We start from the raw sequence: 57,091 nt of genomic DNA on the forward strand, positions 1-57,091 counted from the left end.
TGCTGTTTGCGCTGGCGCGCGAAAAAAATCTGGCGGCGCGACGCGACGCCATGTTTGCCGGCGCCCCCATCAACAATACCGAAGGACGCGCCGTACTGCACACCGCCTTGCGCGCGCCGCGCGAACTGGCGCCGCAACTTGCGCAGCAGGATGTGGGCGCGGATGTGCACAGCGTCTTGACGCGCATGCGGCGTTTCAGCGATCAGGTGCGCAGCGGTCAATGGCGCGGCTATGACGGGCGGATCATCACCGATGTGGTGAATATCGGCATCGGCGGCTCCGACCTGGGGCCGAAAATGGCCGCACATGCCCTGCGCAGCTACAGCCACCCGCGCCTGAAAATGCATTTCGTCTCAAATGTGGACGGCCACGATCTGGACGCCGTATTACAACAAATCGAGCCGGCCACCAGCTTATTCATTGTCGCGTCAAAAACCTTTACCACAATCGAAACCATGATGAACGCGCGTTCTGCGCGCGCCTGGTTGCTGGCGCACGGCGGCGCTGACGCCGAAGCCGGCCTGGCCAAGCACTTTGTGGCGGTGTCCACCAATCTGGCGGCGGTGACGGAATTCGGCATTGCGCCGGAAAACATGTTTCCCTTTTGGGATTGGGTGGGTGGCCGCTATTCGCTCTGGTCCGCCATCGGCCTGCCGCTGATGCTGGCGCTGGGACACGGCTATTTTGGCGATTTGCTGGCCGGCGCGCACGCCATGGACAGACATTTTTGCGAAGCCGAATTGGAGCAAAATCTGCCGGTGATTCTGGCCATGTGCGGCGTGTGGAATCGCAATTATCTGGGCTTTGGCGCGCACTCCATCGCTTGCTACCACCAGGATCTGGCGCATTTCCCGGCCTATTTGCAACAGTTGGAAATGGAAAGCAATGGCAAGAGCGTGCGCAGCAATGGCCAGCCGGTGCAACAAGCGACCTGCCCGCTGATCTGGGGCGAGCGCGGCACCAATGGCCAGCATGCGTATTTCCAGCTTCTGCACCAGGGGACGGACATCATCCCGCTCGACTTCATCGCCGCGCTCAACGCCAGCCATGATTTGCCGGGTCATCAGGATGCGCTGCTGGCGAATTGTTTCGCCCAGGCCGAAGCGCTGATGCGCGGCAAACAGGAAGATGAAGTGCGCGCCGAATTGCGCCAGGCCGGCATGAATGAGACGCAGCAAGCGCAGCTGTTGCCGCACAAGCTGTTTGCCGGCAACCGTCCCAGCAATATGATTTTGCTGGAAATGCTGACTCCGCATGCGCTGGGCGCGCTGATAGCGTTGTATGAACACAAAACTTTCGTGCAAGGCGTGATCTGGGATCTCAACAGCTTTGATCAATGGGGGGTAGAATTGGGCAAGGCGCTGGCGGCAACCATTCAGCGCGAACTGGCGGGCGGCGCGGCTGCCGCACATGACAGTTCGACAGCCGGCTTGATTGCGCGCGCACGGCAAGCGCGTTTTTAAAAGCGCGCACACCGGCAAGGGTGAAAGTGTTGCCACTGGTAAAGCCAGAGTTGGATATAATCGAAGCATGCAAGCGTTGTTCCGGCAGCGCTGGCCCCGCCCATAGCACAGGGTGTGCGCGGGGCTGACGCGATACCGTCAACTCAACCAGCGAAGCATATGGAGGTTCCGGACACTGGCTCACAGGCATTCAGACAAGCGACCAGCGCCCGGGTTTCCACTTTGTGAAGGAAAACCCATGCTCTACCAATTACATGAAATGCAGCGCTCATTCCTGACACCTCTGGTGCACTGGGCCGAAGCATCCGCGAATCTGTTCTCCAATCCCATCTCTCCGTTTGCGCATGCGCCATTTGCGCAACGTATCGCCGCCGGCTATGAATTGATGTACCGGCTCGGCAAAGATTATGAAAAGCCGGAATTCGGCATCCGTGAAACTGAGGTGAATGGCAAGACGGTGCGGATTGAAGAATACGCCGCTGTCGAAAAGCCGTTTTGCAAGCTGCTGCACTTTAAAAAGAAGCTGCCGCAAAAAGAATTGGAGGCGCTCCAGCAGCCCACGATTTTGCTGGTGGCGCCGCTCTCCGGCCACCATTCCACGCTGCTGCGCGACACCGTGCGCGCGCTGTTGTGCGAGCACGATGTGTACATCACCGATTGGGTGGATGCGCGCATGGTGTCGATTGAAGAAGGCCCCTTCCATTTGCATGACTATATTTATTATGTGCAGGATTTCATCCGCCATCTGGGGCCGGATCTGCATGTGATTTCTGTGTGTCAGCCGACCGTGCCGGTGTTGGCCGCGATTTCCCTGATGGCCAGCGCGCGCGACAAAAAACTGCCGAAAACCATGACCATGATGGGCGGCCCGATTGACCCGCGTCAATCGCCGACCAAGGTGAATGATCTGGCGGTGGAAAAGAAATTTTCCTGGTTTGAAAACACCGTGATTTACAGCGTGCCGGCCGGCTACCCCGGTTTCGGGCGCAAGGTCTACCCCGGCTTTTTACAGCACGCCGGCTTCATCGCCATGAACCCGGGACGGCATGCGCAAAGCCATCGCGAGTTTTACCAGCATCTGGTGGCGGGCGACGGCGAATCAGCGGAAGCGCACCGCACTTTCTATGATGAATACAATGCGGTGCTGGACATGCCTGCCGAGTACTATCTGGAAACCATCAAAATCGTATTCCAGGAATTCCGCCTGCCGAATGGCACATGGGAAGTGGAAGGAAAATTGGTGCGTCCCCAGGACATCAAGACGGTGGCGCTGTTGACGGTGGAAGGCGAGCTGGACGACATTTCCGGCCCCGGCCAAACCCAGGCTGCGCACAAGCTGTGCAGCAATATCCCGGCTTCGCGCAAAGAAGATTTTGTCGCGCCGCAATGCGGCCATTACGGCATTTTCTCAGGCCGGCGCTGGCGTGAAATTGTTTGTCCGCGCATTTCGGCGTTTATCAAAAAGCATAGCTGAGGATGCCTGCTGCGCGGACTGGGAGGCAGGTCGTGCAGCAGATCAGACAGCTTCACACTGCGCAAAGCAGCGCTGGCAGGAACTCCCCTTTTTTGATCTGCTCTGAATATTCGGGCAGCATTGTGCATTGCTGCCAACAGTTTAAACATCAATCATACAACACACTGTTACAATACAAGCCTTAATCGACTCTGGCTACATATTCCCAACCTGCTCACCACGTTTGACAAGCCATGGATTACGCCACATTGAGCGCCTTGCGCGCACAGCATCCTGCCTGGCGTTTGCTCTGCTCACCGCATGCGCCCCTGATCGCCAGTTTTTTGCAAAGCATTTTTGTCGTCCCGAATGTGCGCGGCATGGCTGCAGCGGATGTGGCGGAAGCGCTCGAAGATGTACTATTCGCATTGCGTGAACAAGGCCATGATTTTCCCAAAGACGCATTGGAATATTTGAACGAGTGGGCAGCAGCGGACAAAGCCTGGTTGCGCAAATATTACAAAAGCGGTGTGGATGAAGCACAATTCGACCTTACCCCCGCCACTGAAAAAGCCTTGAGCTGGTTAGTGCAACTCAGCGAACGTCAATTCGTCGGGGCAGAGTCACGCTTACTGACGCTGTTTGATTTGCTCAAGCAAATGAGTGAAGGCAGTGAAACCGATCCGCAAATAAGGCTGCAAGAACTGGAAAAAAAGCGCGCCGCGCTGGATCTTGAAATAGCCCGCGTGCAATCTGGCGCACTCGATGTTTTGGATGATACGTCCTTGCGTGATCGCTTCCAGCAATTTCAGCAAGGCGCGCGCGAACTCTTGAGTGATTTTCGTGAAGTTGAACACAATTTTCGCCAGCTGGACCGGCGTGTGCGTGAAAAAATCGCCCTTTGGGAAGGCAGTAAAGGAGCACTGCTGGAACAAATCATGGGCGAACGCGACGCCATCAGCGATTCAGATCAAGGCAAAAACTTCCGCGCTTTCTGGGATTTTCTATTGTCCAGCAAACGCCAGGAAGAAATGGGGGAAATGCTGGAGAAAGTCTTGCACTTACCGGCTGTGCAAGCCTTGACACCAGATGAGCGCATGCAGCGCGTCCATTACGATTGGTTGGAAGCAGGCGAACATACGCAACGCACTGTCGCCACCTTATCGCAACAATTGCGGCGCTTCCTGGATGACAGAGTATGGCTGGAAAACCGCCGCATTATGGATCTTTTACACAATATCGAAAGTAAAGCACTCGCCTTGCGCAGCATCACCCCAAGCGGAGAGATCATGGCAATCAACTGCCCAGGCGCTGAAATCGAATTACCTCTGGAGCGGCCACTGTTTCAAGTGACGCCCAAGATTGTGCTGGCGGCCTTGGAAATGCGCGCAGGGGAAGAGGATCTCGATCCCAGCCTGTTGTATCAACAAAACATGATAGACAAAGGATATCTGCTGCAACACATTCAACGCGCCTTGCAAGCGCAACGGCAAATCAGCTTACAAGAACTGATTCTCAGCCAGCCTTTGCGCCACGGCCTGGCCGAATTGATTTGTTATCTGCAACTGGGTGAAGAACTGTTTCATTGCAGTACAGATGAAAGCGTCACAGAAACCATCAGTTGGCAAGGCAAGCATGCCGATGGGACAAGCATGATGCGTCAGGCGCGTCTGCCCAGACTGATCTTTCACGCATAAGGAAACCCGGATGGATTACCTTGATGAAGAATACCTGCCGCCTGCGCCGCCTGCGCAAGCTGACCTGTCGATGTTGATGATTGCCTTGCTAAAAGGGGTTCTGTATCGCGAAAGTGAAGAAACGCAATGGAACAGCTTATTGCAGTTACAAGCCCAGGTGAGGGAGTACAGCGCTATATTGAACCTGGATTTGATTTTGGATGAAGCGGAAGGCTATGCTTTTTTGAAGAGCCGCCCGGAACCCGGTCCGGATGATCCAGCGCCCCGCTTGCCACGCCTGATGACGCGTCGCAGCCTGACTTATGCCGTGAGCCTGACCTTAGCCATCTTGCGCAAAAAAATGGCGGAAGCAGACGCCAGCGGCGGCGACACCAGGCTGGTGCTGAGTTTGACTGAAATTGCGGATTTGTTGCGGGTGTTTTTGCCAGATGGCCCGAATGAAACAAAAATGCTGGGCCAAATTGAAGCCACCATGAATAAAGTGGTGGAACTGGGCTTTGCGCGCAAACTCAAGAACGCCTCAGGCAACCAGGATCATTTTGAAGTGCGACGCATCCTTAAAGCCTTTGTCGATGCGCAATGGCTGTCTGAATTTGACGCCAAATTGGAACAGTACCGTACAGCTTTGAGCAGTGAAAAGGAGTCCGGCAATGGATGAAGCAACTGCGCAGCAAGCGGATTTACTGAGCCAGATTAAGCCAACGGCGGAGTGGCAAGCGGCTGGTTTTCGCTTAATGCGGCTGGAAGTATTCAACTGGGGCACTTTTGATGGCCGCATCTGGCGTTTACAACTTGATGGGGCCAACGGCTTATTGACTGGCGATATTGGTTCCGGCAAATCCACCCTGGTGGACGCGATTACCACGCTCTTGGTGCCTGCGCACAGGATTGCCTACAACAAAGCTGCCGGCGCCGACAGCCGTGAGCGCAATTTGCGCTCTTATGTGCTGGGACACTATAAATCTGAACGCAATGAAATCAGTGGCGCCGCCAAGCCAGTCGCCTTGCGCAAGCTGGATTCTTACTCTGTGATTTTAGGCGTGTTTGAAAACGCAGCCTTTAATCAAAGCGTCAGTCTGGCGCAAGTCTTTTGGTTCAAGGATGCGCACGGACAACCCGAGCGCTTCTTTGTGGGGGCCGAACGTGCATTGTCGATTGAGCAGGATTTCTCCGTCAAAGGCGGCGATATGAATCGCCTGCGGCGCGATTTGCGCAAGTCAGATGCGGAAATTCAAGACAGCTTCACGCAATACAGCGCTTGGCTGCGTCGCCGCTTAGGCATCAATCATGAACAGGCGCTGGAATTATTTCATCAAACGGTGTCCATGAAATCGGTTGGCAATCTGACTGATTTTGTACGTCAGCACATGCTGGAAGCAAGCGATGTCGGGCCGCGCATTCATGATTTGATCAGCCATTTCAATGATCTCAATCGCGCCCATGAATCGGTGTTGAAAGCCAAGCGGCAGATGGATTTGCTCACACCTCTGGTAGCCGATTGCCGCCAACACACCCTGTATCTGCAACACGCGGCGCAACTGCAGGAGTGTCGCAATTTGCTGCGCCCCTGGTTTGCCAGCTTGAAGCTGGAATTACTCGGTAAGCGCCTGCTGATCCTGCAAGACGAATGGGATAAAGCCGACGCGCAATGCCGCCGGCTGGAACAGGAAAGGGATGTGCGCAGTTTGCAAATGGACGAAGTAAAACAGGCCATCAACCAAAACGGCGGGGGCCGCCTGGAGCGCTTGCAAGCAGAAATCCGCAGCATCAGCCACGTAAAAGAGCAACGCCAGCAAAAAGCGCAACGCTATCAGGCCTTATGTGCGCAATTGGGGCAAGCCATGCCGCCAGACGAGGCCGAATTTATCAGTCAACGCCGCCAGTTTGATGAATGGCGCGAAACACTGCGCAACCAAGATGCTGAGTTACAAAATGCGCTCAACGAAGATGGTTTCTCCCTGCGCAAAATCAGCGAAGAAGACAAACTGCTGAGCACCGAGATTGACAGCCTGACGCAGCGCCGCAGCAATATTGATGCGCAACAAGTCTTGATCCGCCGCCAACTCTGCGCTGCTTTGCAACTGGATGAAGACGAGATGCCGTTTGCCGGTGAATTAATCCAGGTCCGCGAAGATGCAAGCGCATGGGAAGGTGCGGCAGAACGTTTATTACGCAGTTTTGCACTTTCATTACTCACTCCGGATGCGCATTACAAGGCGGTGCAAGAATGGGTGGATCAACAGCATTTGCGCGCACGTTTTGTGTATTTTCATGTGCGGCCGCATAAACCCCAAGCGCCTGCCCAACTTGAGCCTGACTCATTGATCCACAAGCTGGACTTGAAAGCAGCCTCGCCGCACTACCGCTGGCTGCAACAGGAAATCGAGCGGCGCTTTAATATTGCCTGTTGCGACACCGCTCAAGATTTCCGCCGCGCCCAGCGCGCCATCACGCGCGCCGGACAAATCAAAGATCCTTTTGGACGGCATGAAAAAGACGATCGTTTCAGCATCGATGATCGCAGCCGTTATGTACTGGGCTGGAGCAATCTGGCCAAAATCGAGGCTTTACAAACCAAGCGCCACAGCCTGCAAGCGCAGGCGCATGTGCTGCAAGCCGCGATCTCGCACAATCTAAGTTTGCGGGATGGCTTGCGGCAACGTTTAGACGCATTGAGCCGGATGGAAGAATTCAGCCGCTACGAGGAATTGAATTGGTCGCAATGCGTGCAAGATATCAGTGCGCTGCAAGCCGAATTGCAAGCCCTGCAAGCGGCTTCGGATTTACTCAAACAACTGCAACAACGCTTACAATCCCTGCAAACAGCCGCACAGGAAAATGAAGACGTGCTGCGCAAAGCCTATGGCGAGCGCGCCAGGACAGAGCAAAAGCAAAGCGACGCCAGTCTTTTGCAAAGCCAATGTCAGGCGCAACTGCCGCCCGCCGGATTTGACCCGCCGATGCTCGCCTTATTGCAAGAAATGCGGCCACAGGCCTTGGGCGAGCATCACTTGACTGTGGAATCATGCGATAACCGCGAATCGGATATGCGCCAGTGGCTGCAGGCCAAAATGGATGCGGTGCAAAAACAAATCAACCGCTCTAATGACAAAATCATCAAGGCCATGTTGAGTTTCCGCGAAGAATTCAAACTCGAAACCTCAGAAATTGACGCCAGCCTGGAAGCGGCGTTTGAATATGAAAAATTGCTGCAGCAATTACAGCATGACGATTTGCCCCGTTTTGAAGCCCGCTTTAAAGAGTTGTTGAATGTCAACACAATCACAGAAATCGCCAACTTCAATGCCCAACTGTCGCGCGAACGGGATGACATCAAACACCGCATCGCGCATATCAATGCATCGTTGCATGGAATAGATTACAACCCTGGGCGCTTTATCGTACTCGAATCGCAACTCAGTTCAGATGCGGAAATCCGCGACTTTCAGCAGTCTTTGCGCGCCTGCACAGAAGGCGCATTAAGCGGCGAGCAGGATAATCAATATTCTGAAAGCAAGTTTCTGCAAGTTAAGGCCATCGTCGATCGTTTGCGTGGGCGCGATGGCTTGAGCGAAGTTGACAAGCGCTGGAGCACCAAAGTATGCGACGTGCGCAACTGGTTTTTATTCGGCGCCAGTGAGCGCTGGCGCGAAGATGGAGTTGAACACGAACATTACTCTGATTCCGGAGGCAAATCCGGCGGTCAAAAAGAAAAGCTTGCCTACACCATTTTAGCCGCCAGTCTTGCCTATCAATTCGGGCTGGACAGTAGCGAACAGCGTTCGCGCACCTTCCGCTTTGTGGTGATTGATGAAGCATTTGGACGCGGTTCAGACGAATCGGCGCAATACGGCTTACAACTCTTCAAACAATTGCAGCTGCAATTATTGATTGTCACGCCTTTGCAAAAAATCCACATCATTGAACCCTATGTGGCGCATGTCGGCTTTGTTCACAATGAAGGTGGGCGCGCTTCGCGTTTGCGCAATTTGAGCATCGCCGAATACCGCGCGCAAAAAGCGATACTGACCGGCATACCGGCGGAGGCGGTATGAGATGGCGCAGTCAGGCGGATTTCAAACAGGAGTTGGCGCAGCTATGGCAACGCGGTGAGATATTGCGCGCCGCCCATCCCGGGCAGAACTTATTTCCTTTGCGCCTGAAATTGTCGCGTCCGAGCGCCGGAGAAATCAGCGCCGATTTTGCCGCCGTGCGCGCCTGGGTTGAGGAATTCAAGCAGGCTGCGCCTTTCCGTGTGGTGTGGGGACAAACCACACATCGCTTGTATGGAGCACAACAATTGCCGCAGGAAGTGTGGATGGATGAGGCGCAAGCTGCGGCGCAGTGCTTAGGCAAGATGCGTGAATGGAAACTGTATGCGGAGCTGCTCAAGCATACTGCAGCAAGTTGCCCTGCCCTGCTGAGCTGGTTGGCAAAGCGCCCCATGCAAGCGCTGGAGCTGGCGCCTGAGTGGCCGCAGTTATTGGCGGTGGTGCAATGGCGTCTGGCCCACCCGGGACGTAAGATTTTATTGCGCCAGATTGATGCGCCAGGGGTGCATAGCAAATTGATTGAAGCGCAACGTGCTGTGCTGGCGGAATTATTTGATTTGGCTTTGCCGCAAGAGCAGATTGACACACGCTATAGCGGCGTGGCCGGTTTTTGCGCGCGCTATGGCTTTGCTGACAAACCCTTACGCATCCGCTTGCGCAGCCTTGATTCGGACTGGGCCATCTGGCCCGGCGCGAATTGTCCCGATCTGACAATCGATGTCGCCCATTTCAGCCGCCTGGCGCCGCCTTTGGATAAGGTGTTGATTACAGAAAATGAAAGCAATTTTTTAGCACTCCCGCACATGCCGGGATGCCTGGCGATTTTTGGCGCGGGTTATGGTTGGGAAGCGTTGGCGCAAGCTGACTGGCTGCAACAACGTCAGTTGTATTACTGGGGGGATATTGATACACATGGATTTGCCATTCTGGATCAATTGCGCGCCCATTTTCCACATGCGGTGTCGATCATGATGGATGAAGCGACCTTGCTGGCGCATCGTCAGCATTGGGGACGGGAAGACAAGCCCCGGCAGGCGCAATTAATGAGGCTGAGAAATGCTGAGCAGTTGTTGTATCAGGATTTATGCAGCAACCGTTTCGCGCCACAATTACGTCTGGAGCAGGAAAGGTTGGAATATGGCTTGGTGTGCGCACGATTGGCGGAAGTGCTTGCATCATGGCCAAGCACGCCAAGGCATACGTTTCCTGGCAGTGGTAACCGGCAAGGCTAGTGCGACCGGCCGTGCTGGCGCGCAAGCCGGTCAAATGGCTTCGTCAACAATGAAGGGCGCTTCCACCGTTTTTTGCACCGCCACCTCAGGCAAAGATGATTTTGACTACTTTAGAACAGCATTTACATGTTTGGCGGATTATGCAGTGCGGTATTTGTGGCTGGCGCGGGTGGTTTTGTATATCTGCAGGTGTCGGACGCCGGGTTATGCTGCGCTCAACCCAGCCTGCATCCGTGACCGGGTCCACCGGTTTTCTTTGGGGGCCCGCGCTATTTCCTTTGGATAGCCGCCGGCGTCGGATACATCCGGGGCCGGTTCCGCCGTTTTTTTGGCAGGGTGGCTTAATCCAATTCGGCCAGCGCTTTGATGTGGGCGGTCACGCTGCGGCCCAGGGCTGACAGGTTGTAGCCGCCTTCCAAACAGGAAACAATGCGGCCTTGCGCATATTGCCGGGCGATTGCCATGACCTGATGGGTCAGCCAGACATAATCCGCTTCCACCAAACGCATGCCGCCCAAATCATCTTCGCGATGGGCGTCAAATCCGGCGGAAATAAAAATCATCTGCGGTTGATGCGCATGCAGGGCCGGCAACCATTTTTCCAACACCGCCTGACGCACCTGCTCGCCATTGGCCAAGGCCGGCAGCGGCACATTGATGCAATTCGATGCGCTCGGGCCGTTGCCCGAATATGGGTAAAAAGGGTGCTGAAAAAAACTCACCATCAACATGCGCGGATCCTGCGCCACCACCTCTTCGGTGCCATTGCCATGGTGCACGTCAAAATCCACCACCGCCACCCGCTGCAAGCCGCGCACATCGAGCGCATGACGCATCGCCACCGCCACATTATTGAACAGGCAAAATCCCATCGATTCCGAAGGCCGCGCATGGTGTCCGGGCGGGCGGATGGCGCAAAAGGCATTGCTCAATTCGCCATTCAACACCGCATCCGTGGCCGCCAGCGCGGCCCCGGCAGCGCGCAAGGCCGCCTGCCAGCTGTGCCGGTTGATGCTGGTGTCGCCATCCAGCGGATAATGCTCCTCACCGTTTTGCTCCAAGCGGCGCGCTTCGCGCTGCACCAGCGCAATGCAATCCTCGCTGTGCACGCGCGCCAGCGCTGCGATATCGGCGCACGGCGCTTCGCGATGCTGTAAAAATGGATCGAGCTGCGCGCGCACCAATTGCGCGTTGATAGCGTCGAGACGCTGTGGCGATTCCGGGTGCCAGTCGCCCATTTCGTGGCGGGCGCAATCCGGATGTGTATAAATGGCGGTTGACATATTTGTTTGGTTTTTTGGATTTTCTTGCGGTCTTACCGCATTAAATGGAATTTTATGTTAAAAAAGGGCTGCTGCCCATTTTCCAGCGAGGAAACCAATCCATGAGCTACAGCCAAATCCTGAATGTCGCCAGGCAAGTCGAACAAGTTGTGGTGGGCAAGACCTTGCAAATCCGCTTAAGCCTGGCCTGTTTATTGGCCGGCGGCCATTTGCTGATCGAAGATTTGCCGGGCGTGGGCAAGACCACGCTGGCGCACGCCCTGGCCAAATCGCTCGGCCTGCAATTCAACCGGGTGCAGTTCACCAGCGATTTGCTGCCGGCGGACTTGATCGGCGTTTCGATTTACCAGCGCGACAGCGCCAGTTTCGTGTTCCACCCCGGCCCGCTGTTTACCCAGGTTTTGCTGGCGGATGAAATCAACCGCGCCACGCCGAAAACCCAATCCGGCCTGCTGGAGGCAATGGAAGAACGGCAAGCCAGCGTGGATGGGCGCGCACATCCGCTGCCGCATCCTTTCTTTGTCATCGCCACCCAGAACCCTTCGCATCATGTGGGCGCATTCCCGCTGCCGGAATCCCAGCTTGACCGCTTTTTGATGTGCATTTCCTTGGGCTATCCCGATCCGGCGGCAGAGCGCGCCTTGTTGCTGGGCGAAGACCGCCGCCGCATGCTGCAACAATTGCCGACCGTGATGACGCCGCAGGAATTGTTGGCGGCGCAGGAAGAATTGCGCAAAATCCATGTCGCACCGTCCCTGGCCGAATATGTGATGGCGCTCTGTCATTGGTCTCGCCAGGAAGGCCATTTCGCGGAAGGCTTAAGTCCGCGCGCCGGGCTGGCGCTGCTGCAGGCGGCGCGCGCCTGGGCCGCACTGGAAGCGCGCGACCATGTGCTGCCGGAAGATGTGCAGGCCGTGCTGACGCCGGTGGCGGCGCACCGCCTGCGCCCGCTGAAAGCCGGCGCCGGCGCTGCGCTTTCTTCGCGCGATCTGGTGCAATTGATGTTGAAATCGGTTGCGCCGTGAGCAAGGCAGGCCTGTCCTTCTGGCGCCGGATGCGCCAGCGCAGCTGGCGCCCGGGGCCGGTGGAGCCGGGCGTGACCACACTCGGCCTGCGCCGCATCTACATCGTGCCCAGCCGTCCCGGCCTGGTGTATGCGCTGACCATGCTGCTCTTGTTTCTGGGGGCCACGAATTACAATCTTGGCCTGGGTTTTGCGCTGACCTTTTTTCTGGTCTCGGTCGGCTTGATTGATATTCATCTGACTTGGCGCAATCTGGCCGGCGTCGAATTGCAAGCCGGGCGCGCGCTGCCAGTGTTTGCCGGCGAGGAAGCGCATTTTGAACTGTCCCTGCACAACCCCTCGAAACAGGCGCGGCATGCTCTGTTGCTCGGTTTCATCGCCCCCGGCGAGCGCTTCGCCGAACAAAGTATTGATCTGGCGCCGCACAGCAAACACAGCGTCAGTCTGAGTGTGAGCAGCAGCCGGCGCGGTTGGCTGGCCGCGCCCAAAGTGCAGATTTACACCCGCTTTCCGCTCGGCCTGCTGCATGCCTGGAGTTATTGGCAGCCGGATGCGCGGGTATTGGTGTATCCGCAGGCGGAAGAGGAGGCGCCGCCGCTGCCTTTTTCCGGGGACGGCGCCGGCCAGGGCACGGGGCGCAATGGCAATGAAGAATTTGCCGGCGTGCGCAGCTATCAAAGCGGCGACGCTATGCGCAATATCGCCTGGCGCCAGGTGGCGCGCTTAGATCCTGAACTGGGCGGCAATCTGGTCAGCAAAATCTTTGAAGGCGGCCAACATGCGCGCTTGCATCTGGATCTGGCCGCGCTGCCGCCGGAACTTGATGTGGAAGCGCGTCTGTCCCGTCTGACGCGCTGGGTGTTGCAGGCGGAACAGCTCGGCCATCCCTGGTCTTTGCGTCTGGGCGCGCTGGAACTGCCGCTGGCGGAGGGCGCCGATCACTGCCATGCCTGCCTGCAAGCGCTGGCTTTATACGATGAGGGGGGCAAGCCATGATGCCGCTCTGGCTGCAACTGGCGACCTGGCGCAATCTGTCGCGCGATAAATCCGACACCCTGCTGCTGCTGTGCGCCTGCCTGCTGGTTATTCTGCCGCACACCAGCCACTTGCCGCTGTGGGTGAGCGCGATCTCGCTGTTATTTTTAGGCTGGCGCGCTTTGATTTCCTTCAGCGGACAACGGCTGCCGGATAAAAAGCTGCTGTTGGCGCTGGCGATTTGCTGCATGCTCGGGGTGTTTGCAAATCTGCGCACAATCTTTGGACGCGAAGCCGGGGTCGCCCTGCTGACCATGTTGCTGGCCTTGAAATTGCTGGAAATGCATGCGCGGCGTGATTTGTTTGCAGTCTGCTTTTTATGCCTGTTTCTGATTCTGACCAATTTCCTGTATTCGCAATCCATTCTGACTGCGCTTTTGATGCTGGCTGCGCTGCTCTTGATTTTATGCGCTCAGCTGTCTTTCCAATACATCAACCAGTCGCCCCCGCTTAAGCAGCGTTTGGGACACAGCCTGGGCATAATGTTGATGGCGCTGCCGCTGACGATCGTGATGTTTTTCCTGTTCCCGCGCATTCAGGGGCCATTGTGGGGCATGCCACAGGACAATACCGCCAAAAGCGGCTTGTCAGACAATATGTCGCCGGGCAAGATTTCCAATCTGGTGATGTCGGAAGAAGTGGTGTTGCGGGCGCGTTTTTATGATCCGCCGCCAGCGCAACGCGAGCTGTATTGGCGTGGCCCGGTGTTTGGCGAATTTGATGGTTACACCTGGCGTGAATTACCCTGGCGCGACCTGCCGTTTCAACGCCGTCCGCTGACGGTCGAACCGATGGGGCCTTTGATCAAATATCAAGTGACGCAGGAAAATCTGCTCAACCGGCAATTATTGACGCTGGATTTGCCGCGTCTGATGCCCACCGTGCAGGATCGGGCCAGCTATATTACGCGTGATTTTCAACTCTTCACCCGCAGCCGGGTCCAGGGCCGGGTGCGCTATGAAGCCGCCTCAGTGACGCAGTACCGGGCGCAAGCGGATGCCTTACCGGATGAAACGCGCAATTGGCTGGTCTTGCCGCCCAACTTCAACCCCCGCACAATCGCCCACGCGCAGGAAATCAAACGCAAATACAGCGACCCGGAACAGCAGTTGCGCAGTATTTTGCGCTGGTTCAAAGAAGAAAATTTCCGCTACACCCTGCAACCGCCGCTGCTCGGGCGCGATTCGGTGGATGAGTTTTTATTCAATACGCGGGCCGGCTTTTGCGAGCACTATTCGAGCAGCTTTGTGGTGCTGGCGCGCGCACTCGGGATTCCGGCGCGCGTCGTAACCGGCTATCAGGGGGGTGAAATCAATCCTGTCGATGGGGTTATGACGGTGCGCCAATCCGACGCCCACGCCTGGACTGAGGTTTGGCTGCACGGGCGCGGCTGGGTGCGGGTTGACCCCACCGCCGCCGTGGCGCCGGAGCGGATTGAACAAAATCTGGCGCGCGCGCTGCCGCAAAGCGCCAATCTGCTGGGCAATGTCGGCGCAGGATTGCTTGCAAATGATGGCATTTTAGGTCTGATCAGAAATAATTTCCGCGCCATGAATAATGCCTGGAATCAGTGGGTGCTGGATTTCAACCCCGACAAACAACGCCGCTTTTTGCAGGATTTAGGGCTGGAAGACACCAGTTGGCGCATGTTGCTCAAGCTTTGCTTTGGCATCGGCAGCCTGGTGATGCTCATATTGCTGTGGCCCATGCTGCGCATGCAAAAGCGGATCGACCCCTTGCATGCCCTATACTTGCAGCTGCAAAAGAAAATGGCGGCGCGCGGTCTGGCGCGCGCCACGCACGAAGGCATGCACAGCTGGCGTTTGCGCCTGCAACAGGCGCAGCTGGGCGCGGCGGCGGCGGCAGTGGATGAATTTCTGCAATTGCTGACCCGTCAAACCTATATGCGCCCTGAAGCAGGCATCTCGGCTGCTGAATTGCAAGCCAGACTCAAAGCCTTGCTGAAACAGATTTCATGAAACTGATCCGTTTAACACCTATTGCCATTTTGTGCGCCGTAATGTCCTGCGCCCAGGTCGAAGCGCGCAAAGCCGCGCCGGCAGCCGCCGCCAAAACCCAAGCGCCGGCAGCCGGCTATATGCAACGCCCCGAAATGCAGGAATTCATCGCCGCCATGGTGCAAAAACATGGCTTTGATGAAGCGCAATTGCGCCACACCATGGGGCAAATCCGTCACAGCGCGCAAAGCGTGCAATTGATGAAGCCTGGCAGCGGCGGCGCGCGCGTGAAAAACTGGGAAGCTTACCGCCGCCAATTTGTCGAGCCGGTGCGGATTCAATCCGGGGTGCGCTTCTGGCGTCAATATCAGGCCGATCTGGCGCGCGCGGAGCGTGAATATGGCGTGCCGGCGGAAGCGCTGCTTGGCATTTTGGGAGTGGAAACGGTGTTCGGGCGCCAAACCGGCAACTTCCGCGTGCTCGATGTCACCGCCACCCTGGCGTTTGACTATCCGGATTCGCCGAAGAAAGCGGAACGCAGCGCCTATTTTCTGGGCGAACTCGAAGCCGCCCTGCTGCTGGCGCGCGAAGGTGGAATTGATCCCTTTTCATTGCGCGGCTCGTATGCCGGCGCAATCGGCTGGCCGCAGTTCATGCCGTCTTCGATCCGCCGCTATGCGGTCGATTTTGATGGCGATGGCGTGATCGACCTGCGAAATTCACCAGTTGATGCAATCGGCAGTATCGCGCATTATTTGCATGCGCACGGTTGGCAACGGCAATTGCCCGCAGTGTATGCCGCCAGCCTGGATCCCGGCGGCGATCCGGCGCATTTGCTGGATCGCGGCTTGCAGGCTGATCAGGAATTGAGCACGCTGCAAAAGGCGGGAATTATTCCGCTTGAAATTGTGCCCGAAAAACAACGCTACGGCTTGGTTGATTTACCAAATGGAAACAATCCAACAACCTACTATATAGGCACGAGCAATTTTTTCGCAATTACCCACTATAACCGGAGCTACTTCTACGCCATGTCCGTTTGGGAACTTGGGCAAAATATTAAAAATGCCCTGGAGAAATAAATTTTCTACGGTTTTACCAAATTGGTCTTAAATTGGACTGCGGAACTTGGCAAATTAATATAAAATTTTTCCACAGGGAAAATTTTTAGGCTAAAATGGTGTTCACAGGCATCATGAGTCGCTGGGAACTGATAAAGTTGACAGTTGATTTGTTGCTCAGCAACATTAGTCTAGTATTTTCAACGTTGCTCTTGAGCATTAGAACTGCATTTATTGTATGATTGTCCCGCGTCACTGGCAGCTTTCCAGTATAAAAAACGGATAATGTACAAATCTTCAACATGGTTCAAATGACAAGAACTTCTTGAGCCTGTATCTCCACCGTGCTTATGCACTTTCTTTCTCACCACATTGACTGAACAAGACCATGACTACCCAAGACAATGACCACGCAAACGATCTGGATTCAGACGAACTGCTGAACTACAACCCGAACCGTTTGCTAGACACGCTGATCGAAAACCTGCGCTTGAAGAATGACGCCGCACTCTCGCGCGCACTCGAAGTGGCGCCGCCGGTAATCAGCAAAATCCGCCACCACCGTCTGCCGGTCGGCGCTTCGCTGCTGATCCGCATGCATGAAGTGAGCGATCTGAGCATTCGCGATCTGCGTTACCTGATGGGCGACCGCCGCTCCAAGTTCCGCATCAGCGACAAGCAATTCAAGCCGAAGGATGGCAACGGTCTGGACTGAGCAGATCGACAAGTGACAGCGCGCGGTTGACGGATCTGCCGGCAGAATTGGTGCAAGGCCAAACTCTTTGCCGGGCGTGATTGGTGAGCAGCGCAGGCGTAATGCCTGTGCTGGAGCACGTTGTGGCCTCAGGCAGGGGACCTGCCAGCCAGACAGAAACATAAAACCGCCTTATGCCGGCATTGCTATGCCTGCCCTGCTGCATTGATTCAGCTTGTCTTGTCGCTTGCCCTGTTATTTGCTTCGACCTGTCCCATACCGGCGTCAAATGGCGCACCGCCCGCAGCAATGTGTTCTCTCCGCTTGCGATAAAAACACTTGCCAAGGCTTCTGATGTTTTCCGGGATGCTTGCATCCGCCATGATCAATGTGGGATGCGTGTTCTGTCGCCCGCCGTCATGCAGCAAAGCGCTGTATGGATGCGCCCACCAGCCACGCGCCCCCGCTGAAGATCCGCTCTGCTGCATCATGCCGATGCCGCAAGCCGGTTTGTTGCAAGACTGCGCCGCATCAGATCATGCCGCAAGGCAGCGCCATGCACTACATATGTCCCTGTCAGCCAACGCCTCTCTGCGCCAGCCAGACAGGACACAACTTTCAACTCATGCCGGAAACACGCCGGTGGACAGATAACGGTCGCCGCGATCACACACCACAAACACAATGGTGGCGTTTTCCACTGTATTTGAGATGCGCAGCGCGACTTCGAGCGCGCCAGCGGCGGAAATGCCGCAGAAAATGCCTTCCTGCGCCGCCATTCTGCGCGCCATATTTTCGGCAGCGCCCTGGCTGACCAGTTCGATCCGGTCAACCCGGCTTTTTTCATAGATTTTTGGCAGATAGGCTTCCGGCCAGCGCCGGATGCCGGGAATTTGTGCGCCTTCTTCCGGTTGCGCGCCGACGATTTGAATCTGCGGATTGCGCTCTTTCAGATAGCGTGACACACCCATGATGGTGCCGGTAGTGCCCATCGCACTCACGAAGTGCGTCACCTGTCCCTGGGTATCGCGCCAGATTTCCGGCCCGGTGCCTTCATAGTGCGCTTGCCAGTTATCCGGATTGGCGAATTGATCGAGGATGATGCCGCGCCCTTCTTTTTGCATTTGCTCAGCCAGATCGCGCGCATATTCCATGCCGCCGCTCTTCGGGGTCAGGATGATTTGCGCGCCATATGCGCTCATGCTCTGCCGTCGCTCCATGGATTGGTTTTCCGGCATGATCAAAATCATCTTATAGCCGCGCACCGCCGCCGCCATCGCCAGCGCAATGCCGGTATTGCCGCTGGTGGCTTCGATCAAGGTGTCGCCCGGATGAATCAGGCCGCGCAATTCCGCGCGCGTGATCATCGAGATAGCGGGCCGGTCTTTGACCGAGCCGGCGGGATTGTTGCCTTCGAGCTTGCCGAGAATGACATTATTGCGTTTCTGCGCTTCCTCTCCCGGAATGCGTTGCAATTGAATCAGTGGCGTATTGCCTATCGTGTCTTGAATCGTCGGATAGCGCATGGTGGCGTGTCTGTGATAGATGGGAAATGATTGATTCTAAACGCACTCGGCAATTTTTGCTGCGCACAAAAAAGCCCTGCGCGAGGCAGGGCTGGCAGCGTGATGCGACAACTTATTTCTTGCTGGCGGCTGCCGATGCAGCGGAGGCGGAGGCTGCTTTAGTGGCCGAAGCCGGGGCCGACGCTTTGGCCGGGGCCGACGCCGCTGCACTGGCGCCTGCTTTGGCAGAGGCGGAGGCTGGTGCGGAAGCGGCTGATGCAGCGGAGGCGGTGGAAGCGGCTGAAGCAGCAGAGGCGGAAGCCGAGGCTTTCTTCTCGCCCGCACCTTGTTTGCTTTGGCCATTGATGGTGGCCCCGCCTTCAGACAGCGCACTGGTGCTCTTGTCAGCAAACCCTTTTACCCGCTTCTGGAAATCAGCCCAGTCTTTGAAAGGGCCGTTTTTGCTGCGCTCGTCCAAAATCGCCTTGGCCTTGGCCGGGCCTACGCCCTTCAAGCTGTTCAAAGCAGCTTGATCTGCTGTGTTCAAATCCACAGCGGCAAACGCGCTGCCCATCATGGCGCACAACAAGGCAAAGCACAGCAATAATTTTTTCAACATGACATTCTCCCGGGCAATGGTGGTCAAAAGTGAGGTCAGCGCAGCCAGCCGGCTGCGCTTGCGCCGATAACGGCGCGCCGGGGATTACGGTTGACCGCCGCCGCTTGCAAATAATTCCTGATAGCTGACCGTGGCGGTGCCCAATTTGCCCACCACAATCCCGCCGGCGCGATTCGCATGCAGCATGGCTTGCTGCAAATTCTGGCCACACGCCAGCATCACCGCCAAGGTCGCGATCACGCTGTCGCCGGCGCCGGAAACGTCATACACTTCGCGCGCCTGGGTTGGCACATGGGTGCAGCCATTGGCGTCAAATAAACTCATCCCCTCTTCCGAGCGGGTCAGCAAAAGCGCGTCCAGATCCAGCCGGGAGCGCAGGTTTTGCGCTTTCTCGGTTAATTCCTGCTCATCGCGCCAACTGCCGACGATTTGCCGCAGCTCGCTCTTGTTCGGCGTCAATAAATTCGCGCCGCGATAGCGCACAAAATCATCGCCCTTGGGATCGACCAGCACAAAGCAGCCGGCCTGACGCGCGGCTGTGATCATCGCGCTGACTTTGCTCAAACTGCCCTTGGCGTAATCTGACAGCACCAGCACCGGATAATCCGCCAGCAGGCTGTGAAATTGATTGAGTTTGCTGCGCAACACTGCCGCACTGGGCGGCTCTTCAAAATCGACGCGCAATAATTGCTGCTGGCGGCCGATCACGCGCAATTTGATGATGGTGGAAATCGCCGGATCGCGTTGCAGGAAACTGGCCACGCCGGCTTGCGTCAATAGTTGCGCCACTTCATCGCCGGCTTCATCCTCCCCGACCACGCCAAGCAAACCGGCGTGTGCGCCGAGAGAGGCAACATTGCGGGCCACATTAGCGGCCCCGCCCAGACGCGCTTCGCGCCGTTCAACCCGGCACACCGGCACCGGCGCTTCCGGTGAAATACGGCTGACATCGCCAAACCAATAACGGTCCAGCATCACGTCGCCAGCCACCAAAATCCGCGCCCGGCCAGTCTCGGGCAGTTCTTGTGCAAATTGATTGATGCCACTCATGCTGCTTTGCGCCTGCTGCGCCCTATCCCATAATAAGTAAATCCTGCCGCGCTGACTTCTTCCGGGTCAAACAGATTGCGCCCGTCAAAAATCACGCGCTGCGCCATACGCCGCGCCATGTCTTCAAAATCCGGGCTGCGGAACACATTCCACTCGGTGACGATCAGCAAAGCTTGCGCGTCATCCAGCGCCGCCATCGGATCGGCGGCGAATTCGATCTGCTGCAAACCGCCCCATTGCGCCAGATCCTGCGCCAGCACGGTGCGCGCCAAGTCCATCGCCACCGGGTCATACACCCGCACCCGCGCGCCGCGCTGCACCAGCTCGCGCAACAAGACGCGCGCACTGGCTTCGCGCATGTCATCAGTATCCGGTTTGAAAGCCAGTCCCCACAGGGCAAACTGATGGCCGCGCAAATCGTCGCCGAAATGCTGTGTCACCTTGGCCGGCAAAATATATTTTTGCTGATGGTTGACCTCTTCCACCGCCTGCAGAATCTGCAATTTACTGCCGAAGTCCTGTGCCGTGCGCGCCAGGGCTTGCACATCTTTGGGGAAGCAGGAGCCGCCATAACCGCAGCCGGCATGCAAAAAGCTCTCGCCGATGCGGCGATCTTTGCCAATGCCGTGACGCACCGCTTCAATATCGGCATCCACCAATTCAGCCAAGCGCGCCAATTCGTTCATGAAAGAAATGCGGGTGGCCAGCATGGCGTTGGCGGCATATTTGGTCAACTCGGCAGAACGGCGATCCATCCAGCACACCAGATCATGCTCACGGTTAAACGGCGCATACAGGTTTTTCATCCACTGGCGCGCCTTGTCTGCGTGCGCGCCGGCGTCGATCCCGATCACGACCCGATCGGGTTCAGAAAAGTCTTTGATTGCCGCGCCTTCTTTCAAAAATTCCGGGTTCGACACCACGGTGAAGGGGATCTCCACGCCGCGCCCGGCCAACTCTGCGGCAATCGCCTCGTGCACCCGGTCGCCCGAGCCGACCGGCACGGTGGATTTATTCACGATCACCTTGTATTCCTGCATGTGGCGGGCGATATTGCGCGCCGCCGCCAGCACGTATTTCAAATCTGCCGAACCGTCTTCATCCGGCGGGGTGCCCACGGCAATGAATTGCAATTGCCCATGCGCCACCGCTGCTTCGATATCGGTGGTGAATTGCAGCCGGCCAGCGGCGCGATTGCGCTTGACCAGCTCATCCAAACCCGGTTCATGAATCGGAATCCCGCCCTGGTTCAACATGTCGATCTTGGCTTGATCCAAATCCAGACACAAGACATGATTGCCGACCTCAGCCAGACAGGCGCCGCTGACCAGGCCGACATATCCGCTTCCTATCATCGTTATCTTCATCATTTCGGGGGCGTCGCTTTCAATTCATGACATTCAATTCTTCTGTGCGGCGTGGCGGGTAACTGTCCCATTCGCTGCATCCCGGACACTGCCAGTAAAATTGGCGCGCCTTGAATCCGCAGTGCGCGCATTGATAGCGCGCCAGCTTTTGCGTATAGCCGTGCAGCAAACCCTTGACCATCGCCAATTCCTGCACATGTTCGGGGTTGGCGTCGATCAGACGCGCTTCCAGCAATTTATCCAGCCCTAACAGGGTCGGCGTGCGGCGCAATTCCTCCAATAACAATTGGCGCGCCGCTTCCACCCCGTCCAACTCCAGCACCGCTTTGAACACTTCTTCCAGCAAATCAATTGAGGAGGCTTCGGCCAGACAGGCTTTGAGCAGATTGACGCCTTCTTGCGGACGCCCCACCTGCCGGTAGCCATCCATCAAACGCTGCGCCACCAGGGCCACATGCGGCACGCTTTGCTGCTCCACCCGGCGCCAGGTCAGCAAAGCGGCTTCCACATCGCCCTTGGCCAACAGTGCGTCGCCGCTCAAAATCGTGGCGCGCACATTATTCCGATCCACTGCCAATGCCTGCTCCAGCAGCGGCAGCGCGGCGTCCGGATGGGTGTGCACCAGCGCATCCTGCGCCAGCTCACAATAAAATTGCGCAATCTCGCGCTGCCGCCCGCCGGCCCCGGATTCCTGCAGCGCGCGCGCCGCCTCAATCGCGCGCGGCCATTCTTTTTCGCGCTGAAAAATTTCCAGCAAGGCGCGCCGCGCCTGCACTTCGTACTGGCTGTCGAGCAGGCTCTTATAGGTTTCTTCGGCCCGGTCTAATAAGCCGGCCTTGAGATAATCCTGTCCCAACTCATAACGCGCTTGCAGATTTTGCTCAATCGGCAAATCGGCGCGGGACAATAAATTCTGGTGCACCCGGATCGCGCGCTCTGTCTCGCCGCGCCGGCGGAACAGATTGCCGAGGGCGAAATACATTTCCGTGGTTTCAGGATCAAGTTTGACGATTTCGATAAAAGCGTCCACCGCCTTATCCGGCTCGTCATTGAGCAGAAAATTCAAGCCCTTGAAATAGCCGCGCGGCAAGCTGCGCGATTCGGACAGCAGCTCGCGAATATCCACCCGCGCAGCAATCCAGCCCAGGCTGAAAAACAGCGGGATGCCCAGCAACCACCACAGTTCAAATTCCATCTGGCGTTCCGGACAGGTTGACACGGCTGACCGCATCCGGCTGCGGCGGCTGATGACGCGACTGCGTTTCGATGCGGTGTTCGTGTTGTAAATGTTGCAGATTCTTTTTGTGACGCGCCATTTCGCGACGATGACGGAAGACTGTCGGCGTCATCGCCAATACCCCCAGCACCGCGCCGCACAGGAAGGCGGTCAGCAGCATCAGCACCAGCGGGCTGCGGATCTCATAGCCTAAAAACAGCACCAGCGTGGTTTCATGCGTATTGCGCAAAGCGAACAGGAAAAACACAGCGAACAACAGCGCGGCCAGCAGCCTCGATATGATTTTCATGATGTCCTCCTGTCAAAAAAAACGGCATCCGCAGATGCCGTTGGCGCGCATGGATAGACCATGCGCACATCATTGTATGCCCTCAGGCTGCGCTGTGTTGCTGGTGTTGCGGCATCGCATCGACGCGCTCGCGCAATTCCTTGCCCGGTTTGAAGTGTGGCACACGCTTTTCCGGCACCATCACCTTATCCCCCGATTTCGGATTACGCCCGATGCGCGGCGGACGGCTGCTCAATGCAAAACTGCCAAAACCACGGATCTCAATGCGCTGACCGTCGGCCAGGGCCTGGGTCATCGCATCGAGAATGGTCTTGACGGCATAGTCTGCATCTTTCGCCACCAGTTGCGGATAGCGTTCCGCCAACCGCTGGATCAGCTCAGACTTGGTCATCGCAGATCAATCAGTTCTTGTTATCGAACTTTGCCTTCAGCAAGGCGCCCAGGCTGGTGGTGCCGGAGGCGGCGCTGCTGTCAGCGTTCAGCTTCTGCATTGCTTCCTGGGTGTCAGCATTGTCTTTTGCCTTGATCGACAATTGGATGCTGCGGCCCTTGCGGTCGATGTTGATGATCATCGCTTCGACCTTGTCGCCAGCCTTCAGGTGGCTGCCGGCGTCTTCCACGCGGTCACGCGAGATTTCAGAAGCGCGCAGATAGCCTTCCACGTCGTCGTTCAACTGGATCACAGCGCCCTTGGCTTCCACCGATTTCACCGTGCCGGTCACCAGCGAGCCCTTGTCGTTCATCGCGGTGTAGTTGTTGAACGGGTCGCCTTCCAGCTGCTTCACGCCGAGGGACACGCGCTCACGCTCAACGTCGATCGCCAGCACCACGGCTTCCAGCTCATCGCCCTTCTTGTAACGGCGCACAGCTTCTTCGCCGCTTTCAGTCCAGGACAGGTCGGACAGATGCACCAGACCGTCGATATTGCCTTCCAGGCCGATGAACACGCCAAAGTCGGTGATCGACTTGATCGCGCCCTTGACACGGTCGCCCTTCTTGTGGGTCATGCCGAAGTCATCCCACGGATTGGCCTTGCACTGTTTCATGCCCAGGCTGATACGGCGGCGTTCTTCGTCGATTTCCAGAACCATGACTTCCACTTCGTCGCCCAGCTGGACAACTTTGTTCGGGGCCACGTTCTTGTTGGTCCAATCCATTTCGGAAACGTGCACCAGACCTTCGATGCCCTGTTCCACTTCCACGAATGCGCCGTAGTCGGTCAGGTTGGTCACCTTGCCGAACAGACGGGTGCCTTGCGGGTAGCGGCGGGACAAACCGGTCCACGGATCGTCGCCCAATTGCTTCACGCCCAGGGACACGCGGTTCTTCTCTTGATCGTACTTCAGAACCTTGGCGGTGATTTCCTGGCCAACCGTCAGCACTTCGGACGGATGACGCACGCGACGCCATGCCAGGTCGGTGATGTGCAGCAGGCCGTCGATGCCGCCCAGATCCACGAATGCGCCGTAGTCGGTGATGTTCTTCACAACGCCGGTCACCACAGTGCCTTCTTTCAGGGTTTCCATCAGCTTCTGGCGCTCTTCGCCCATCGAAGCTTCGATCACAGCGCGGCGCGACAGCACCACGTTGTTGCGCTTGCGATCGAGCTTGATGACCTTGAATTCCATGGTCTTGCCTTCATACGGCGTGGTGTCCTTGACCGGGCGGGTATCGACCAGCGAACCCGGCAGGAAGGCGCGGATGCCGTTGGTGAGCACGGTCAGACCGCCCTTCACCTTGCCATTCACGGTGCCGACCACGATCTCGCCGGAATCCATGGCTTTTTCCAACGCCAGCCAGGAAGCCAGACGCTTGGCCTTGTCGCGCGACAGGATGGTGTCGCCGAAGCCGTTTTCCAGCGATTCAATCGCTACGGATACAAAGTCGCCTACTTTGACTTCGAGTTCGCCCTGGTCGTTTTTGAATTCTTCCACCGGGATAAAGGCTTCAGATTTCAGACCGGCGTTGACGATCACAAAATTATGATCCAGACGCACCACTTCAGCGGAGATCACTTCACCCGAACGCATGTCTTGACGCGACAGCGATTCTTCAAACAGAGCGGCAAAGCTTTCCATGCCAAAGGATTCAGAGGAGGTAGTAGTCATGCAAATTTTTCAGGTTAACCGGCAGACAGTCCACACGCCATCTGAACCGGGTTAAGTTGACAACATGCCGGCGCACACATTGCGTGTGAGGCCGGCGCCAAAACGGGGAAGCTCAGCGGCAGGCGGCCCACCAGCGCATCACCTGTTGCACGGCATCCTCGACACTCATGTCGGAAGTGTCGAGAAGATGGGCGTCGGCGGCGGGCTTTAACGGCGCAATGCTGCGCTGGGTGTCGCGTTCGTCGCGGGCGGCCAAATCTTTCCGAAGATCGTCGATATTAGCAGGAATTCCCTTTTCTATCAATTGCTTGTAACGACGCTGCGAACGCGCCTCAACACTGGCGGTAAGAAACACTTTGAGATTGGCGTGCGGAAAAATCACCGTGCCCATATCGCGCCCGTCGGCCACCAGGCCGGGCGTGCGGCGGAATGACAGTTGCAGCGCAAACAGGGCTTGGCGCACGGTCGGCAGCGCGGCGATTTTGGAAGCCATTACCCCGACTTCCTCGGCGCGGATGGCCAGGCTCACATTTTCATGCGCTAAAAACACCTCGCTGCCTTTGAAGCTGCACACCAGGTGTTCCGCCTGTTTGGCGATAGCGTGCTCATCCGAGAGCGCAATCTCGCGCCGCAACACCGCCAGCGCGGTGAGGCGGTACAGCGCGCCGGAATCGAGATAATGAAAACCGAGCAAATCGGCCACTTTGTGCGCCACCGTGCCCTTGCCGGACGCGGTCGGGCCGTCGATCGTGATTACGGGAAAGCTCATGAAAATCCGCCTGTGGGTGCTTGCAAACCTGGAATGTTATCACGGCGCGGCTGGGCGCCGATTTTGATACACCCATTCGCAAGCGGGATGGCGGCGCCGGGCTGTGCGCCGCCGCCCGCTGCAAACCGCCTCAGGGCAAGCTGCGCAAGATATCCAGATGCGCTTTGTAATACGCCAGCGCATCAAAGGCCGGGTTGGGAATCCAGCCAACGATGTCCAGATGATCCACCCCGCTCTTGACGCCGCGCCAATTCCACTGCCCGGCTTTGGGCGCGCCGCCGGCGCTGATGTCATTCACCAGCGCGCCGGTGGCGACAAAGCTTGTGCCGGAGAGTTTGATGGTGGGCGCTTTCTGGCTGCGCAAGGGGACTAAGCAGTCTGATTCCCACCAGCTGCTGTCAATCACCGGAAAACCGGATTGGTTGCGCGTGCTGTTGCCCATATAGCCGGGGCCGCAAAACTGCGACAGCATATGATTGTTATCGCCGCGCGGATAATGAAAACCGCTGCCGGCGTTGCGCAAGGTGGCGCTGGCGCCGAGCGAGAAATAATATACCGAGGGCAGCGTGCTGACCCAGGCGTTCATATCCGCCGCTCCCTTGGGGGACAAGTCATATTGAGCGCGATCAAAGCCGCTGTGATACCACCAGGATGCGCGCAACACGCGGTCAAAATAGGCGCCGAAGCTCTCGCCTGTGGCGCGCGGCGTGATGCCCCATTGATCCAGACGGAAGTCATACACCATATCGCCCAGATCATTGCGTCCCCCTGCTTCGCGCGCCAGGCGCGAGACGAACGCTTGCACATACGGCACATTGTCTTTGATCACGTCCGGCAAGGTCGTGCCGTCATGCGGGGCGGCGACGCTGCTGACGCTTTTCACCCAGGCCGCGCTGACGGCGGTGCTGCCAAACAGGCCGCTGTTTTTCGGCGCGCCATTTGTCGCCAGCAATTGCGCCAGCATGCGCGCGCTTTGTCCGCCCATGCCATGGCCGACCAGGTGCACCGGATTGCTTGCGCTCCAGGCCGGATACACGCCGGCATAGCAACGCCCGTTGCGCGCATGGCCGGCGGCGCTGCTGTGGCTGGCGCCATAATCGACGCAGCCGCCCTTGATTTGATAGTACAACTCCACTGCTCTGTCCCAGTTTGAGGTGAAACCGCCCACCGTCAACATATACACCGGCTGCGCGCCGCTGTAGGCATTGCGCAATTGCGCCTGCAAATCATTTTTGCCGCCCCAATATTTAAAGCCCAATGCTTCGCTGCGGTCGAAGCCGGCCAGGCCATTGACAAAAATCACCGGATTATTGTTGGCCGCCTGGGCGGACTGGATGGCGCCGGCCAAGGCCAGCATGGCAATCAGTTTTTTCATGATGCATCCTTTATGCCGCGCTCAAGGCAGGCTGCGTAATTGATTGATGTGGGATTTATACCAGTTGATCTTGTCGGTTTTAGACCAACCCAGGGTCCAGCCGGTAATGTCCAGATGGTCAAAACCATCCTGCAGACCTTTCCAGTTCCACGCGCCTTTTTGCGGTGCGCCGCCCGCGCTGATGTCGATCACCCTTGGCGCGCGCGCCGCCGGCGCTGTGCCCAGCGGGGCGCTGCGGGCGATTTTCAGGGTCGGCGCTTTTTGTGCGCGGGTCGGCACCACGCAATCGGTGTCACGCCAGGAGGCGTCAATCACCGGCGCCGTGCTTTGGCTGTAATTGCCCATGAAGCCGGGGCCGCAGAACAGGCCGATCAAGGGATTTGCATCCCAGCGCGGATAGGCCCAGCCGGAAATCCAGCCATTCGTGTTGGAGCGGGTGCTGTAGGAAAAATAGTAAATATCCGGCTGATCCTGCACCCAGTCATTCATGCGCATCGCCCCATCCGGCGAGAGATCAAAGGTGCTGATGTCGCGCACATTGCGGTCGGTGAAGATTTTTTTCGGATTATTGTTCAAGACGCGATACATATAATCAGAAAATTTTTCGCCGCTGCCGCGTGTCGGCACATCCCATTGATCGAGTTTGAAGTCATACACAAAATCGGTCAGCAGCGGATTGGCCCCGACAAAGGTGGCGATGCCAGCCGCCAGGGTCTGGATCATGGGCACATAATCGGTGATGCTGTACACCAGAGTGGTGCCGTCATTCGGGGTGGCGATGGTGGTGATGCTTTTGATCCAGCGCGCATTCACGGCGTGTCCGGCAAACAGATTCACATCGCCTTCCGGATTGGCGCCGCCATTGGCCAGCAATTGCGCTAACAAGCGTGCCGTCTGTCCGCCCTGGCTGTGGGCCACGATGTGCACCGGGTGCGCTTCGTCCCAGGCCGGATAGACTGCGCGGTTTTTGCTGTCTGCGGCGCTGGCCGAGGGACACTGGCGCGCATCGGCGGTATTGCGGGCCACAGATGAGTTTTTGAAATAGCGCTCATGGCCATGGCTGGCGGCGTGATTCGGGCCATAGTCGATGCAACCGCCTTTGATTTTCCAGAACAACTCAATCGCCCGATCATAGTTGGAGCTGAGCGGCCCGACGCATACCGAATAACTCGCCATATCGGGATAAGCCGCGCGCAATTGCGCCGGAATATCGTCCAGGCCGCCCCAATAGCGGTAGCCGAGCGCTTCATCTTCGCAAAAGCCCATGAAGCCATGGACAAAAATCACCGTCGCCGGAGCCGCCGCCGCCTGCCCCGGCGCGGCGCACAAGGCGAGGCAGGCGAGCAGCATGTACAGATATTTCTTGAGTGTCTCCAAAAGCATTGCACGTCCCTCCGAATAGTTTGCTGTTGTTGTGTGGGCATTGCTGATTCATCAAACAAATAAAGCGAGCGCTCGATTTGAATGGTGCAGCTTATAGCAGGGAGGCGGGAGCGGCAAATGAAAGTGATTCAAAAAACAACGTTTTTAATATGATTAATATTGAAAATTGAATTGCAAATTTTGCAAAGGTGATTGGTGAGCGATTCAAACGCCAGTGCTTGCCGTTCAGCCTGGCTGCGGCGCAGCGGCCAGCGCAGATGCAAAATCGCCGCCGTCAGGCCGGCAAAAAAAGCGCAGGCCAAAGCAGCAAGGCGGGCCAGTGCGCCGCGCTGCTTGGCAAAAGCGCGCGGCAAGCGCCTAGCCGGCAGCCTGCCGGCTTAAGTCTTGCAGCGGCAGACACAGCGTAAAACAGCTGCCGCCGCCAGGGCTGCTGTCACAGGCGATGCTGGCGCCATGCCGCTGCATAATGCGCTGCGCCAGATACAGGCCCAGGCCGCTGCCCTCGCCATTGCTGCGGGTGGTGAAAAACGGCTCGAAAATATGCGCTTGCACCTCGGCGCTCATGCCGCAACCGTTATCTTGCAGGCTGATCAGGCAATCGCCATCTTGCTGGCGCACGCGCAAATGCAGCAGGCCATGTCCGTTCATAGCCTGCGCCGCATTCAGCAGCAAATGCGCCCAAACCTGTTGCAAAGCCTGTTTTTGCGCGCGGATCTTGGGGCGCAAGCTGTATTCGCGCCGCACCTCGATGTCCGCGCCCCAGCGTTTGCCGAATTGCCAGACGGCCTCTTCCAGGCTGGCGCACAAATCAACTTCGACAAACGCTTCGCGCTCGCCCTCGCCGGCATAGCTGCGCAGGGATGACACCATCTTGCTCATATGCTGCACCGCATGGCCAATGTTTTGCGCATTGCTCAGCAGGGTGTGCATATTGCTGGCCAATTGCAGCAGGAAATGCGCGCGCGGATGTTGCAGCAGGGACAGATGTTCGCCCCAATGCTGCTCCACCTGCAAGCGCACCAATTGATCCGCCATATAGTGGCAATCGGCATAGCCGGCCTGCTGCAACTCATGTTGCAACTTGCGGCGCAAGGCGCGCTCAATGCGCGCGCTGCGCGGCGCGCCGGCTTGCAACGCTTGCCGCACTAAACGCCAGAACGCTTCATTATGGGCGGCATCGAGCGCAGCGAAGAGTTGCGGCGCATCCGCCAGCACGCTCATCATGCCGCTTTCGATATTCCCGCAACTGGCTTGAATCGCGCCCAGCGGCGTATTGATTTCATGCGCCACATTCGCCACCAGCTGCCCCAGCGCAGCCATTTTCTGCTGCTGCGCCAATTGCTGTTCGGCGTTTTGACGCGCTTCCAGCGCATGCGCGTTTTCCAGCGCAATCGCGCCATACGCGCACAGGGTGCGGAAAATCAGGCGTTCACGTTCGCCAAACGCCTGCGCATCGGTGGATTGCACCGACATCACCCCCAGCACCCTTTGCTCCACCAGCAAGGGCACAAACAGGGCGCTGCGGATAGGCTGGCTGCCGGGCAGCAAATCGGGCAGCACTGCGCCGCTATCTTCAATCACCAGCAATTCCTGCTGCTCGCGTGCGACCCGCGCTACGCGTGAATTCGCATCATTCAGGGGCAGGCTTTGCATTTCAAATGGCTGATCATTTTCCAGCGTCAACACCGGCTGCAAGATGGCCCGTTCAGGCTCATAGCGGTAGAGTAAAAACGTGCAGATATTGAACATGCTGCGCACATGTTGATACAGCGCGGCAAATACGCTGCGATCTTCCAGGCGGGCGGTGATGTCGCGCCCGATCTCGCCCAGCTGGCGCAGGGTTTCAACCGACAATGCCAACTCGTGATTCGCCTGGCTCAAAGCGCCATTCGCCTTATGCAATTCCTGATTTGAACTTTGCAATTCCGCCGTGCGCAAGGCGACCTGTTCTTGCAATTGGCGCTGGCGCTGGCGCAGCAAGGCGGTGCGCATATGCACCACCGCACTCAAGCCCAGGCCCAGGCCCAGCAAGCCCGTCAGATAAAACCACCAGCTTTGATACCAGGCCGGCAATACGCGCACGCTCAGGCTTTGCGCGCCTTCCTGCCAGTCTTGCTCATCATCCTGGTCCGCATTTTTACTGCGCAAGCGCAGGGTATACAGGCCGGGCGGCAAATTGGTGTAGCTGGCGATGCGCTGTATGCCATCGGCCCCCTGCCATTCGCGATCATAGCCTTCCAGGCGCCAGCCATAGCGGCGCTGCTGCGGCGCGACATAGTCAAGCGCGGCAAATTCCACGCTCAGATTGTTTTCGCCGGGGCGCAACTCCAGCTCGCCGCGCGTGTGCGCCAGGCTGCCGGCGGAAAATTCGCGTTTGCCCAGGCGCGCCTGCAGCAACACCAGCGGGGCCTGATATTGCCGGTTTTTCGGCGCCAGATCAGGCCGCACCACGGTAGCCCCGCCCATCCCGCCGAAGATTAAATCGCCTTCCGCAGTGACGACGCCGGAATCCGCCCAGTAAGCCGAGATATACACCCCGTCATGCCGCTGCCAATTGCGCGCGCTCAAGCGGATCGGGTCGATTTCCACCAAACCATTCATATTCGCGGCCCAGATATGGCCATGTTTGTCTTGCAATAATTTGGCGGTCATCAGCTGGCGCAAACCAAGCTGCCGGCTCAAGCGTTGAATTTCCCGGCTGCGCCCCGGTTGCGGCATGAGTTGAATGCCGCCGCCCAGGGTGGAAATCCATAATCTGCCGCGCGCATCAAATAACAGGCTGGTCACTGTGCCGCCGGCAAGCGCTTGCGGATCGCCGATTTCCGGCAGGAAGGCGCTGGTTTTGCCGCTGGCGTGGTGATAGCTGTGCAAACCGCTGCCATGCGTGCCCAGCCACATCACGCCATCGGCTGCGCGCGTCATCGATAAAATCGTCATATTGCCGAGCGCTTTGATGTGCTGACTGTCGCCGCTGTGCGGATTGAAGCGATACAAACCGGTTTCTGTCCCGAGCCACAGAAACTGTCCCTCTTGCAAAATGCGATTGACGCGGATTTGCCGCCCTTTGACATAATTCACCTGCTGCGCCCGGTGTTTTTTCATGTCATAGCGGAATAAGCCGGTATTCGAGCCGAGCCAGACTGTGCCGTCGCTTTGCGGCAAAATCGCCAGCATAAAACCAAGCGACACCGCCTGGCCGCGTTCATCCAGCGCATGCGGCAGCCACTGCATACTGCCTTTGCGCCAATCCAGAATATTCATGCCGCGCCCTTGCAAGCCGAACAGCAACTCGCCGCCGGGGCCAAGGCCAAGCGCGGAAACCTCTGCGTTATTCAATTGCAAGCGGCGCTGCGTTGGCGCATTTACGCCGTACAAGGTTAAAAACGCCTGTTGCTGTGGATCGAAACGGTTTAAGCCGCGCTGCCCGCCCACCCACAACAAACCGGTGCGGTCTTTGCACAAGGCCAGCACGGTATTGCTGAGCAAGCTGACCGGCAAGGCCGGCTCATGCACCATGCGCAAGGTGTGGCCGCTGTCGCGCGCCAATTCGAGCAAACCGCCGCCATACACGCCAAACCAGACCCGCTTGGCGTCCACCGGCAAAATGCTGGTGATATTGTCCGTGCTGATGTGGGCCGGCGCATCGGCGCCGGATTGCAGCAAAACGCGTTGCGCCTTGCCATGTTTGATCAGATACGCGCCCTGATTGGAAGAGCCGGCCCAGACTTCGCCGCCCGCCTCAGCGTACAGAGCGGTGATGACCGGCTGCACTTCGTCAATTGAGGGCAGTTGCAGCAACTGCGGACGCGGCGCACCCGCCGCCCAGTACAGCAAACCCTGACGCGTGCCGATCCACAACACGCCGCGCGCATCACGCTGCAGACTGAGCACGCGATCATTCGGCAAATAACCGTTGGCGCTGGCATACAAACGCAATTGGCCATCTTTGCGGTGCAATAATCCATCATTGCTGGCAATCCACAAACCGCCCGCGCCGTCGTCGGCAATCGCATTAATGGTGGGGTGGCGCTGCTTGCCGGTTTGCAAAGGAATACGTTCAAATTTATCCAGCCGCGCATCGTAGCGCGCCAGTCCGCCGCTGCGCGCGCCTATCCACAACTCCCCTTTGGCGTCAATAAACAGGACTTGGATAAAACCATCCGCCAGACTGCCGGGGTCGTGCTCATCGGCTTGATACACGCGCATGCGGTAGCCATCCCAGCGCGCCAGCCCGCCTTGCGTGCCCAGCCATAAAAATCCGATCGGGTCTTGCGCCAGCGCAGTGATGATGGGGTAATGCAAGCCCTCTTCCGCAGTCAGATGCTGAAAAACGCGGTCAGCGATTTCATGCCAGCGCGCCGCCGGGGCTGCGCCATGCGCCAAACCGGCGGCGCACAGCAAACACAGACAGCAGATGCGCACCACAGCACTGCGCGCACGGACAAGCCAGGCCGGGCAGGCGCTGTGGTCGCCAGCGGGCAGCGTCTTGCAAGTGCGCATCTGCATGCATTCCCTCCAGTCGGGTCGATTCAGATTCGGGTAAGCGCGCCGCAAACGCAGCGCGATGTCGCAATATTTCCAGGCCGCCAGGGAATTTTGCCTGATTGCGTCTGGAAAGCAACTCTTTCCTTAGCGCCAACCATATATCGCCAGCGCCGTCAGCCTGCCCCGCTGCGCGCGCCACAGTCCAGGCTTGCGCAAACAATCCCGGCTGCTGTCATGCGCTTACCCTGCGCATGCAACACCGCATACCGGCGGCGCGCGGCGCGCATGGCATACTTACAGGGCGCAGGCTGTGCGCACGCATTGTTTTCAAGGAATGCAAATGACCTCCCCCTTCGCGATTTTTGCGCGCCGCATGCTGCGGCGCAGCCTGACCCTGCTACTGCTGCTCAGTCTGGGCGCTTGCGCCATCAAAGCCAATAACCGCAGCGTGAATCAGCCGATGACGGCGGAATTTGCGGCGCATGTGCAACAGGGCCGGCTGCCAATCGCCGGCGAATCCGTGATTGCCTTATCGCTCTCCGGCGGCGGCGTGCGCGCCGCCGCGTTTGGCCTGGGCGCACTGCAAGCGCTGGCCGGCGCGCCGGGCGAAGCGGATGTGTTTGATGATCTGAGCTTTATCTCCAGCGTCTCCGGCGGCTCGCTGACTGCCGCCTACACCGGCTTATATGGCCGCGCGGTATTGCAGGACTTCCGCCAGCAAGTCTTATACCGCGATCTGGAACAGGATATGCGGCGCTCGCTGTGGTCGCCCGCCAATTTGCTGCGTTTGGCCGGCGGCGGCGTGAACGATTTGAGCAATATGGCGCATATCCTCGACCGCGATATCTTTCACGGCGCCACATTTGCCGACCTGTACCGGCGCCAGCGGCCTGAAATCTGGATCAACGCCAGCGATGTGTATAACCGCACTCCCTTCCCCTTTATTCCCGCCGTATTTGACGCGCTGTGCAGCGATTTATCGCAATTGCCGCTGTCAGAAGCAGTCGCCGCCTCCATGGCGGTGCCGCTGGTGTTTGCCCCCATCGTCCTGAAAACCTATCCGGAAGATTGCAGCGCGCCGCTGCCGGATTGGATGTTTGACAACCAGCAATTGCGCCAACTGCCGGCGCTCACGCGCGCTTTTGCCGCCGCCGCGCGCAATTACCGCAACCCGCAGCGCATGCGCTATATCAAACTGGTGGATGGCGGCGTGACCGACAATAATGGTCTGGCCAGTATTTTGCTGGTGAACTCAATGCGCCCCAACGCCTACGGCCCCTTCACCCATGAAGAGGCGATACGCTTGAAACGCCTGCTGTTTCTGGTGGTGGACGCCGGGCGTCCGGTGAGCGGCGAATGGGCCAAGCAGGCCGAAGGGCCGAGCGCCTTTGATTTATCGCTGGCGACCACCGACACCGCCACCGATTCCGCCACCCGCACCGCGATGGATGCGTTTTTCGCCATGGTCAACAATCTGCGTCAGCGCCTGGTGACGCAACGCTGCCAATTAACGCGCGCCGAGATCGAACGGGTGCTGGGCGCGCACGCGCAGTGGCGCTGCGACGAGCTGGAGATGACGGTCGGCGCGGTCGGTTTTGACGATCTGGATGGCGCGCTGGCGGAACGTCTGCGCAATATGCCAACCCGGCTCAGTCTGCCCAAAGAAGATATTGACGCCGCCATCGCCGCCGGCCAAAGCGCCGTGCAGCGCCACCCGGCCTTTCAGCGCTATCGCGCACAGCGCCTGGGACAGCAGGCCGGCACGCCATAACAAGCGTGGCAAAACGCTGTTACACAAAAGCCCCGGCGCCGCACGCCGGCAAGGCGGACGGCCAGCCGAATGCAGGTAAGATAAGCGCCAATAATATTTGATAAAGGACTGCGCATGCCCAGCCCGCGCCCCCTGTTTTCCTGTCTCAGCATTCTGGCTGTGAGCGTGGCCATGGCGGCCTGCTCGCGCTACGGCAAAGAGATTCCGCCCGGCCAGCTGCAAGCCGCGCGCGGCTTTGCCGCAGCACAGTCCGCCGGCGTCTTGCAAGACAGCGCCTTGAATGAAATTTCCGGCTGCGCCGCCAGCCGGCGCCAGCCCGGTCTGCTGTGGCTGCACAATGACTCGGGCGACAGCGCGCGCATTTTTGCAGTCAATCACAAAGGCGTTTTGCAAAAAACTTATACGCTGGAGGGGGTGAAAGCGAATGATTTTGAAGACATCGCGATCGGCCCCGGCCCGCAGGCAGGCGAGCACTATCTTTATCTGGGCGATATCGGCGACAACTGGGGCTGGCGGCGCAGCGCGCAAGTGTATCGCATGGCCGAACCGGACAGCGCGCAGCCGGGCGCCAGCTTGCGCCCGGAAAGCTTCACCATCCACTACCCCGGCGGCGCACTGGATGCGGAAACCCTGATGCTGGACCCGGCAAATGGCGATTTATACATAGTCAGCAAGCGCGAAACGCCAAACCGCGTGTTCCGCTTCCGCGCCCCGCTGCGCGATGGCGGCGTATATACCGGCGAAGAAGTGGGGCAAGTAAATATCGATTGGCTCACCGGCGGCGATATTTCCGCCGATGGCGCGCAAATCCTGTTACGCACCGTGCGCCACATCTATTTATGGCAACGCGCGCCGGGCGAAAGCATCGCCGCCGCCCTGCAACGCGCGCCGCTGCAAGCCCCCGCCGGCAAAGAACATCAAGGCGAAGCCGTATGCTGGGCCGCCAATGGGCGCGACTATTACAGCCTGTCTGAAGGCAAACAGCAACATCTGTATTTTTACCGGCATACCGGGCCATAAAGCTGCGCAGGCAGCGCCGGTCCAGCAGCCGCTTCGGCCTGCCCGGCAAATCGCTGGGTGAAAATCTGCAGGAAGATGCGCGGGGACGCATCTGGACCGGAGAAATGGTGATCGAACCGGACACCATGCGCATGACCCGCATCAGCCGCGCCGATGGCATGGACTTGGGCGCCGCCTAATGGCGAATTCAGCGCACCCGGGGCCCTGGCGCTGCCGGCGCAAACCGCGCAAGCCAACGCCGCACGCTTGACGCTCCCCCCGCCCGGGCCAGGGCAGCCGGATGCAGCTGCGCATCCCGCAATATCTGCCCCCGGCGCCCGGGCAAAGCGCATAAAGCCCCGGGCGGCTCAACACTGCCACAACATTTTTGCGCCCCCCTTCTGACAGGCGCAGCGGAACACATAGGCGCAACCGCCGCCGAAGTTCATTTCGACGTCGGGATCCGGGCCCTGCTCCAGCTGCGCAACAAACTGCATAGGCTGCTCGCAGGCATCGCATTGCGGCGTCGCATCGCCCTGCAGCCACAGAGGCTGGCCGCCAAGCTGTCCCAGCACTTCGCGCGGCAGCGCCGCATGTTCTGCCGCCCACGCCATTCTGGCCTGATCATAATGCGCCAAGTCGGCTTCCACCAACTGCGCGCCATAACGCAGCGCAAGCACAGTTTCACCCTCTTCTGGCGGCGTGATCAATTGCAGATCATCCGGGCTGACGGCAAGCACCCGATTGGCGCCTTCATCCGCATCCCATTCCGCACAGCCGCCCGGCTCATTCTGGCACATAAACAGCAACAGCAACTCCTCTGGCGAAGAGCGGATCTGCCCCAGAAATTGCATATTTCCCTCGCAGCTGCTGCATTGCGGCCAGACAAAGCTTGAGGCCGCTGCGCTGGGCCGGCCGCCAAACACCGTCTGCGCGGTGACGGTTTGTTCCGCGTCCGGCTGATGAATCAATAATGTGCTCATGGTCATTACCTTTCAGAATAGATGCCTTCCCAGCATAGCAAAGCAACGCACCTTCAGCCATGCAAGACAAGGCGCATTCCGGCGCATTTGCGTTGTCAGCCGGGGCGGCTTAATATGCATACCCTGGATTGCCGCCAACACGCAAATCACGCTATTCCCGAGCCCCCATGCCCAAGCCGCAGCCATGGCGCCTGGCCCCGGCCAGCGCAGATGCGCCGCAAAATATCATGCCGGCAAATCAGCCCTGATCCGACCGAAAGACCCGTATGTCCCTGATTCCAGCGCATCTCAGCTTAGCCTTTACCTTATTCAGCCTGACCGCCGCCGTGAATGTGCAAGCGCCGCTGTATGCCGCCTACGCCGCACGCGATGGCTATGGCGTATTAGCCACCACGCTCGCCTTTTCCTGCTATGTGCTGGGAGTGTTGCCGGTCTTGCTGACATTGGGCGGCTTATCCGACCGCATCGGCCGCAAGCCGGTTATGCTGCTCGCGCTGGCGCTGTCAGCCAGCGCCACCGTTCTGATGCTGCTCTCGCCGCATATTCCCAGCCTGATGCTGGCGCGTTTTTTATTGGGGCTGGGCACCGCTCTGATGTCAGCCACCGCCACCGCCTACATGATTGAATTACTGGGACAGGCCGATAGCAGCAGAGGAGCGAATTGGGTGACTGCCAGCAGCTCCATCGGCTTTGGCATGGGGCCGGCCATCACCAGCCTGTGCCTGCTGTGGCAAGACAGCTTGCGCCCGCTCAGTTTTTACGCTGTCCTGGCGGCGTTGAGCGCCTGCGCCCTGCTGCTGTGGCGCCTGCCGGCGACGGACTTGCCAGGCAGCGGCGCGCGGGCGCCCATGTTGCGCCTGCCGTATTTCAACCGCGCGGTATGCTGGTATGGCGCAGCGATTTTTTTATGCTGGGCCAGCACCGGACTGGTGTTATCGATTTTGCCCGGCGTCCTGGCCAAACAATCCATGAGCCAATACGCCGGCCTGTGTTCGCTGCTGGCGATCAGTTGCGGCCTGCTGTTTCAACCGATGGCCAGAAAACTGCCGCCGCAGCGCGCCACCCTGCTCGGCCTGATGATTTTATTGCCCAGCGTTGCCTTATTGGCCTGGGGCGCATTGCACGGCGTGCTGGCGGCGATTTTAATCGCCTCATTTTGCGCCAGCAGCGCCTGTTATGGCTTTGTGTATCTGGGCGGACTGGCCGGCGTGGCGCACAGCGCGGGCGCGGAAAAAGCGCGCGCCAGCGCCGCCTATTTCCTGCTGGCCTATCTGGGCTTGAGTCTGCCGGTGATGCTGACCGGCCTGATCGCCGACCACTTCGGCATCGCCAGCGCATTCTATGTCTTCGGCCTGCTGCTGCTCGGCGGCACGCTGGCGCTGTACGCCAGCCGCCAGCGCATGGCCGCCGCGCCGTCTCAGTCCTGATAACGCAAGGCGCCGAACACGCCTTGCTTCTCATCATCCGGGCCGGCGGCGAAATACAAAGCATTGCTGTCGCCCAGACTGGCGCCATTGCCAAACTGCAAGCCCCACAAACCGGGAATCGCCACCGGCTTGCCGGCCGCATCGCGCAGCCAGTCATAGAAACGCCCGCTTTGCACATCGTAGGCGGCAATCCGCCCGCTGCCGCCGAAATTGCCGACCAGCAGACAGCCGGACAAGGCGCCAAAGCCCTCCGGCGCAATCGCCATACCCCATGGCGCATTCAAACGCTGATCATCAAACACGCGCAGCAACTCGCCCTGCAAGCTGTACATCACAACCTTGCCGCGATCCGGGCTGGCCCCTTCCTGCTGCGCATCCAGGGCATCTTCTTCGCCCGCCAGAAACTGTCCCGGCTGCGCCGCATCGGCCTGGGTTTTGGCATACGCCACAAACACACGCGGCACGCCGCCAAGGGTCAAAACCTGCACATTGAACGGCGCATAATCGCCCGGCGCCGCTTGGCCAGCCACGCCGCTGGCGAAGGGATTGCGAAAACCCTGCAGCGCGGTTTCCTGCCACTGGTCATTAAACTGACGCAAACGCGGCTGGCGTCCGAAATCGGCCAGCCACAGCGTACTCCAATTATCGGGCCGGATCGCCATGCCAAAAAAAGCCGCGCCATTTGCGCTGTCATCAATCATGGCCAGCGCCGGCCCATCGCGCCGCAGCGGACGGCCCGGATTGGCCGGATCGCGCTCCGTCCAGCCGGACACCACGCCGCCATCGGTAGCGAACAAAAAGCGCGCCGAGCCGCTGAGTTTGCGCGTCACCCCATCCACCTGCACCGGCTGGCCCTCAATCCAGAATTGCCGGCTGTCCAGCGGCGCGCCATTAAACACCGTGCCGGTGGCGAAGCCGCCCTCGCCCACGCCGGGCAGCGTGATCAATTTCAAGTCATCTTGAAACAAGCGGCGCAAAGCCGGATCGGGTGCAGCGCTGACATCGCCCACAAATTGAAATGAATACTGTCCCGCCGTGACCCAAAAATGCCCGCCGGCCCCGGCCGGGCGGATTGAAATGCCCCAGGCATTAATAAATTCATCGCGCTGTAAAAAGGCGCGCAATTCGGGATTGAATTGCGCCAGACTGGCGCTATCCGCCGCCAGAAAACGGCTTTGATAGCGGTTGCCCGCCGTACTCGCGCCGCAGGCGCTGAGCGCCACACTGGCGACGCCTGCCAAGGCCGCCAAAAAACCATTGAACTCTCTACGCTTCATATCTTGAATATTCCAGTGACAAAAAACCGCAGCAGCTGCGGCGGGAAAATCGGGCAGATCTGCAGACCTGCGGTGCACTGGCTGGCGATGGCTGACTGGCGCAAAAAAGGAAGGGGAAAACGCCGCCGCAAGCGGGCGGCGTCAGCCTGGCGGCATTTTACATGCGAATGATTGTTATTCAGGAGAAATTCAGGGTTTGTGCGATTGCCTTTGCCACACAGCGTCAGCACGCAGCCCCTCATTGGGAGACAGGATCACCTGCGCAAAGTCTCAAGTAATTGCCAAGAAGACTTGCCCGGTATTCGACATTCCCAGAAGCGCCACCCGTTCACAGAGCTGCCGGTGACTAATCTGGCTGCAGCAGAAGGAGAATCACAGTGTGCGCCGTTACTCAACACGAGCGCGCCATTTTCAACACGCGCGGTGTGAATCTGGCCTTTATAGCTGGCGCGAAACTCGGTTCCCACAGGAAACCGCACACCTTTGGCAACCCAGTCACCGGATGATTGAGCATTGCCTTGCGCGACAGAATTGGCTGGCGCAGCTTCAGCCAAGCCAAGCAAACCTCGAATCACATCGTTGTAGGTGACATGCTCGGTTGCCCGGCGAAAGGTGAGTTGTTTATAAACTTCAAAATCAACTTCAATGGAATACATGCTCGACTCCTTTTTAAATAGAACTGGCCGGATGCTCTGGCAGAAACAAGAGTACTATAGCACTTAAAGATACTTAAATCAAAACTTCGAGGAAAGCGGCAAAGATCAGCTTCAGCAGGATCAGGATGCTGCGCAGGGAGGCCGGATACACGGATCAAGAGTACTTTCCGCCACGCCGGACACTGGCAAGCAACGCCGTTTGCGGCGCTATGATCACAGCGCAGATGCGCAGCTTGATGAAATGACGCCACAGGGGCGATATGGCGCAGTTGAGAGGAGGAAGTGGTGCTGACAGATTGACGCGAAAATCAGGCCGCCTGACGCAATCCGCGCGCCAGGGCCGCAGTAAAGCCAGACAGGCCGGCGAAGCAATGCCGGCCTGCCGCCGCCGGAGAAATCCGGCAACCAACGCCAACCAGGGCGTGCAGCGCTTAACGTCCCATAGAAATAAATTTTTTCAAGACCAGCATGACCTGATTGATGGCGATGGGTTTATCGAGCATGCCTTCCGCGCCGGCGGCGTGCGCCGCCTCGCTGTCATATTCGCGGCCACGCTCAAGCAGCAAAATCACCGCGCAGCGCCGCGCAATGCCCTGACTGGCGGCTTGCGCGGAAACGATTTGCTTGATGTCGCGACACATGGCGTAAGGATCAAAGCCCATATTGGTGTTAAGCAACACCACGCCGACCGGATTGCGATTGCAATACGCCATCACTTCATCCGGGCGCGACAATTGATCAGCCGCCAGATGGTAGCGCGACAGCAATTCATTTAATTGATCGCATAAATGTTGCTGATGATCGACCAGCAACACTCCGCCATGGACCGCCGGGCGGCGCATTTTGATGTACTCGGATTGATCTGTCAGATCAAAATCAATGCGCGGGCGGCGTCTGCGGTCTGGCACGGAAACCAGTTCATGCGCCGCCAGGCGGGAAATAGAATCCGCGCGCACGCCAACCAAAATCGCCAAGTGCTGCAAGAGTTTTTCCCACACCACAGGATGCGGGGCCCAAGGCCATGGCACATCCAGCGATGGTTTGCCAATCAGCAAAGCCGGCTGCGCCGCGCCCGGATTCAAACCGGACAAACTCGCCAAAGCTTTCGGGTCTAAGCCATTCACCAGATACAAATCAGGATCTTGCAAGCTGTCTTCGTGCAAACAGTAATAACCGGGGGTGACAGATTGCTCAGCAGCGAAGCGCATGCGGAAATCGGCAGTCTGCTGCGCATCAAAGCCGATCAGACGCAGGGCGAAGGGGTAGGTTTGCATATTATTGTGCTTTCGGCAAAGGTGAAATCCCGCTGCATGCAAATGCTGCATGCGCCAGATGGGAGTTTGCCGGGTTTTAGGGCTGGCTGCAACTTGCGTTTATGTCAAAGCGGGCGGGCCGGGCTGAAATACAGCAAGGCGGAATCAAGTAAACGCGGGGCACGCCCGGCGCCAAGGACATGTGCCTATTTCGGCATGCAGATCGGCACAAACGCGGCATTGCATTGGAGCTGAAGCCATGCTCAAAAACATAGCACAGAGGCAGGCAAGAACAGCGCGACTGGACTTTGCGACATACCGGATTGCAAGCAGACTGCCACCCTCAGTGCGGATCACAGCTGCTGCGCGACGGCCAGGATGGTTTTGCAGATCTATGGAAAATGCCGCAAAAAGAGCGCTGCAAGTGTTTGCAGGCTGGCGGTTTATCAACATTCGTAAGAGCCGGCGTCAAGCGCGCCATCGGATTCAATCTGTTTCAGCAGCAAGCCCTGCACGATGCGTATTTCTCGCATTCAGTTTCGGCATGCGCCTTGGCGATTTCTGCTGAGACCTTGCCCGCGACCTGCAGCATCTCCCTATGCCACAGTTTCTGGCAGCCACTCAGGTGTGCTTCGCAATCTTGCATGGTCATGGGAATGCGGCGCATAGCCTGCAGTTCGACCATATCCAGATGAGGACAAGCCCTAATCAATCGAAACCCCTGACCGGCACTAAGAAGCAATACCGGTCAGGCAGCAAGCGCATGCTTAAAACAGAAAATCAGGCTGCGGATTGGCGATCAAGGTGACGGCATCGTTTGCGGACGCCAGATTAAAGTAGTCATTCTTGATAAAGTTGTCATGATCATCGTCTTCAACATCTTCTTCTGGAAGCAAAAATAAGTTCAGCAGTTCGGACATACATTTCTCCTGTTGAGTGATAAGTGAATCGACACGGAATCGTTCCGCGCAATAATTGTATTGTATCACAGCAACTTTTTTTTGAATAGCATTACAGCACAACAGTGGTGAAATTTTTCAAATCAGGCAGATCAGAAGAGAGGCGCTCGCAGCTGTCAAAGCCCCATCACGGAAAGATCTCCGCCCCGCTGGCGCGAGACGCCAGCGCCTTGCCAGCATAGCCGCGCTTGTTTTGCACACTGCGGCGCAATGGAAAAATGCCGGCGCAAGAATGCACGCTGAATCGACCGCGTTTCCGCGCCAACAATCTTCGTCGCGCGCCATGCCCCCCCATCACAGCAGAGAAACGCCGATGCCGGCTGCCAGCAATATGGCGAAATCGCCGACCTCTTGCGGTATTTCATGCGCCACCACGGCCAAGGTGGTGGCCCAGCCCAAGGCCGGGTCAGTCAGAAAAGCCGCAGCAATCAACAGCCCGTCTGTAAAATTGTGCACCCCATCGCCGACCTGAATGCCAATCACAGCGGGAGCGGCAGGCGACTGAGCAGGCGCGTCAGGCCGTCATGGCCAATAGCATCGAAAACTTCGAGCCCGTATTCAACAAGCAGCTTGAGAACCTGTTCATCGAGCGCATGCATGGCAACGAAGAAATCTTTGTACGTCTGATGAACGATGAGGCGTTCAGGAATATTGCGGCGAGCCATCTGATGCGGGCCGTGTACCAACAGGTTAAGGCGGCGGAGAATTGAATCTGTTTCAAAAGATAAGCCCGGCATGAGCCGGGCTTATCTTTTGCGGGGGCGGGCGCTTTCGCTGCGTTTTTGCCTCACTTGCGCTACCGCCCACGGAACTGCTCGCAAAGCGCTGTTTCTGGTCTTTGCTCGCCCCGCGTCCGTACCGGACGCGGATACGCGCTGCTGCGTCGATCTGATTCAAATGAAAATGGCCACACAAGGTGGCCATTTTCATTTGAATCAGTGGTGGAGGCGGCGGGAATCGAACCCGCGTCCGCAAGCCCTCTACAGGCAGTTCTACATACTTAGCGCTGTCATTTAATTTAATCCTGACGCCGCGGACGCACACGCTGCTTCAGGACGAGTCCACCTATTGTTTAAGTTTGAATCAAGCGGCCCGACTCAAACCGATTCCCTGTAAATGACTCCGCTGCTGTTGCCAGCCCGCCCCAGGGAAGAAGCGGTGCGGAGCAGGCCGGGATTAAGCGGCCAGTGCGTACGAGTTATCGTTAGCGTTTGTTTTTTTCTGGATGTATTTACGAGGTAACCAGTCCTCGGTATGCCCTGCTCTGCTTTGCAACCCACGTCGAAACCAGGTCGCCCCCAGATGAGAAACGATTATAACCGCATTTCTCACCCTGCGCTGCGCAAACCGGATTGCGCACTCAAATGCTGACGCTGTTCGGAATCAAGGACGGCAGCTGATACACATACGGCAGCACGCGGTGTTGATTGCGTTTGCGGATCTCGACTTCGATTTGCGCCAATTCGGCTTGGAAGGCCGCCACCACATCGCGCGCCTTGTCATCCTGAAAATACGGGGTGCAGGGCGAGCCGGGGTAGTGTCCCAGGGTGTCATATTGAATATCACTGAGCAAATATTCAAAGGAAAAGGTGTACAACACCAGGTCCAGCGGCGGATACCAGGGCAGCAAATCGGCGCGCTGCTGCAATTGCGTGGCGCGGGTCGGCATCGGCCGGTACACCGTGCCGATCACGCAGGGCGCATACGACATCAGCGGGAATTGCGCATAGTTCACTGCGGCATGCTTTGGCCCGCACACATAAATCAAGCCGGCGATCAATTCAATTAAATATTCCAGGCTGTCGATTTCATAGGGACGCGCCGGGTCGCCGGTGGCGCGCAGACCGCGCAAGCCCTGCCAGGCGGCATGGCGCGGTGAGCACAGTTCATGGATGAAGCCTTGCAATTCCATATCCTCGCGCACATCGCCGTCATGCCGGTAATACAGGCGCAGATAAGCGCTGACATAGTTTTTAATCGCACGCCAGATCAATAAGGTATCGTCGCGGAAAGGAAATTCGGGCAAGTCCTGCACCCCGCGCAAGGCGAACAGGCGCTCCGGGTTGCAGTCATCGAATTGGCGTTGCAAGAAAGTCTGGCGCACCATTTCCAGCGAGCTGTGCAAATCCGGCCCGACATTGCAGGCCACCACCCCGCCCGGCGCGATCAGGCTTTTGCGCGCGGTGTCGTTGATGGAAATGGTGAAACGGAAATGCGGCTTGAGCAAAATCATCAGCGGGTGTTCTTGCGCCAACTGGCGGTTAGCGGCCAGAATCGCCGGTTCCGGCATCAGATGACACTCGCCAAAGTGCGCCACCGATTCATGGTGAATCGCCTGCATCACATTCACCAGATGCTTGGCCAAGAGCCATTTCAAACCGTTTTCATCCTGCGCGCCCATGCTGTCATTCGGCGTGAAAATCGGCGCGCTTTCGGCGTCATGCGCCTGCGCCAATTGAATCGCCAGCGGCTGCATGGCGGCGCGTCCGGGCGGATAACCGGGGCCGGGTTGCGGATTCCAATAAAACAGCGCCAGCGGCGCGCACACATAACGCGTGAGGCCGAATAACTCGCTGTTCTTGGCGCCGTCCAGAATCGCGTAATCACAGACATACAAGCGCTTGAGTTCGGCGGCGCGCTGCAAACTCATCTGCGCATCACCGCAAATGCTCTGAAAAGCGGCATCGGTGAGCGGGATTTTTTGCAGCACAGCGGAGAGCGGCATGGCGTGGCGCATGCCATGCTCTGCGCCGTCCGGGTACACGCCGCGCAGCAAGGTGGTGTTAAAGCCGGCAATCTGCAGCCAGCCGAAATACCAGTCCTGCAAACAGGGTTGCTCATCGGCCTGCATCCATGGCGCGCTTTCAATACACAAGGCGGCAGGGGTGCGGAAACTGGCAAACAGGGCGGCGAAGTCATCTTCGCTTTCGGCGCGCAAATGCTGATGCGCCGCCTCCGGCAAGGTGTAGCGCAAGAGCGATTTGAGCAAAGCGGTCGCGCCTTCCTTGCCGCTTTCCTGATACACCTTGTGCAAGCCATTGGCCAGGTGCAATAAATCCTGCGCCATATCGGCGCGCCCGCTTTGCGCATAGACATTGAACAAACCCATCATGACACGGCGGAAATTGTCCACAATCTGCTCAATGCTGTGCGCCACCATCATCTTGTAGTCCGCTGTAAAGCGCTCGCCGCGCGGCACGCCGGCGCTAAATGGCACACCGTCCAGATAGGTGTGAGTGTAGTTATAGCGCACGCGCGACATCTGCAATTGCAATTGGCGCGCGGCGGCCTGCTTGCGTTTGGCGTGTTGCGGCAAAACCGGGGCCGGCCCCAACATGGATTTACCGGATTTCGGCGCTAGGCCGGGCAGCAATGGATTGGCGTTTTTCATGGCGATCTGTGCTTGGCGGGGTGGCTAAGGCCGGACAAAAGTTGCCGGCAGGCATTTATAGCACAGCTATGGCTTTTGCCAAACTTTGTGCATGATTTCCCACATTGAGACTGGGATGAAGCCCCCACTTGACGGGATAAAAGCCCTGGAGGCCGGCCCCGCCCCTGCTTACACTGTCTGGCATGGCAAGTAAGCGATGCCGGTAAGCATCTGGCCAGCCTTTCCCGTTTTTCCTTTTTTGGAGCTTGATATGACGCACAGCACACAGCACAGCTTGATCGAATTGGCTGCACACGAATTGCAGCACGTCAGCGGCGGCGCGTATTTTTGGGATGACCGCGCGCTCACCTCCAGCGGCAGCGGCAGTACCGATACGCCGGGCAACACCCTGATTCCCTTGCCGCGCTGAGGCGGGCTTGGCAGCGCGCCATACGGCGGCGCGCTGCGCCTGCCTCACACCCCCGGCTGTAATTCGACTTGCACCTCGCGTTGCACGCCATCGCGCTCAACCGTCAAACGCACCACATCGCCAACCCGTTTTTCATCCAGGCGGCTTAACAGGTTTTGCACATTCTTGATTTCTTTACCATCCAGCGCATGGATAATGTCGCCGGCCATGATGCCGCCCTGGGCATTGCTTTGCACGCCTTTCAAGCCGGCGCGCTCGGCGGCGGAGCCGGGATTGGCGCGCAAAATGAAGACGCCGCTTTTGCCGCTTAATTGCTGCAGACGCGCATTCAGCCTTTCATCGGCTTCGATGCCGAGCGCGGGACGGCTGTATTTGCCGCTTTTGATCAGCTGCGGCACAACCCGCATCACGGTATCCACCGGCACCGCAAAACCAATCCCGGCGGAAGCGCCGGACGGGCTGTAAATCGCGGTGTTAATGCCGATCAGGCGCCCGGCGGAGTCCAGCAGCGGGCCACCCGAATTACCGGGGTTAATCGCGGCGTCGGTCTGAATCAAATGTTCAATCGGGGCCCCGCCCTTCTCGCCGGCCAGACTGCGGTCGAGTGCGGAAATAATGCCATTGGTGAGCGTCCAGTCCAGGCCGAAGGGATTGCCGATGGCGAACACTTTCTGTCCCACTTTTAAATTCGCGCTCTCGCCAATCGGCACGGCGGGCGGACGTTTGAAGCCGACGCCGATTTTCAAGACCGCGATATCATGCGCCGGGCTGGTTCCGACCAGACTGGCCTGGTAATCGCGCCCATCGGCGAGTTTGACGGTGGCTTGCGCTGCGCCCTGGATCACATGGAAATTGGTCACCACATGGCCCGCATCATCCCAGATAAAGCCGGAGCCGGAGCCGCGCGGCACAGCCATGACATTGCGCGTCCAGGCGTCGCGCACCAGTTGCGCGGTGCTGATAAACACCACGGAATCGCGCGACTTTTCAAATAATTCAATAGTGGCGCGCTCATCAGCAGCCAAATCGCCGCGCGGGGTAATGCTGCGCTCACTGCCTTGACGCGGACTGAACCAGGCTTCCAACACCGGTAAAAACCGCCACAACAGCATGAGTGCGGCAATGCCGAAGCAGACAATGGCAAAACGCTTGAGAAAACGGTCAGCTGGCGCTTGGGGCGTCGGGGTGTGCATGCAAACTCCGGTTGAGAGTGGGAAATCAGAGGTGAATTGTAGCCAATCAGGCTGCTTTCCGGCGCGCTGTTTTTTGTGGCATGCGGCGCATCGTCTCCAAAGCAAATATGGCGACTATTCAGCCGAATTCTGGCCGCCATGGCAGGCCGGGTTGAGCGCAGCAATGCCGCCACACTCAATTCTGCACATACGCCCCCTGCCGCGCCTGGCTGGGTTTGGCGCCGCTGACTTTACGCATCATTTTGCGCAGCGCTGTCGCATCCTGATAGCCGACTGCGGCGGCGACTTGCTCCACGCTCATGCGGCTGTTTTCCAGCAAGGCGCGGGCGCGTCGCAGGCGTATGCTTTGGATCAGGGCGATGGTGCTTTTGCCGGTGGCTTTGCGCACCCGGCGCGCCAAGGTGCGCTCGGACATGCAGAATTTTTGCGCCAGCTGGCTCACGCCGGGCACATCCGGCAAGGCGGTTTCAATTTCCTTGCTCAAATTGGCGATCAGGGTGTCGCCGCCGCTCATCATTTCCGGCACGATAAAAGCTGCCTGGCGCGCGCTGCGCGCATCCAGCAACAGCAGACGCGACACCATCTGCGCCAATTCATTGCCGCCATAGGCGCGCAAGAGATGCAACATCAAATCGATCAGGGCAAACGCGGCGCCGCTGGTCAAGAGCGGGCCGTCTTCACACAATATGCGGTCGGCATCGACGCGGCATGCGGGGGCCATTTTTTGCAGCAGCGGCGCCAGCCACCAGGTGGTGGTGACGCTGCGCCCGTCCAGCATGCCGGCCTGCTGCAATAAAAACACCGCGCTGCAACCGACCGCCAGCTTGCCGCCGGCTGCGCCATGCTGCCGCAGGCGCGCGGCGAGTGTGCAGAAATCCGGGTCTTGCTGGCGGCGCATGACTTGTTTGCGGTCGCGCAGCGCCAGCCCCGGCACAATCCACAACTCATGCGGGGCCGGGTCTTGCGGCAAAGCCTGGGTCTGCACTGCAAACCCGCCTTGCAAAGACAGGATGCCGCCCTGCAGGGAGCAAATGCGCCAGCGCGGCGCGGCCAGGCCCAGCATGGGCGCAGCTTCGCCGGCGGTGTAAAGCATGTCGCGCACCAGGGCGACATTGCTGGCCAGCTGGCCTTCGAGCAAGATCAGAGTGAAATCATACATGTCTGAAAAGTCTTGAAAAATGTCTAAATCGACACTTTCAGCTTACTGCGCCGGGTGGTGTAATGACAAGCACTTTTTGACACAGGAGGTGTACGATGCAAAGCGTATTTTTTGGCCCCTTATTGGGCATGACGGTTTTGATCATGGTGGTCTGGCTGCTTGGCGTGCGTGAGCGCGTGAGCGAGATGCAGCAGCGCCGCATCAGTCCGCAAAGTCTGGCCCATCCGCGCGATGTCAGCCGGCTGCTGGAGCGCACCAATGCGATGGATAATTACAATAATCTGCTGCAAGCGCCGCTGCTGTTTTATGTGCTGTGTCTGGCGCTGGCGCAAAACGGCATACACAGCGCGCCGCTGTTGGGCGCAGCCTGGCTGTATGTGCTGTTGCGCTGTGTGCACAGCATGATTCAAGTTGGCGCCAACCGGGTCGTGCCGCGCTTTTATGTGTGGCTGGCCAGCAGCGTGCTGCTGTGGGGCATGTGGCTGGGCTTCGCCTGGATGATGTGGGGCTGACGCTGCATTGGCGGCTTTGGCATGGCGGGCGGCGCGTTTTGCATGTTGATTGGCGTGTTTTGCCAGTGACCGCCGCTGCCGCGCGGCGCATAATGCCTGCCATTGACAAACTTTGATGCAGGAGCCAGCCATGCCGGATTTACAAATTGATCTCTCCCGTCCCGTTTTAGTCACCGGCGCCAGCGGCTACGTGGCCGGCTGGATCGTTAAGCAATTATTGGAACTGGGACTGACCGTGCATGCGGCGGTGCGCGACCCGGAGGCGCGCGCCAAACTGGCGCATCTGGATGCGCTGGCGGCCAAGGGGCCGGGGCGCTTGCGCTATTTCAAAGCCGATTTGCTGGCAGCCGGCGCCTACCAGGAAGCCATGGCCGGCTGCAGCGTGGTGTTTCATACCGCCTCGCCCTTCACCCTGAATATCAAAGATGCGCAGCAGGAATTAATCACGCCGGCGCTGGAAGGCACGCGCAATGTCTTGACGAGCGTGAACCAGACCGCCAGCGTGCAGCGGGTGGTGCTGACCAGCAGCTGCGCGGCGATTTATGGCGACAATATCGATATGCGGCAGACCCCGCGCGGGATGTTTGATGAAAGCGTGTGGAATCACACATCTTCCCTCAGCCACCAACCCTATTCCTATTCCAAAACGCTGGCCGAGCGCGCCGCCTGGGAAATCGCCAAGGCGCAATCGCGCTGGGATCTGGTGGTCATCAATCCGTCCCTGGTGTTAGGCCCGGCGCTGCAAGCGCACACCACGTCGGAAAGTTTTGAGATTTTGCGCCAGTTTGGCGATGGCCGCATGGCCTCCGGCGCGCCGGATTTTTATATCGGCGCGGTGGATGTGCGCGATGTCGCCAGCGCCCATGTGCGCGCCGCGTTTTTGCCCCAGGCGCAGGGCCGGCACATCATTTCGGGACATGACACCAGCCTGCCGCAAATGGCGCAGGCGCTGTTGCCGGAATGGGGCGCGCGCTATCCGATTCCGCGCCGCATCTTGCCGAAGTGGGCAGTCTGGCTGTTCGGCCCGCTGATGGATAAAACCGTTTCGCGCCGCATGCTGGCGCGCAATGTGGGCCATGTCTGGCGCGCCGACAACAGTAAAAGCCGGCGTGAATTGGGACTGACTTACCGCCCCTTGCAAGAATCATTGCATGAGATGTTTGCGCAAATCGAGGCGCAGGGCGGCTTTGCGCAGAAATAAGGGCAGGAGGCGAGATGAAACAAGCCCAACGTTTCACCGTATTGCGCGGCTGGAAGTTGATCATGCGTGATATGGGCATTCCGGTGGCGCATGTGTTGCGGCGCGCCGCTTTACCCGAAGATTTGTTCGCACGCAGCGACGCCACCCTGAGTGCGGCGGAATATTTTGCGCTGTGGCAGGCGCTGGAAGATGAGGCCGGCGGCGACACCCTGCCCTTGCGCATCGGTCAGGCGATTTCAGTCGAAGCGTTTGATCCGCCGATTTTCGCCTGCCTGTGCAGCGCTGATTTAAATCAGGCGCTGCCGCGCCTGGCCGGCTTCAAACGTTTGATCGGCCCGCTCACCCTGGCGCTGGAAAGCACGCCGCAGGCCACCCACGCCACATTCGGCTGCTACGGCCACGCCGGCCCTTTGCCGCGCAGTCTGGGAGCGACTGAACTGGTGTTTCTGACCCAGTTGGCGCGCCTGGCCACCCGCCAACGCATTGTGCCGCTGCGCCTGGAGTTGCCGGCGCCGCCGCAGGATGCCGCGCCCTATACGGCGTTTTTCGGCAGCCCGATTCAGACCGGGCCGGCGCCCCGCATCAGCTTTGCCGCCGCTGACGCCAGTCTGCCGTTTTTGACCGAAGATGCGGCGATGTGGGGCTTTTTCGCGGCCGGCTTGCAGCAGCGCTTAGCCGATCTGGATGCGCAAGCTGGCATGGCGGAGCGCGTCAAAAGCGCCCTGCTCGACATGCTGCCGGCGGGACAGGGCACAATGGAACAGGTGGCGGCGCGCCTGACCATCAGCAAACGTTCATTGCAGCGGCATTTAGGGACAGAGGGCTTGTGTTTTCAGGATGTCTTGAACCAAACCCGGCATGAGCTGGCGCGCCATTATTTGCAACATTCGCAGATCAGTCCGGGCGAGATTTCCTGGCTGCTGGGATTTCAGGATGGCAATTCCTTTATCCGCGCTTTCAAGAGCTGGAGCGGGCGCACGCCGGGCGAATGGCGTCAGCTGCATGCGCCGGCCTGAGCGGCTTTATGGCTGCGCGCCGCCGCGCCGCGCCGCGCAGGCGAAATGCGCCAGCGGAATGGCGTACAGCAGCATGAAAAAATTGCTCAGATAAATTTGATTATTTGCTTTGAAGGCGTGGAATTCCGCCAGACTGATTTCGCGCGCCACGCCGCCCTGATGCAGGTAGTATTTACCGTCTCTGAGTCTGGCTGTCGCGTCCTGATTCATCAGGTACACCGGCAGGCTGCTGAGCAAGAGATAGAGCATCAGGATTTTCAGCATGCGCGCCAGCCAGGGCGGCATATTGCCAGCCGGCCTGGCCCAGTGTGAGCGCAGCTGCGGGCTGTGCCGGGTGTCGCGCAAGTAAGCAAAAAACACCAGCAAGGCGCCGGCCAGCAATGGCGCGGTATGCGGCAGCAACAGCAGCGGATAGATGCGCAACAGCGCCGCCAGATGCAAGAGCAGCGCAAGCAAAAAACCGCACAAGGCCAACAGCGCAAACACAAACCGCATCGTCCCGCCCTCCTCTGATTGTCAGCACATCCGCGCAGCCTGCGGCGCGTTTGCCGCCAGCTGTTTAATCAGCATTCTGCCGCAAAGCCGCACGCACATCCATCAGCACAAAGCCCAGCAAATTGCGGCCCGGCCAGCGCAATGGCTGTTTCGCGTGTTCATGTTCGGCATGCAAGCCTATGCCCCAGATCGCATCTTTCGGACTGGCTTCAACAATGATCGCATCGCCGCTTTGCAATAAATCCTGGCGCAATCGCGGATGCTGGCTGAATTTGGCCAGATTGCCGCGATACACAATATCGCAGCAGGCCGCTTCCCAGGTTTGCGCATCAAAATTGCGCACCTTGCGCCCGAGCGCCTTGGCTTTCCCCGGATCTTCCGATTGCAAAATCGCGCGCCGCATCTCCTGATCGTCAAACAGGGCGGCTTTGCCGGCCATCATGTAATGCTCGGCAGTGGCGAAGCGCTCGCCATCGAGTTCAAACGGGGCCGCAAACCACTGGCTGAAGCCTTTGCCGCTTTGATAGTGGCCGGCGCGCAAATTATGGCCCCAGAAAAAGGCATAGCTGAATTTTTCTCCAGCCCTGACGCGTGCTTGCAGTTGCTGCAGATTGCGCGGAAGGTTTGTCATGCATCACTCCAATCAAACGGTTTATCATGCAGGCATGATACAACAAGGCTGTACTTCACCTGAAACTCGCAAGCGAAGCTCTCCAGCATGGGCATGCGCGCCTTTTCGCCGCATGCGAACGCCTTCAAAGCTGATATGCGCTTCGCCGCCGCACCGGCTGGCGTCACGGGCATCCAATTGCGCTGTTTCGCCAGCTTGCAAACCCGGCATATGATACAGGCGCGCACCTGAAGCTAAGCCCGCTCCGGGGCCAAGGCGCCGCAAAGCTGGCCGGCTGCAGCGCCGCGCCAAGCCACTTAACTTTTTACATCCGGCCTGCGCTTGCCAACTGCCTGAGGGAATAAGTGTGGCTTGTAAAATTTGCCGGCTGCAGGTTGTGCGTATGGCTGCAGGTTGAATGCAGGATGCGCGCAAACGGCGCTTGTCATATCCGCCGCATGCGCGCTGATTGCATGCAGCATCAGGCAAAACGGCAGGCGCCGCCCACCAGCCAGCCCCCGTCAGCCCCGGTTTGCACGCGCAGACAGGCCTGATCGCAGTCCGGCCCGCCCTGTGAAATCCGGACTTGCGGCGCACCGCACAGCGCGGCGACGCTGGCGGCGATATTGCCGGTGGCCATGTCCTCCAGCTCGTGGGCATGCAGTGGAAAATGGCGCGCCAGCACCTGTCCCGGCGCCGGGAAACACATCGGATAGATGCCGCTCACGCCATGTTCCAGACAAAATTGATCGCGCAAAGCCGGCTGTAAGACGAGCGCGCGCAAATCTGCCGGGGCCGGCAGCAGGATCAAGGCTTTGGCGCGCTGACGTCCGCCCAGCCAGAGCCGGCTTGCTTCTGGCAGCGCGGGCCACCCCAACATGGCCCCGGCTTGCGCGGATAAGGCTGCGCACAAGGGCAGTTCATGCAGCGCCCCGGCCTGCTCCAGCAAGGCCGGGGCGCCATCGGCGTCTTGCTGAATTTGCACGCTGCCGTGCGCATAGTGTAATTGCATGCCGGGCTGCAGCTGGCCATGCGCCAAGCCCCAGGCGGCGGCGGCCAGCGCGCCATGGCCGCAGAAGGCGAGTTCGCCGGCGGCGACATAAAAGCGCAGTTGCGTCCCCTGCTGCCCCAGATGCAAATGGCTCACTTCACAGGCCAGGGTGCGCGCCAGTTGCTGCGCCGCCGGGGCCAGCGCCGCCCAATCCGGCGGCGCGCCGCTGCTGACGATGAGAAAGGATGGATTGCCGCCGCGCCCGCCTTGGCTGAAAGCGTAAATCAATTGCCGCGCTATTTCTGTTGTCATGTCCCGCCTTAACGCAAATTGATGCCGATCACGCCATCCCATGCAGCAGGCTTGCTGTTTTGACGGCGCAGAATATACAGCACGCCCTGGCGCGACAGCAGCAGGCGGCCGCCGGCTGAGTAGCGCCAGACGATTTCGCGCTTACTCAAATCAATCGCCACGGTTTGCGTGCCGCTGCTGGCGAATAAAAGATTTTGCGTCAAAATCAGATCTGAACCCGGCTCATCATAAAAAGCCCAGTTGCTGGTTTGCGGCAGCGCCAGGCTCCAAACCGTTTTGCCATCGGCCAAGTTGCGCGCTTCGATTTTGCCGCTTTTGCGGTTCAAGGCGTACACCAGGCCATTGCCGGCCACCGGTGCGGCGAATTGGCCGGCCTCTGAGGTCCACAGCAATTTGCGCGCACTCAGATCGACCGCGCTGAGCTGATTGTCCACGGCTTTGTCGTCGAAATTTGCTTTATCGCGCAGCACCGCAACATGGCCGCTGATCAAGGGCGCCTGCGCGGTTTCATATTGATCGCGATAGGTTCCATTGCGCACGCCCGGCACATCAATTTGCCACAGCAAGGCGCCGTCGCTGCTGCGCCAGGCGAACAAGCGTCCGCCCAGATTCGCCAGCACCGCGTCGGCCGTCATCGCCGGCGAAAAACCCCAGAAACGTGCGGCCAGTTTTTCCCTTACCTCCAGCTTGTAGCGCAGGCTGCCATCGGCGCTGTTGCGGCATTGAATTTCATTTTCCGCACCGTCGCCTGCGCACAGCAAGCCGTTTTGCAATACCGGCGCGCCGGGATTCAAGGCCGGGGCCAGTGAAGAAATCTCATTTTCCCGCACATAGGCCATGCCGCTGCCATCCAGATTGAAGGCATGCATGGCGTTTTTGCGCGCTTCGCCTGCCAACAGATAGACGCGTTTATCGTCGCTGGCCATCTGGCCGATTTGCGTGCCGCTTTGGAAAACACCTTGCCATTGCGGCGCGCCACGCGCTTCATCCAGCATCAGCAGCATGGGCGGCGCAGGATTTTGCGCCAGTGTGCTGCGCGTGGCCAGCATCAATTTGCCGCCGCCTGTCACTGCATTTTCCAGCGACGTGTCATCCGGCGCCCGCCAGGAAAAACGCCGGCTGAATTGGGATGGGTCAAGTTTCACATCAAAAAAGCCGTCATGCGCAGCACTGCCGCCAGTCGAACCCCAATCGCGGCCAATCTCAGCGCCGGTTTTAAATTGCGCGCCGTATGCGCCAACTGTCAGGGTGTAATCAATGTAGGAGGAATTGATGGTGGTGAAGGGGTCGCCAATCGGAATACTGCGGATATCAAGCTTGATGCGTCCCTGATACTGTCCCGGCGGCAGATCCCGCTTGAAAGTCAGGGTCATGCGCCAGCTGTTATCGGCCTGCTTCACTTTCTCAAAATCGGCAATCACTTTTTGCGCGCCCTGATCTTGCCAGTTGAAATTGAAATCAACATAGCGCCGGTTTGGATAGGCCGTGAATTCTGTATAGCAATACTGCAGTGGATCGGCATTGCAGGAGACGCTGGAGGGAGCGTCGATGCCCTGCACGCTGGAAAACAAGCCGTCAGTCAGGGCATCGGCCACGCCGCCGCCGCCAAAACAGCCGCTCAGTAAGATGGGGGCGGCGCACAGCGCCAGCAGACGAAAGCAGCGCGGCGCGCGCAGCAGTGAGGGAGAAGCTTGCATAGTTCGCATTCCGTGAGGGGTAAGAGTGGGAAGGAAGCTGGCGCTTGGCTTGCTTGATTGAGGGGATTGTATTTATGCATTCTTTCACAAAATGTGATGAACGTCACATTTTTACATCATTCACTTCGCTTTTTTCCGAAATTTTTACATACAGATGAGGCTATCGGCATGCATGCCGACGCGCCCCGCTCATCTCTTCGGATGGCGGGACAGGGGGAAAAGCGGGTGAGATGGCGTATGCATGCCGCTGCGCGGCGGCATGCTCAGTCGGATGGGCTTGGCGCGCCCTGGCGCAGCGCCTGGCATACGGGTCTTGTGATCGCGCGCAATCGGTTCAGGCGCCGGCTTTCAGCAATGCCGCCAATTCCGCATACGCATAGCAGGTGATTTCATAGCGGTTGCCATCCGGGTCGGCAAAATACAGCGACCAGGACAGATCGTGGTCTTGCTGGGTGAAGCTGACTTGCTGTTGCTGCAAATGGCTGCGCCAGGCCATGTATTGCGGTGCGCTGACGCCAAAGGCGACCGTGGTTTGGCGGCCCTGCGGGCTGGCTTCAAACAGGGCCAGATGCACTTGATTGCCGGCGTCGGCAATCGTCAGCGGGCCGCCGCCTTGCGCCCAGCTCATAAGCTGCGGCACAGGATACAGTTGCAGCACGCGCGCGTACCACTCAAGCGCGGCGCTGCGCTGATTCACATAAATATGAACATGGTCTATGCCATCGAATTGCGGCATGGCTTGCCTCCATACCAGACTTGTTGTAATGGGTTGAAGCCCATCATATACGCTAAATCCGCCGGGCGTTCGATGCGCCACAAGGCCAGATCGGCGCGCTTGCCGACTTCCAGGCTGCCACGGTCTGCCAGTCCCAGCGCGCGCGCGCCATGACATGTCACGCCGCGCAAGGCTTCTTGCGGCGTCATGCGGAACAGGGTGCAGGCCATATTCAACACCAGCAGCAAGGAGGTGATCGGCGCGGTGCCGGGGTTGCAATCGCTGGCCAGCGCGATGGGTACGCCGGCGGCGCGCAATTCGGCGATGGGCGGCAATTTGGTTTCGCGCAAAAAATAGAATGCGGCAGGCAGCAGCACCGCCACCGTGCCGGCCTGGCGCATGGCGGCGATGCCGCTTTCGGATAACCATTCCAGATGGTCGGCAGACAGGCCGGCGTATGCGGCGGTGAGCGCGCTGCCGTCCTGGTCTGAGAGTTGTTCGGCATGCAGCTTGACCGGCAGGCCGCGCGCGCGCGCGGCCTGGAACAGGCGTTCGGTTTGCGCGCGCGTAAAGCCGATGTTTTCACAAAAGGCGTCCACCGCATCGACCAGACCTTGCGCATGCAGGGCCGGCAGCATCTCGCGGCACAGATGGTCGATATAGTCATCGGCGCGCGCGGCGTATTCCGGCGGCAGCGCATGCGCGCCTAAAAATGTGGTGCATACCGCAACCGGCAGCATCTCGCCAAGCCGGCGCGCGACGCGCAGCATGCTGGCTTCGCTGGCCAGATCGAGTCCATAGCCGGATTTGATTTCCAGCGTGGTCACGCCTTCGGCCAGCAGGGCTTGCACGCGCGGCAGGCTTTGCGCTAACAAGTCCGCTTCAGTCGCGGCGCGGGTGGCGCGCACGGTGGACATGATGCCGCC

49 protein-coding genes, 1 other RNA gene and 1 pseudogene (2 of these 51 running past the window's edge) are annotated in these 57,091 nt (G+C 58.6%); 20 read left to right on the forward strand and 31 right to left on the reverse strand.

Annotation, left to right across the window (positions count from 1 at the left end):
- The 6 genes from pgi to V8J88_RS15265 all read left to right on the forward strand — a co-directional run.
- A protein-coding gene (gene pgi, locus V8J88_RS15240) for a glucose-6-phosphate isomerase (RefSeq protein ID WP_338845046.1) crosses the window boundary here: on the forward strand, positions 1-1,463 show its 3' portion. 190 nt of this gene lie to the left of the window's left edge; only the last 1,463 of its 1,653 coding nucleotides appear in the window; the start codon falls outside the window, past its left edge; its stop codon occupies positions 1,461-1,463.
- 238 nt (positions 1,464-1,701) lie between these two features.
- Positions 1,702-2,937: a polyhydroxyalkanoate depolymerase gene (gene phaZ / locus V8J88_RS15245; RefSeq protein ID WP_338845047.1), complete on the forward strand. Its 1,236-nt coding sequence runs from the start codon at positions 1,702-1,704 to the stop codon at positions 2,935-2,937.
- 233 nt (positions 2,938-3,170) lie between these two features.
- Positions 3,171-4,613, forward strand: a complete 1,443-nt coding sequence (locus V8J88_RS15250; RefSeq protein WP_338845048.1) for a DUF3375 domain-containing protein — start codon at positions 3,171-3,173, stop codon at positions 4,611-4,613.
- Between the two features lie 10 nt (positions 4,614-4,623).
- Positions 4,624-5,271 carry a DUF4194 domain-containing protein gene (locus tag V8J88_RS15255; RefSeq protein ID WP_338845049.1) on the forward strand — a complete coding sequence of 216 codons (648 nt, stop codon included), beginning with the start codon at positions 4,624-4,626 and terminating at the stop codon, positions 5,269-5,271.
- Positions 5,264-8,668, forward strand: coding sequence for an ATP-binding protein (locus tag V8J88_RS15260; RefSeq protein ID WP_338845050.1), 3,405 nt, complete (start codon positions 5,264-5,266; stop codon positions 8,666-8,668). Before V8J88_RS15255 ends, V8J88_RS15260 begins: the two co-directional genes overlap by 8 nt.
- Positions 8,665-9,897 (forward strand): Wadjet anti-phage system protein JetD domain-containing protein, encoded by a 1,233-nt coding sequence (locus V8J88_RS15265; RefSeq protein WP_338845051.1) that lies wholly within the window; start codon positions 8,665-8,667, stop codon positions 9,895-9,897. The genes V8J88_RS15260 and V8J88_RS15265 overlap by 4 nt, the downstream gene beginning before the upstream one ends.
- A 341-nt stretch (positions 9,898-10,238) precedes the next feature.
- Here V8J88_RS15265 and V8J88_RS15270 read toward each other — a convergent pair whose 3' ends face one another.
- Entirely contained in the window at positions 10,239-11,180 is a 942-nt protein-coding gene (locus tag V8J88_RS15270; protein WP_338845052.1) for a histone deacetylase family protein, read from the reverse strand.
- A 101-nt stretch (positions 11,181-11,281) separates the two neighbouring features.
- On the opposite strand from V8J88_RS15270, the gene V8J88_RS15275 reads away from it, so the two are divergent.
- The 5 genes from V8J88_RS15275 to V8J88_RS15295 all read left to right on the forward strand — a co-directional run bounded on the left by V8J88_RS15275 (position 11,282) and on the right by V8J88_RS15295 (position 16,973).
- Positions 11,282-12,205 (forward strand): AAA family ATPase, encoded by a 924-nt coding sequence (locus V8J88_RS15275; protein WP_338845053.1) that lies wholly within the window; start codon positions 11,282-11,284, stop codon positions 12,203-12,205.
- Positions 12,202-13,200, forward strand: a complete 999-nt coding sequence (locus tag V8J88_RS15280) for a DUF58 domain-containing protein (RefSeq protein WP_338845054.1) — start codon at positions 12,202-12,204, stop codon at positions 13,198-13,200. Before V8J88_RS15275 ends, V8J88_RS15280 begins: the two co-directional genes overlap by 4 nt.
- The gene (locus tag V8J88_RS15285; RefSeq protein ID WP_338845055.1) at positions 13,197-15,218 is read left to right on the forward strand and encodes a transglutaminaseTgpA domain-containing protein; all 2,022 of its coding nucleotides are present in this window, start codon (positions 13,197-13,199) and stop codon (positions 15,216-15,218) included. Before V8J88_RS15280 ends, V8J88_RS15285 begins: the two co-directional genes overlap by 4 nt.
- Positions 15,215-16,279, forward strand: coding sequence for a lytic murein transglycosylase B (gene mltB, locus V8J88_RS15290; protein WP_338845056.1), 1,065 nt, complete (start codon positions 15,215-15,217; stop codon positions 16,277-16,279). Before V8J88_RS15285 ends, mltB begins: the two co-directional genes overlap by 4 nt.
- Before the next feature lie 367 nt (positions 16,280-16,646).
- Positions 16,647-16,973, forward strand: coding sequence for a hypothetical protein (locus V8J88_RS15295; protein WP_338845057.1), 327 nt, complete (start codon positions 16,647-16,649; stop codon positions 16,971-16,973).
- A gap of 209 nt (positions 16,974-17,182) precedes the next feature.
- On the opposite strand, the gene V8J88_RS15300 is transcribed toward V8J88_RS15295, so the two are convergent.
- The 13 genes from V8J88_RS15300 to V8J88_RS15360 all read right to left on the reverse strand — a co-directional run bounded on the left by V8J88_RS15300 (position 17,183) and on the right by V8J88_RS15360 (position 33,160).
- Positions 17,183-17,443: a hypothetical protein gene (locus tag V8J88_RS15300; RefSeq protein ID WP_338845058.1), complete on the reverse strand. Its 261-nt coding sequence runs from the start codon at positions 17,441-17,443 to the stop codon at positions 17,183-17,185.
- A 132-nt stretch (positions 17,444-17,575) separates the two neighbouring features.
- The gene (gene cysM, locus V8J88_RS15305) at positions 17,576-18,478 is read right to left on the reverse strand and encodes a cysteine synthase CysM (protein ID WP_338845059.1); all 903 of its coding nucleotides are present in this window, start codon (positions 18,476-18,478) and stop codon (positions 17,576-17,578) included.
- Positions 18,479-18,590: 112 nt separating this feature from the next.
- Positions 18,591-19,076 carry a helix-hairpin-helix domain-containing protein gene (locus V8J88_RS15310; protein WP_338845060.1) on the reverse strand — a complete coding sequence of 162 codons (486 nt, stop codon included), beginning with the start codon at positions 19,074-19,076 and terminating at the stop codon, positions 18,591-18,593.
- Positions 19,077-19,160: 84 nt separating this feature from the next.
- Positions 19,161-20,126, reverse strand: coding sequence for a D-glycero-beta-D-manno-heptose-7-phosphate kinase (rfaE1, locus tag V8J88_RS15315; RefSeq protein WP_338845061.1), 966 nt, complete (start codon positions 20,124-20,126; stop codon positions 19,161-19,163).
- Positions 20,123-21,493 (reverse strand): UDP-glucose/GDP-mannose dehydrogenase family protein, encoded by a 1,371-nt coding sequence (locus V8J88_RS15320; RefSeq protein WP_338849898.1) that lies wholly within the window; start codon positions 21,491-21,493, stop codon positions 20,123-20,125. The genes rfaE1 and V8J88_RS15320 overlap by 4 nt, the downstream gene beginning before the upstream one ends.
- A 19-nt stretch (positions 21,494-21,512) precedes the next feature.
- Entirely contained in the window at positions 21,513-22,688 is a 1,176-nt protein-coding gene (gene lapB, locus V8J88_RS15325; RefSeq protein WP_338845062.1) for a lipopolysaccharide assembly protein LapB, read from the reverse strand.
- On the reverse strand, positions 22,678-23,019 hold the full coding sequence (locus V8J88_RS15330) for a LapA family protein (protein WP_338845063.1): 342 nt from the start codon (positions 23,017-23,019) through the stop codon (positions 22,678-22,680). Before V8J88_RS15330 ends, lapB begins: the two co-directional genes overlap by 11 nt.
- A gap of 82 nt (positions 23,020-23,101) precedes the next feature.
- Complete coding sequence (locus tag V8J88_RS15335) at positions 23,102-23,410, reverse strand: integration host factor subunit beta (protein ID WP_338845064.1); 309 nt, start codon at positions 23,408-23,410, stop codon at positions 23,102-23,104.
- A 10-nt stretch (positions 23,411-23,420) separates the two neighbouring features.
- Complete coding sequence (rpsA, locus tag V8J88_RS15340) at positions 23,421-25,097, reverse strand: 30S ribosomal protein S1 (RefSeq protein WP_338849899.1); 1,677 nt, start codon at positions 25,095-25,097, stop codon at positions 23,421-23,423.
- A gap of 142 nt (positions 25,098-25,239) precedes the next feature.
- On the reverse strand, positions 25,240-25,896 hold the full coding sequence (cmk, locus tag V8J88_RS15345) for a (d)CMP kinase (protein ID WP_338845065.1): 657 nt from the start codon (positions 25,894-25,896) through the stop codon (positions 25,240-25,242).
- A 130-nt stretch (positions 25,897-26,026) separates the two neighbouring features.
- Positions 26,027-27,271 carry a hypothetical protein gene (locus V8J88_RS15350; RefSeq protein ID WP_338845067.1) on the reverse strand — a complete coding sequence of 415 codons (1,245 nt, stop codon included), beginning with the start codon at positions 27,269-27,271 and terminating at the stop codon, positions 26,027-26,029.
- A 21-nt stretch (positions 27,272-27,292) separates the two neighbouring features.
- Positions 27,293-28,654, reverse strand: coding sequence for a hypothetical protein (locus tag V8J88_RS15355; RefSeq protein WP_338845068.1), 1,362 nt, complete (start codon positions 28,652-28,654; stop codon positions 27,293-27,295).
- Positions 28,655-29,011: 357 nt separating this feature from the next.
- A complete protein-coding gene (locus tag V8J88_RS15360; protein ID WP_338845069.1) occupies positions 29,012-33,160 on the reverse strand; it encodes a two-component regulator propeller domain-containing protein in 4,149 nt (1,382 codons plus the stop codon).
- A 319-nt stretch (positions 33,161-33,479) separates the two neighbouring features.
- Here V8J88_RS15360 and V8J88_RS15365 point away from each other — a divergent pair, with 319 nt between their 5' ends.
- Positions 33,480-34,910, forward strand: coding sequence for a patatin-like phospholipase family protein (locus V8J88_RS15365; RefSeq protein ID WP_338845070.1), 1,431 nt, complete (start codon positions 33,480-33,482; stop codon positions 34,908-34,910).
- Between the two features lie 114 nt (positions 34,911-35,024).
- Entirely contained in the window at positions 35,025-35,930 is a 906-nt protein-coding gene (locus V8J88_RS15370) for a hypothetical protein (RefSeq protein ID WP_338845072.1), read from the forward strand.
- Positions 35,931-36,277: 347 nt separating this feature from the next.
- Here the strand turns inward: V8J88_RS15370 and V8J88_RS15375 are convergent, their stop codons facing one another.
- Positions 36,278-36,892, reverse strand: a complete 615-nt coding sequence (locus tag V8J88_RS15375; protein ID WP_338845073.1) for a hypothetical protein — start codon at positions 36,890-36,892, stop codon at positions 36,278-36,280.
- A 266-nt stretch (positions 36,893-37,158) separates the two neighbouring features.
- Here V8J88_RS15375 and V8J88_RS15380 point away from each other — a divergent pair, with 266 nt between their 5' ends.
- Positions 37,159-38,319 (forward strand): MFS transporter, encoded by a 1,161-nt coding sequence (locus V8J88_RS15380; protein ID WP_338845074.1) that lies wholly within the window; start codon positions 37,159-37,161, stop codon positions 38,317-38,319.
- Here V8J88_RS15380 and V8J88_RS15385 read toward each other — a convergent pair.
- The 3 genes from V8J88_RS15385 to V8J88_RS15395 all read right to left on the reverse strand — a co-directional run bounded on the left by V8J88_RS15385 (position 38,310) and on the right by V8J88_RS15395 (position 41,526).
- Positions 38,310-39,596 (reverse strand): TIGR03118 family protein, encoded by a 1,287-nt coding sequence (locus V8J88_RS15385; RefSeq protein WP_338845075.1) that lies wholly within the window; start codon positions 39,594-39,596, stop codon positions 38,310-38,312. The two genes, V8J88_RS15380 and V8J88_RS15385, sit on opposite strands and share 10 nt — an antisense overlap.
- Positions 39,597-39,850: 254 nt before the next feature.
- Positions 39,851-40,252 carry a hypothetical protein gene (locus tag V8J88_RS15390; protein ID WP_338845076.1) on the reverse strand — a complete coding sequence of 134 codons (402 nt, stop codon included), beginning with the start codon at positions 40,250-40,252 and terminating at the stop codon, positions 39,851-39,853.
- Positions 40,253-40,683: 431 nt separating this feature from the next.
- A complete protein-coding gene (locus V8J88_RS15395; RefSeq protein WP_338845077.1) occupies positions 40,684-41,526 on the reverse strand; it encodes a response regulator in 843 nt (280 codons plus the stop codon).
- A 373-nt stretch (positions 41,527-41,899) separates the two neighbouring features.
- On the opposite strand from V8J88_RS15395, the gene V8J88_RS15400 reads away from it, so the two are divergent.
- Positions 41,900-42,073 (forward strand): hypothetical protein, encoded by a 174-nt coding sequence (locus V8J88_RS15400; protein WP_338845078.1) that lies wholly within the window; start codon positions 41,900-41,902, stop codon positions 42,071-42,073.
- A 199-nt stretch (positions 42,074-42,272) separates the two neighbouring features.
- Here V8J88_RS15400 and V8J88_RS15405 read toward each other — a convergent pair whose 3' ends face one another.
- The 5 genes and pseudogenes from V8J88_RS15405 to V8J88_RS15425 all read right to left on the reverse strand — a co-directional run bounded on the left by V8J88_RS15405 (position 42,273) and on the right by V8J88_RS15425 (position 45,855).
- Positions 42,273-42,425, reverse strand: a complete 153-nt coding sequence (locus V8J88_RS15405) for a hypothetical protein (RefSeq protein ID WP_338845079.1) — start codon at positions 42,423-42,425, stop codon at positions 42,273-42,275.
- Positions 42,426-42,779: 354 nt separating this feature from the next.
- Positions 42,780-42,938: pseudogene (locus tag V8J88_RS15410) on the reverse strand (ZIP family metal transporter); the annotation flags it as partial.
- 5 nt (positions 42,939-42,943) lie between these two features.
- On the reverse strand, positions 42,944-43,201 hold the full coding sequence (locus V8J88_RS15415) for a hypothetical protein (protein ID WP_338845080.1): 258 nt from the start codon (positions 43,199-43,201) through the stop codon (positions 42,944-42,946).
- Positions 43,202-43,403: 202 nt separating this feature from the next.
- Positions 43,404-43,764, reverse strand: a transfer-messenger RNA (tmRNA) gene (gene ssrA / locus V8J88_RS15420).
- 60 nt (positions 43,765-43,824) lie between these two features.
- Entirely contained in the window at positions 43,825-45,855 is a 2,031-nt protein-coding gene (locus V8J88_RS15425) for a lipoxygenase family protein (RefSeq protein ID WP_338845081.1), read from the reverse strand.
- Positions 45,856-46,105: 250 nt separating this feature from the next.
- Between V8J88_RS15425 and V8J88_RS15430 the strand changes: the two genes are divergently transcribed.
- Positions 46,106-46,264 (forward strand): hypothetical protein, encoded by a 159-nt coding sequence (locus V8J88_RS15430; RefSeq protein ID WP_338845082.1) that lies wholly within the window; start codon positions 46,106-46,108, stop codon positions 46,262-46,264.
- Between the two features lie 44 nt (positions 46,265-46,308).
- Here the strand turns inward: V8J88_RS15430 and V8J88_RS15435 are convergent, their stop codons facing one another.
- Both V8J88_RS15435 and V8J88_RS15440 read right to left on the reverse strand, forming a co-directional pair.
- Positions 46,309-47,457: a trypsin-like peptidase domain-containing protein gene (locus tag V8J88_RS15435; RefSeq protein WP_338845083.1), complete on the reverse strand. Its 1,149-nt coding sequence runs from the start codon at positions 47,455-47,457 to the stop codon at positions 46,309-46,311.
- Between the two features lie 175 nt (positions 47,458-47,632).
- Complete coding sequence (locus V8J88_RS15440; protein ID WP_338845084.1) at positions 47,633-48,616, reverse strand: helix-turn-helix domain-containing protein; 984 nt, start codon at positions 48,614-48,616, stop codon at positions 47,633-47,635.
- Positions 48,617-48,711: 95 nt separating this feature from the next.
- On the opposite strand from V8J88_RS15440, the gene V8J88_RS15445 reads away from it, so the two are divergent.
- The 3 genes from V8J88_RS15445 to V8J88_RS15455 all read left to right on the forward strand — a co-directional run bounded on the left by V8J88_RS15445 (position 48,712) and on the right by V8J88_RS15455 (position 51,345).
- Positions 48,712-49,128 carry an MAPEG family protein gene (locus V8J88_RS15445; RefSeq protein ID WP_338845085.1) on the forward strand — a complete coding sequence of 139 codons (417 nt, stop codon included), beginning with the start codon at positions 48,712-48,714 and terminating at the stop codon, positions 49,126-49,128.
- A gap of 130 nt (positions 49,129-49,258) precedes the next feature.
- The gene (locus V8J88_RS15450) at positions 49,259-50,329 is read left to right on the forward strand and encodes an NAD-dependent epimerase/dehydratase family protein (RefSeq protein WP_338845086.1); all 1,071 of its coding nucleotides are present in this window, start codon (positions 49,259-49,261) and stop codon (positions 50,327-50,329) included.
- A 14-nt stretch (positions 50,330-50,343) separates the two neighbouring features.
- Positions 50,344-51,345 carry an AraC family transcriptional regulator ligand-binding domain-containing protein gene (locus tag V8J88_RS15455; RefSeq protein ID WP_338845087.1) on the forward strand — a complete coding sequence of 334 codons (1,002 nt, stop codon included), beginning with the start codon at positions 50,344-50,346 and terminating at the stop codon, positions 51,343-51,345.
- A 6-nt stretch (positions 51,346-51,351) separates the two neighbouring features.
- Here V8J88_RS15455 and V8J88_RS15460 read toward each other — a convergent pair whose 3' ends face one another.
- A complete protein-coding gene (locus tag V8J88_RS15460) occupies positions 51,352-51,840 on the reverse strand; it encodes a hypothetical protein (RefSeq protein WP_338845088.1) in 489 nt (162 codons plus the stop codon).
- A 64-nt stretch (positions 51,841-51,904) separates the two neighbouring features.
- Positions 51,905-52,471, reverse strand: coding sequence for an NADAR family protein (locus V8J88_RS15465; protein ID WP_338845089.1), 567 nt, complete (start codon positions 52,469-52,471; stop codon positions 51,905-51,907).
- Positions 52,472-52,564: 93 nt separating this feature from the next.
- Here V8J88_RS15465 and V8J88_RS15470 point away from each other — a divergent pair, with 93 nt between their 5' ends.
- A complete protein-coding gene (locus tag V8J88_RS15470) occupies positions 52,565-52,702 on the forward strand; it encodes a hypothetical protein (RefSeq protein WP_338845090.1) in 138 nt (45 codons plus the stop codon).
- Positions 52,703-52,931: 229 nt separating this feature from the next.
- Here the strand turns inward: V8J88_RS15470 and V8J88_RS15475 are convergent, their stop codons facing one another.
- The 4 genes from V8J88_RS15475 to hutI form a co-directional block, all read right to left on the reverse strand.
- Complete coding sequence (locus V8J88_RS15475) at positions 52,932-53,753, reverse strand: hypothetical protein (protein WP_338845091.1); 822 nt, start codon at positions 53,751-53,753, stop codon at positions 52,932-52,934.
- An 8-nt stretch (positions 53,754-53,761) separates the two neighbouring features.
- A complete protein-coding gene (locus tag V8J88_RS15480) occupies positions 53,762-55,450 on the reverse strand; it encodes a PQQ-binding-like beta-propeller repeat protein (protein WP_338845092.1) in 1,689 nt (562 codons plus the stop codon).
- A 334-nt stretch (positions 55,451-55,784) separates the two neighbouring features.
- The gene (locus tag V8J88_RS15485) at positions 55,785-56,186 is read right to left on the reverse strand and encodes a VOC family protein (protein WP_338845093.1); all 402 of its coding nucleotides are present in this window, start codon (positions 56,184-56,186) and stop codon (positions 55,785-55,787) included.
- Positions 56,165-57,091: the 3' portion of an imidazolonepropionase gene (gene hutI, locus V8J88_RS15490; RefSeq protein WP_338845094.1), read on the reverse strand. 315 nt of this gene lie beyond the right edge of the window; 927 of the gene's 1,242 nt are visible here — the last part of the coding sequence; its start codon lies off the right edge, out of view; it ends in the stop codon at positions 56,165-56,167. The genes V8J88_RS15485 and hutI overlap by 22 nt, the downstream gene beginning before the upstream one ends.

The organism is Massilia sp. W12, from assembly GCF_037300705.1.
Taxonomy (GTDB): Bacteria; Pseudomonadota; Gammaproteobacteria; order Burkholderiales; family Burkholderiaceae_D; genus JACPVY01.

What these genes read in the sequence shown, in the direction of transcription:
- phaZ (WP_338845047.1), top strand. Translation starts at nt 1,702, where the DNA reads ATGCTCTACCAATTACATGAAATGCAGCGCTCATTCCTGACACCTCTG.
- V8J88_RS15250 (WP_338845048.1), top strand. Translation starts at nt 3,171, where the DNA reads ATGGATTACGCCACATTGAGCGCCTTGCGCGCACAGCATCCTGCCTGG.
- V8J88_RS15255 (WP_338845049.1), top strand. Translation starts at nt 4,624, where the DNA reads ATGGATTACCTTGATGAAGAATACCTGCCGCCTGCGCCGCCTGCGCAA.
- V8J88_RS15260 (WP_338845050.1), top strand. Translation starts at nt 5,264, where the DNA reads ATGGATGAAGCAACTGCGCAGCAAGCGGATTTACTGAGCCAGATTAAG.
- V8J88_RS15265 (WP_338845051.1), top strand. Translation starts at nt 8,665, where the DNA reads ATGAGATGGCGCAGTCAGGCGGATTTCAAACAGGAGTTGGCGCAGCTA.
- V8J88_RS15270 (WP_338845052.1), bottom strand. Translation starts at nt 11,180, where the DNA reads ATGTCAACCGCCATTTATACACATCCGGATTGCGCCCGCCACGAAATG.
- V8J88_RS15275 (WP_338845053.1), top strand. Translation starts at nt 11,282, where the DNA reads ATGAGCTACAGCCAAATCCTGAATGTCGCCAGGCAAGTCGAACAAGTT.
- V8J88_RS15285 (WP_338845055.1), top strand. Translation starts at nt 13,197, where the DNA reads ATGATGCCGCTCTGGCTGCAACTGGCGACCTGGCGCAATCTGTCGCGC.
- mltB (WP_338845056.1), top strand. Translation starts at nt 15,215, where the DNA reads ATGAAACTGATCCGTTTAACACCTATTGCCATTTTGTGCGCCGTAATG.
- V8J88_RS15295 (WP_338845057.1), top strand. Translation starts at nt 16,647, where the DNA reads ATGACTACCCAAGACAATGACCACGCAAACGATCTGGATTCAGACGAA.
- V8J88_RS15300 (WP_338845058.1), bottom strand. Translation starts at nt 17,443, where the DNA reads ATGATGCAGCAGAGCGGATCTTCAGCGGGGGCGCGTGGCTGGTGGGCG.
- cysM (WP_338845059.1), bottom strand. Translation starts at nt 18,478, where the DNA reads ATGCGCTATCCGACGATTCAAGACACGATAGGCAATACGCCACTGATT.
- V8J88_RS15310 (WP_338845060.1), bottom strand. Translation starts at nt 19,076, where the DNA reads ATGTTGAAAAAATTATTGCTGTGCTTTGCCTTGTTGTGCGCCATGATG.
- rfaE1 (WP_338845061.1), bottom strand. Translation starts at nt 20,126, where the DNA reads ATGAGTGGCATCAATCAATTTGCACAAGAACTGCCCGAGACTGGCCGG.
- V8J88_RS15320 (WP_338849898.1), bottom strand. Translation starts at nt 21,493, where the DNA reads ATGAAGATAACGATGATAGGAAGCGGATATGTCGGCCTGGTCAGCGGC.
- lapB (WP_338845062.1), bottom strand. Translation starts at nt 22,688, where the DNA reads ATGGAATTTGAACTGTGGTGGTTGCTGGGCATCCCGCTGTTTTTCAGC.
- V8J88_RS15330 (WP_338845063.1), bottom strand. Translation starts at nt 23,019, where the DNA reads ATGAAAATCATATCGAGGCTGCTGGCCGCGCTGTTGTTCGCTGTGTTT.
- V8J88_RS15335 (WP_338845064.1), bottom strand. Translation starts at nt 23,410, where the DNA reads ATGACCAAGTCTGAGCTGATCCAGCGGTTGGCGGAACGCTATCCGCAA.
- rpsA (WP_338849899.1), bottom strand. Translation starts at nt 25,097, where the DNA reads ATGGAAAGCTTTGCCGCTCTGTTTGAAGAATCGCTGTCGCGTCAAGAC.
- cmk (WP_338845065.1), bottom strand. Translation starts at nt 25,896, where the DNA reads ATGAGCTTTCCCGTAATCACGATCGACGGCCCGACCGCGTCCGGCAAG.
- V8J88_RS15350 (WP_338845067.1), bottom strand. Translation starts at nt 27,271, where the DNA reads ATGAAAAAACTGATTGCCATGCTGGCCTTGGCCGGCGCCATCCAGTCC.
- V8J88_RS15355 (WP_338845068.1), bottom strand. Translation starts at nt 28,654, where the DNA reads ATGCTTTTGGAGACACTCAAGAAATATCTGTACATGCTGCTCGCCTGC.
- V8J88_RS15360 (WP_338845069.1), bottom strand. Translation starts at nt 33,160, where the DNA reads ATGCAGATGCGCACTTGCAAGACGCTGCCCGCTGGCGACCACAGCGCC.
- V8J88_RS15365 (WP_338845070.1), top strand. Translation starts at nt 33,480, where the DNA reads ATGACCTCCCCCTTCGCGATTTTTGCGCGCCGCATGCTGCGGCGCAGC.
- V8J88_RS15370 (WP_338845072.1), top strand. Translation starts at nt 35,025, where the DNA reads ATGCCCAGCCCGCGCCCCCTGTTTTCCTGTCTCAGCATTCTGGCTGTG.
- V8J88_RS15375 (WP_338845073.1), bottom strand. Translation starts at nt 36,892, where the DNA reads ATGAGCACATTATTGATTCATCAGCCGGACGCGGAACAAACCGTCACC.
- V8J88_RS15380 (WP_338845074.1), top strand. Translation starts at nt 37,159, where the DNA reads ATGTCCCTGATTCCAGCGCATCTCAGCTTAGCCTTTACCTTATTCAGC.
- V8J88_RS15385 (WP_338845075.1), bottom strand. Translation starts at nt 39,596, where the DNA reads ATGAAGCGTAGAGAGTTCAATGGTTTTTTGGCGGCCTTGGCAGGCGTC.
- V8J88_RS15390 (WP_338845076.1), bottom strand. Translation starts at nt 40,252, where the DNA reads ATGTATTCCATTGAAGTTGATTTTGAAGTTTATAAACAACTCACCTTT.
- V8J88_RS15395 (WP_338845077.1), bottom strand. Translation starts at nt 41,526, where the DNA reads ATGCAAACCTACCCCTTCGCCCTGCGTCTGATCGGCTTTGATGCGCAG.
- V8J88_RS15400 (WP_338845078.1), top strand. Translation starts at nt 41,900, where the DNA reads ATGGAAAATGCCGCAAAAAGAGCGCTGCAAGTGTTTGCAGGCTGGCGG.
- V8J88_RS15405 (WP_338845079.1), bottom strand. Translation starts at nt 42,425, where the DNA reads ATGTCCGAACTGCTGAACTTATTTTTGCTTCCAGAAGAAGATGTTGAA.
- V8J88_RS15415 (WP_338845080.1), bottom strand. Translation starts at nt 43,201, where the DNA reads ATGCCGGGCTTATCTTTTGAAACAGATTCAATTCTCCGCCGCCTTAAC.
- V8J88_RS15425 (WP_338845081.1), bottom strand. Translation starts at nt 45,855, where the DNA reads ATGAAAAACGCCAATCCATTGCTGCCCGGCCTAGCGCCGAAATCCGGT.
- V8J88_RS15430 (WP_338845082.1), top strand. Translation starts at nt 46,106, where the DNA reads ATGACGCACAGCACACAGCACAGCTTGATCGAATTGGCTGCACACGAA.
- V8J88_RS15435 (WP_338845083.1), bottom strand. Translation starts at nt 47,457, where the DNA reads ATGCACACCCCGACGCCCCAAGCGCCAGCTGACCGTTTTCTCAAGCGT.
- V8J88_RS15440 (WP_338845084.1), bottom strand. Translation starts at nt 48,616, where the DNA reads ATGTATGATTTCACTCTGATCTTGCTCGAAGGCCAGCTGGCCAGCAAT.
- V8J88_RS15445 (WP_338845085.1), top strand. Translation starts at nt 48,712, where the DNA reads ATGCAAAGCGTATTTTTTGGCCCCTTATTGGGCATGACGGTTTTGATC.
- V8J88_RS15450 (WP_338845086.1), top strand. Translation starts at nt 49,259, where the DNA reads ATGCCGGATTTACAAATTGATCTCTCCCGTCCCGTTTTAGTCACCGGC.
- V8J88_RS15455 (WP_338845087.1), top strand. Translation starts at nt 50,344, where the DNA reads ATGAAACAAGCCCAACGTTTCACCGTATTGCGCGGCTGGAAGTTGATC.
- V8J88_RS15460 (WP_338845088.1), bottom strand. Translation starts at nt 51,840, where the DNA reads ATGCGGTTTGTGTTTGCGCTGTTGGCCTTGTGCGGTTTTTTGCTTGCG.
- V8J88_RS15465 (WP_338845089.1), bottom strand. Translation starts at nt 52,471, where the DNA reads ATGACAAACCTTCCGCGCAATCTGCAGCAACTGCAAGCACGCGTCAGG.
- V8J88_RS15470 (WP_338845090.1), top strand. Translation starts at nt 52,565, where the DNA reads ATGCGCGCCTTTTCGCCGCATGCGAACGCCTTCAAAGCTGATATGCGC.
- V8J88_RS15475 (WP_338845091.1), bottom strand. Translation starts at nt 53,753, where the DNA reads ATGACAACAGAAATAGCGCGGCAATTGATTTACGCTTTCAGCCAAGGC.
- V8J88_RS15480 (WP_338845092.1), bottom strand. Translation starts at nt 55,450, where the DNA reads ATGCAAGCTTCTCCCTCACTGCTGCGCGCGCCGCGCTGCTTTCGTCTG.
- V8J88_RS15485 (WP_338845093.1), bottom strand. Translation starts at nt 56,186, where the DNA reads ATGCCGCAATTCGATGGCATAGACCATGTTCATATTTATGTGAATCAG.